The 57,671-nt window shown below is 68.7% G+C and carries 50 protein-coding genes (2 of these 50 running past the window's edge); 11 read left to right on the top strand and 39 right to left on the bottom strand.

Annotated elements, in window-relative coordinates:
- Window positions 1-735, bottom strand: partial view of an ABC transporter ATP-binding protein gene (locus AC1C2U_RS14975; RefSeq protein WP_495362554.1) — the 5' portion only. It extends 21 nt beyond the left edge of the window; only the first 735 of its 756 coding nucleotides appear in the window; the start codon lies at window positions 733-735; the stop codon falls past the left edge of the window.
- 66 nt (window positions 736-801) lie between these two features.
- Window positions 802-1,998: a substrate-binding domain-containing protein gene (locus tag AC1C2U_RS14970; RefSeq protein ID WP_495362553.1), complete on the bottom strand. Its 1,197-nt coding sequence runs from the start codon at window positions 1,996-1,998 to the stop codon at window positions 802-804.
- A gap of 144 nt (window positions 1,999-2,142) precedes the next feature.
- On the opposite strand from AC1C2U_RS14970, the gene AC1C2U_RS14965 reads away from it, so the two are divergent.
- Both AC1C2U_RS14965 and AC1C2U_RS14960 read left to right on the top strand, forming a co-directional pair.
- The gene (locus tag AC1C2U_RS14965; protein WP_495362552.1) at window positions 2,143-3,327 is read left to right on the top strand and encodes an acetyl-CoA C-acetyltransferase; all 1,185 of its coding nucleotides are present in this window, start codon (window positions 2,143-2,145) and stop codon (window positions 3,325-3,327) included.
- A gap of 152 nt (window positions 3,328-3,479) precedes the next feature.
- Complete coding sequence (locus AC1C2U_RS14960) at window positions 3,480-4,736, top strand: low temperature requirement protein A (protein WP_495362551.1); 1,257 nt, start codon at window positions 3,480-3,482, stop codon at window positions 4,734-4,736.
- A gap of 67 nt (window positions 4,737-4,803) precedes the next feature.
- Here the strand turns inward: AC1C2U_RS14960 and AC1C2U_RS14955 are convergent, their stop codons facing one another.
- From AC1C2U_RS14955 to AC1C2U_RS14930, 6 genes are all read right to left on the bottom strand, one after another.
- Complete coding sequence (locus tag AC1C2U_RS14955) at window positions 4,804-5,115, bottom strand: SHOCT domain-containing protein (protein WP_495362550.1); 312 nt, start codon at window positions 5,113-5,115, stop codon at window positions 4,804-4,806.
- A 199-nt stretch (window positions 5,116-5,314) separates the two neighbouring features.
- On the bottom strand, window positions 5,315-5,977 hold the full coding sequence (locus AC1C2U_RS14950; protein WP_495362549.1) for a response regulator transcription factor: 663 nt from the start codon (window positions 5,975-5,977) through the stop codon (window positions 5,315-5,317).
- On the bottom strand, window positions 5,974-7,143 hold the full coding sequence (locus tag AC1C2U_RS14945; RefSeq protein ID WP_495362548.1) for a sensor histidine kinase: 1,170 nt from the start codon (window positions 7,141-7,143) through the stop codon (window positions 5,974-5,976). The genes AC1C2U_RS14950 and AC1C2U_RS14945 overlap by 4 nt, the downstream gene beginning before the upstream one ends.
- Before the next feature lie 115 nt (window positions 7,144-7,258).
- Window positions 7,259-8,584 (bottom strand): M50 family metallopeptidase, encoded by a 1,326-nt coding sequence (locus AC1C2U_RS14940; protein ID WP_495362547.1) that lies wholly within the window; start codon window positions 8,582-8,584, stop codon window positions 7,259-7,261.
- A 303-nt stretch (window positions 8,585-8,887) separates the two neighbouring features.
- Window positions 8,888-9,979, bottom strand: a complete 1,092-nt coding sequence (dxr, locus tag AC1C2U_RS14935) for a 1-deoxy-D-xylulose-5-phosphate reductoisomerase (RefSeq protein WP_495362546.1) — start codon at window positions 9,977-9,979, stop codon at window positions 8,888-8,890.
- A 68-nt stretch (window positions 9,980-10,047) separates the two neighbouring features.
- Window positions 10,048-10,686 carry a 4'-phosphopantetheinyl transferase family protein gene (locus AC1C2U_RS14930; protein ID WP_495362545.1) on the bottom strand — a complete coding sequence of 213 codons (639 nt, stop codon included), beginning with the start codon at window positions 10,684-10,686 and terminating at the stop codon, window positions 10,048-10,050.
- 141 nt (window positions 10,687-10,827) lie between these two features.
- On the opposite strand from AC1C2U_RS14930, the gene AC1C2U_RS14925 reads away from it, so the two are divergent.
- Both AC1C2U_RS14925 and AC1C2U_RS14920 read left to right on the top strand, forming a co-directional pair.
- Window positions 10,828-11,586: a lysophospholipid acyltransferase family protein gene (locus AC1C2U_RS14925; protein ID WP_495362544.1), complete on the top strand. Its 759-nt coding sequence runs from the start codon at window positions 10,828-10,830 to the stop codon at window positions 11,584-11,586.
- Window positions 11,587-11,632: 46 nt separating this feature from the next.
- Window positions 11,633-12,571, top strand: a complete 939-nt coding sequence (locus tag AC1C2U_RS14920) for a hypothetical protein (protein WP_495362543.1) — start codon at window positions 11,633-11,635, stop codon at window positions 12,569-12,571.
- A gap of 66 nt (window positions 12,572-12,637) precedes the next feature.
- On the opposite strand, the gene AC1C2U_RS14915 is transcribed toward AC1C2U_RS14920, so the two are convergent.
- Complete coding sequence (locus AC1C2U_RS14915; RefSeq protein ID WP_495362542.1) at window positions 12,638-13,114, bottom strand: OsmC family protein; 477 nt, start codon at window positions 13,112-13,114, stop codon at window positions 12,638-12,640.
- 135 nt (window positions 13,115-13,249) lie between these two features.
- Here AC1C2U_RS14915 and gabT point away from each other — a divergent pair, with 135 nt between their 5' ends.
- Window positions 13,250-14,626: a 4-aminobutyrate--2-oxoglutarate transaminase gene (gene gabT / locus AC1C2U_RS14910; protein WP_495362541.1), complete on the top strand. Its 1,377-nt coding sequence runs from the start codon at window positions 13,250-13,252 to the stop codon at window positions 14,624-14,626.
- Window positions 14,627-14,631: 5 nt separating this feature from the next.
- Window positions 14,632-15,621 carry an asparaginase gene (locus AC1C2U_RS14905; RefSeq protein WP_495362540.1) on the top strand — a complete coding sequence of 330 codons (990 nt, stop codon included), beginning with the start codon at window positions 14,632-14,634 and terminating at the stop codon, window positions 15,619-15,621.
- A 120-nt stretch (window positions 15,622-15,741) separates the two neighbouring features.
- Here AC1C2U_RS14905 and AC1C2U_RS14900 read toward each other — a convergent pair whose 3' ends face one another.
- From AC1C2U_RS14900 to AC1C2U_RS14855, 10 genes are all read right to left on the bottom strand, one after another.
- Window positions 15,742-18,705 (bottom strand): FtsK/SpoIIIE domain-containing protein, encoded by a 2,964-nt coding sequence (locus AC1C2U_RS14900; RefSeq protein ID WP_495362539.1) that lies wholly within the window; start codon window positions 18,703-18,705, stop codon window positions 15,742-15,744.
- A 106-nt stretch (window positions 18,706-18,811) separates the two neighbouring features.
- Window positions 18,812-19,408 (bottom strand): FHA domain-containing protein, encoded by a 597-nt coding sequence (locus AC1C2U_RS14895; RefSeq protein ID WP_495362538.1) that lies wholly within the window; start codon window positions 19,406-19,408, stop codon window positions 18,812-18,814.
- Window positions 19,405-21,771 carry a transglutaminase-like domain-containing protein gene (locus AC1C2U_RS14890; protein WP_495362537.1) on the bottom strand — a complete coding sequence of 789 codons (2,367 nt, stop codon included), beginning with the start codon at window positions 21,769-21,771 and terminating at the stop codon, window positions 19,405-19,407. Before AC1C2U_RS14890 ends, AC1C2U_RS14895 begins: the two co-directional genes overlap by 4 nt.
- Window positions 21,768-23,090 (bottom strand): DUF58 domain-containing protein, encoded by a 1,323-nt coding sequence (locus tag AC1C2U_RS14885; protein WP_495362536.1) that lies wholly within the window; start codon window positions 23,088-23,090, stop codon window positions 21,768-21,770. Before AC1C2U_RS14885 ends, AC1C2U_RS14890 begins: the two co-directional genes overlap by 4 nt.
- Window positions 23,087-24,058 carry an AAA family ATPase gene (locus AC1C2U_RS14880; protein WP_495362535.1) on the bottom strand — a complete coding sequence of 324 codons (972 nt, stop codon included), beginning with the start codon at window positions 24,056-24,058 and terminating at the stop codon, window positions 23,087-23,089. The genes AC1C2U_RS14885 and AC1C2U_RS14880 overlap by 4 nt, the downstream gene beginning before the upstream one ends.
- Window positions 24,059-24,070: 12 nt before the next feature.
- A complete protein-coding gene (locus tag AC1C2U_RS14875) occupies window positions 24,071-29,950 on the bottom strand; it encodes an Ig-like domain-containing protein (protein ID WP_495362534.1) in 5,880 nt (1,959 codons plus the stop codon).
- Window positions 29,947-31,377: a serine/threonine-protein kinase gene (locus AC1C2U_RS14870; RefSeq protein WP_495362533.1), complete on the bottom strand. Its 1,431-nt coding sequence runs from the start codon at window positions 31,375-31,377 to the stop codon at window positions 29,947-29,949. The genes AC1C2U_RS14875 and AC1C2U_RS14870 overlap by 4 nt, the downstream gene beginning before the upstream one ends.
- A 130-nt stretch (window positions 31,378-31,507) precedes the next feature.
- On the bottom strand, window positions 31,508-32,335 hold the full coding sequence (locus tag AC1C2U_RS14865; protein WP_495362532.1) for a PP2C family protein-serine/threonine phosphatase: 828 nt from the start codon (window positions 32,333-32,335) through the stop codon (window positions 31,508-31,510).
- A 25-nt stretch (window positions 32,336-32,360) separates the two neighbouring features.
- Complete coding sequence (locus AC1C2U_RS14860; protein WP_495362531.1) at window positions 32,361-33,452, bottom strand: FHA domain-containing protein; 1,092 nt, start codon at window positions 33,450-33,452, stop codon at window positions 32,361-32,363.
- 115 nt (window positions 33,453-33,567) lie between these two features.
- Window positions 33,568-34,710, bottom strand: coding sequence for a DUF4192 family protein (locus tag AC1C2U_RS14855; RefSeq protein WP_495362530.1), 1,143 nt, complete (start codon window positions 34,708-34,710; stop codon window positions 33,568-33,570).
- Window positions 34,711-34,920: 210 nt separating this feature from the next.
- On the opposite strand from AC1C2U_RS14855, the gene AC1C2U_RS14850 reads away from it, so the two are divergent.
- Together AC1C2U_RS14850 and AC1C2U_RS14845 are read left to right on the top strand one after the other, a co-directional pair.
- Complete coding sequence (locus tag AC1C2U_RS14850) at window positions 34,921-35,412, top strand: methylated-DNA--[protein]-cysteine S-methyltransferase (protein ID WP_495362529.1); 492 nt, start codon at window positions 34,921-34,923, stop codon at window positions 35,410-35,412.
- Window positions 35,413-35,417: 5 nt separating this feature from the next.
- Complete coding sequence (locus AC1C2U_RS14845; RefSeq protein WP_495362756.1) at window positions 35,418-36,008, top strand: DNA-3-methyladenine glycosylase I; 591 nt, start codon at window positions 35,418-35,420, stop codon at window positions 36,006-36,008.
- 57 nt (window positions 36,009-36,065) lie between these two features.
- Here the strand turns inward: AC1C2U_RS14845 and AC1C2U_RS14840 are convergent, their stop codons facing one another.
- The 15 genes from AC1C2U_RS14840 to AC1C2U_RS14770 all read right to left on the bottom strand — a co-directional run bounded on the left by AC1C2U_RS14840 (window position 36,066) and on the right by AC1C2U_RS14770 (window position 48,916).
- Window positions 36,066-36,836 (bottom strand): YaaA family protein, encoded by a 771-nt coding sequence (locus tag AC1C2U_RS14840; protein ID WP_495362528.1) that lies wholly within the window; start codon window positions 36,834-36,836, stop codon window positions 36,066-36,068.
- Window positions 36,836-37,408: a P-loop nucleotide/nucleoside kinase family protein gene (locus AC1C2U_RS14835; protein ID WP_495362527.1), complete on the bottom strand. Its 573-nt coding sequence runs from the start codon at window positions 37,406-37,408 to the stop codon at window positions 36,836-36,838. Before AC1C2U_RS14835 ends, AC1C2U_RS14840 begins: the two co-directional genes overlap by 1 nt.
- A 9-nt stretch (window positions 37,409-37,417) precedes the next feature.
- Window positions 37,418-37,678 carry a F0F1 ATP synthase subunit epsilon gene (locus AC1C2U_RS14830; RefSeq protein ID WP_495362526.1) on the bottom strand — a complete coding sequence of 87 codons (261 nt, stop codon included), beginning with the start codon at window positions 37,676-37,678 and terminating at the stop codon, window positions 37,418-37,420.
- Between the two features lie 2 nt (window positions 37,679-37,680).
- Window positions 37,681-39,144: a F0F1 ATP synthase subunit beta gene (gene atpD, locus AC1C2U_RS14825; protein ID WP_495362525.1), complete on the bottom strand. Its 1,464-nt coding sequence runs from the start codon at window positions 39,142-39,144 to the stop codon at window positions 37,681-37,683.
- A 23-nt stretch (window positions 39,145-39,167) separates the two neighbouring features.
- On the bottom strand, window positions 39,168-40,070 hold the full coding sequence (locus tag AC1C2U_RS14820; protein WP_495362524.1) for a F0F1 ATP synthase subunit gamma: 903 nt from the start codon (window positions 40,068-40,070) through the stop codon (window positions 39,168-39,170).
- Window positions 40,071-40,163: 93 nt separating this feature from the next.
- Window positions 40,164-41,804 (bottom strand): F0F1 ATP synthase subunit alpha, encoded by a 1,641-nt coding sequence (atpA, locus tag AC1C2U_RS14815; RefSeq protein WP_495362523.1) that lies wholly within the window; start codon window positions 41,802-41,804, stop codon window positions 40,164-40,166.
- Between the two features lie 76 nt (window positions 41,805-41,880).
- A complete protein-coding gene (locus tag AC1C2U_RS14810; RefSeq protein WP_495362522.1) occupies window positions 41,881-42,675 on the bottom strand; it encodes a F0F1 ATP synthase subunit delta in 795 nt (264 codons plus the stop codon).
- A gap of 3 nt (window positions 42,676-42,678) precedes the next feature.
- The gene (locus AC1C2U_RS14805; protein ID WP_495362755.1) at window positions 42,679-43,230 is read right to left on the bottom strand and encodes a F0F1 ATP synthase subunit B; all 552 of its coding nucleotides are present in this window, start codon (window positions 43,228-43,230) and stop codon (window positions 42,679-42,681) included.
- A gap of 43 nt (window positions 43,231-43,273) precedes the next feature.
- A complete protein-coding gene (gene atpE, locus AC1C2U_RS14800) occupies window positions 43,274-43,507 on the bottom strand; it encodes an ATP synthase F0 subunit C (protein WP_022888426.1) in 234 nt (77 codons plus the stop codon).
- A gap of 45 nt (window positions 43,508-43,552) precedes the next feature.
- Window positions 43,553-44,332: a F0F1 ATP synthase subunit A gene (atpB, locus tag AC1C2U_RS14795; RefSeq protein WP_495362521.1), complete on the bottom strand. Its 780-nt coding sequence runs from the start codon at window positions 44,330-44,332 to the stop codon at window positions 43,553-43,555.
- A gap of 182 nt (window positions 44,333-44,514) precedes the next feature.
- Entirely contained in the window at window positions 44,515-44,991 is a 477-nt protein-coding gene (locus AC1C2U_RS14790; protein WP_495362520.1) for a Cg1360 family ATP-synthase-associated protein, read from the bottom strand.
- Complete coding sequence (locus AC1C2U_RS14785) at window positions 44,972-46,267, bottom strand: MraY family glycosyltransferase (RefSeq protein ID WP_495362519.1); 1,296 nt, start codon at window positions 46,265-46,267, stop codon at window positions 44,972-44,974. The genes AC1C2U_RS14790 and AC1C2U_RS14785 overlap by 20 nt, the downstream gene beginning before the upstream one ends.
- Window positions 46,264-47,061: an L-threonylcarbamoyladenylate synthase gene (locus AC1C2U_RS14780; RefSeq protein ID WP_495362518.1), complete on the bottom strand. Its 798-nt coding sequence runs from the start codon at window positions 47,059-47,061 to the stop codon at window positions 46,264-46,266. Before AC1C2U_RS14780 ends, AC1C2U_RS14785 begins: the two co-directional genes overlap by 4 nt.
- Before the next feature lie 101 nt (window positions 47,062-47,162).
- Window positions 47,163-48,002, bottom strand: coding sequence for an ABC transporter permease (locus AC1C2U_RS14775; protein ID WP_495362517.1), 840 nt, complete (start codon window positions 48,000-48,002; stop codon window positions 47,163-47,165).
- A 5-nt stretch (window positions 48,003-48,007) separates the two neighbouring features.
- Window positions 48,008-48,916: an ATP-binding cassette domain-containing protein gene (locus AC1C2U_RS14770; RefSeq protein WP_495362516.1), complete on the bottom strand. Its 909-nt coding sequence runs from the start codon at window positions 48,914-48,916 to the stop codon at window positions 48,008-48,010.
- Between the two features lie 130 nt (window positions 48,917-49,046).
- Between AC1C2U_RS14770 and AC1C2U_RS14765 the strand changes: the two genes are divergently transcribed.
- Entirely contained in the window at window positions 49,047-50,033 is a 987-nt protein-coding gene (locus AC1C2U_RS14765; protein ID WP_495362515.1) for a TetR/AcrR family transcriptional regulator, read from the top strand.
- A gap of 20 nt (window positions 50,034-50,053) precedes the next feature.
- Here AC1C2U_RS14765 and prmC read toward each other — a convergent pair whose 3' ends face one another.
- Window positions 50,054-50,938, bottom strand: a complete 885-nt coding sequence (gene prmC, locus AC1C2U_RS14760; RefSeq protein WP_495362514.1) for a peptide chain release factor N(5)-glutamine methyltransferase — start codon at window positions 50,936-50,938, stop codon at window positions 50,054-50,056.
- A gap of 84 nt (window positions 50,939-51,022) precedes the next feature.
- Here prmC and cysK point away from each other — a divergent pair, with 84 nt between their 5' ends.
- Both cysK and epsC read left to right on the top strand, forming a co-directional pair.
- A complete protein-coding gene (gene cysK / locus AC1C2U_RS14755; RefSeq protein WP_495362513.1) occupies window positions 51,023-51,958 on the top strand; it encodes a cysteine synthase A in 936 nt (311 codons plus the stop codon).
- Between the two features lie 120 nt (window positions 51,959-52,078).
- Window positions 52,079-52,657: a serine O-acetyltransferase EpsC gene (epsC, locus tag AC1C2U_RS14750; protein ID WP_495362512.1), complete on the top strand. Its 579-nt coding sequence runs from the start codon at window positions 52,079-52,081 to the stop codon at window positions 52,655-52,657.
- Between the two features lie 344 nt (window positions 52,658-53,001).
- Here the strand turns inward: epsC and prfA are convergent, their stop codons facing one another.
- The 4 genes from prfA to thrC all read right to left on the bottom strand — a co-directional run.
- Window positions 53,002-54,078, bottom strand: a complete 1,077-nt coding sequence (prfA, locus tag AC1C2U_RS14745) for a peptide chain release factor 1 (protein ID WP_495362511.1) — start codon at window positions 54,076-54,078, stop codon at window positions 53,002-53,004.
- A 7-nt stretch (window positions 54,079-54,085) separates the two neighbouring features.
- On the bottom strand, window positions 54,086-56,266 hold the full coding sequence (gene rho / locus AC1C2U_RS14740) for a transcription termination factor Rho (RefSeq protein WP_495362510.1): 2,181 nt from the start codon (window positions 56,264-56,266) through the stop codon (window positions 54,086-54,088).
- Between the two features lie 244 nt (window positions 56,267-56,510).
- Entirely contained in the window at window positions 56,511-57,488 is a 978-nt protein-coding gene (gene thrB / locus AC1C2U_RS14735) for a homoserine kinase (protein ID WP_495362509.1), read from the bottom strand.
- Window positions 57,488-57,671 carry the 3' portion of a threonine synthase gene (thrC, locus tag AC1C2U_RS14730; RefSeq protein WP_495362508.1) on the bottom strand. It continues 914 nt past the right edge of the window, so the window shows 184 of its 1,098 coding nt (coding positions 915-1,098); its start codon lies beyond the right edge, outside the window — the gene reads right to left on this strand; the stop codon is at window positions 57,488-57,490. Before thrC ends, thrB begins: the two co-directional genes overlap by 1 nt.

Here is a 57,671-nt window from a genome sequence, read left to right as displayed (position 1 = left end):
GGCGGACTGCACGGTGGGATTCGCCATCACGGCCTCCGGGGTGTCGACGGCGAGCAGTTCACCGTGATGCATGACGGCCACTCGATCGACGAGGCCCAGCACGACCTCCATGTGGTGCTCGACCATGAGCACGGTGCGCCCGCCGCGGTGCAGGCCCCGGATCACCTCGGTGATCGCCGGCACGTCGCCCGAGGCGACACCGGCCATCGGCTCATCCAGCAAGATCACCTTCGGGTCCATCGCGATGAGCATGGCGATCTCGAGCTTGCGCTTCTCACCATGCGCGAGCCCGGCGGCCTGCGCATCGGCGCGGTGCTCGAGGCCCACTTCGGCGAGAGCGTCGAGCGCGCGTGCGCTCGCGGCATCCGTCGCCCTCGGAATGCGGAAGACCGAGGTCGAGCCTCCTGCATGGGCCTGCGCCGCGAGCCGCACGTTCTCCTGCACGCTCAGTGCGGCGAAGAGACTCGATGTCTGGAAGGTGCGCCCGAGCCCGGCGGCCGCCCTGCGATGGATCGGTTCGCGCGTGACGTCGACGCCGTCGATGGCGACGCTGCCGTCGCTGGGCCGCACGACGCCCGAGATGACGTTGAAGAGCGTCGTCTTGCCCGCACCGTTCGGGCCGATGACACCGAGCATCTCGCCGGTCGGCACCTCGAGTGAGATGTCGTGGAGGATGCGGGCGCCGCCGATGCGGAGGCCGATGTGCTCGAGGCTGAGCATCGCTGGGTGGGTCATGGTCGCCTTACTGCGAGTTCGGGTGGCGGGCGGCGGCCGCGTTCGGGAGCGCGGCCGCCGCTCTGGTCACTTGCCGGCGACCGGCGGGGCGACCGTCTCGGCGTCGACCGTGTCGACGAGTTCCGGCAACCAGTCGGCGCCGTCTTGCACGAGCTTGGCCTGGTACATCGGCTGGATCATGGCGTGGTCGTCGGCTCGCACCGTGATCTCGCCCTTCACCGAGTCGAAGGTCCAGCCCTCGAGCGCGGCGATCATGCCGTCGACGGTGTCGCCGCCTTCGCGCACGGCCTGCACGATCATCTGCGCCGCGACGAAGCCGTCGGGCGAGAACAGGTCGGGGGTGGCGCCCGCGGCATCGAGGTGCTCGATCATCGCAGCCTCGATGTCAGTGCCCGCGGCCCCGCCGAAGTAGTGGTTCAGGAACGAGATGTCACTCGAGGCGTCACCGTACGCACCGTAGGTCGCGACGTCGCCGAGGCCGGTCACGACCGGCACCTGCTCGAACACGCCCTGCTGCGAGAGCGAGGTCCACATGGCGCCCGACGAGGCGCCGGCCCACGCGACGAAGACGAGGTCGGGTGCCGCATCGACGAGCTGTTGGGCGAAGGGGGTGAACTCGGTCGCGTCCTCGGCGACGAGCACACCCTCGACGGTTGCCCCCTGCCCGCCGAGCACGGCTTGGACGCCGGCGAGGTTGCCTTGCCCGAAGGCGTTGTCCTGTGCGAAGACGACGACCTTCTTGCCGGCGGGGTCGCCGATGAAGGTGCCCGCCGTGGCGACGTCCTGGTAGGTCTGGCGACCCGAGCGGAACGTGTACTCGTTGACGCCGGTGATGGCGTCGGCCGCGGCGGGGCCCGAGATGTAGAGGATCTGGTTCTGCGCAGCCTGCTCGGCGAGCGCCGTGGCGATGCCCGATGCGGCGGTGCCGGCGAGGATCTGGTAGCCCTGCCCGATGAAGTCCTTCGCCTTCGAGACGGCGGTGTCGGGGTTGCCCTGGTCATCGGCCCACTCGATCTCGAGTTCGCGGCCGTCGACCGTGCCGGTGCCGTCGGTCGCGTAGTCGAGGCCGGCTTCGAAACCGGCGGTGTACGCCTCGCCGTACGCGGCGAGCGGTCCGGTCTGGCTCGTGAGCATCGCGATCTTCACGGGCGCTGCTGCATCCGTCGACCCGGCGTTGCCGGTGGTGGTCGGGGCGCACCCGACCAGTGCAATGGTCGCGGCGGCGATGACGGCCGTCGCGAGGTACTTCTTCGTAGCCCGCATGGATGTGCCTCTCAACAGTGGATGGCTGAATGTGATGTGGATCGTGTGGTGCACTTCGCAAACCTGACAGCTGGTTCAGGTCTCAGGAAAGTACAATAGGCTGAGAGCAGTGCCGCTCGCAACCCGAACGAAGGAGTCCTGGAAATGAGCATCCCCGACGTCGTCATCATTGCGGGAGCACGCACCCCGTTCGCCCGCATCAACGGCAACCTCGAGGGCCAGACGGCGGTCGAGCTCGGCACCGTCGCCATCCGCGGCGCACTCGAGAAGGCCGGGGTCTCCCCCGACGACGTCGACGCCGTGATCATGGGCCAGGTGCTCCAAGCCGGCGCCGGCCAGAACCCCGCGAAGCAATCCGCTGTGGCCGCCGGCATCCCCTGGCGCGTGCCGGCCACGACGGTCAACAAGGTGTGCCTCTCGGGCCTCGTCGCCATCACGGATGCTGCGCGGTTGATCCGCCTCGGCGAGGCATCCGTCGTCGTGGCCGGCGGCCAGGAGTCGATGACCAATGCCCCGCACCTGCTGCCCGGCTCTCGCCGCGGCCAGCCGTACGGCTCCTGGGAGCTGCTCGACCACGCCGCCCACGACGGCCTCACCGACGCCTTCGACCATGACTCCATGGGCGCGTCGACCGAGCGCTTCAACGGCCGATACGAACTCACGCGCGCGGCGCAAGACGAGATCGCGGCTGCATCGCACAAGCGCGCCGGCGCTGCACAGGCCGGCGGCGTCTTCGCCGACGAGATCGTTTCGGTCGAGATCCCCCAGCGCAAGGGCGACCCCGTGATCGTCACCGAAGACCAAGGCGTGCGCCCCGACTCCACGGTCGAGGTACTCGGCAGGCTCCGCCCCGCGTTCTCCGCCGAGGGCACGATCACCGCCGGCAACTCCTCGCCGCTCTCCGACGGAGCCGCGGCGGTCATCGTCGCCAGCCGCGACTGGGCCGAGTCGCGCGGGCTCCCCTGGCTCGCACTCTTGGGCGCCGCGGGCCAAGTGGCCGGCCCCGACAACTCGCTGCACGCCCAGCCCGCCAACGCGATCGCCGCTGCGCTCGAGAAGTCGGGCGGCACGGCCGCCGAGCTCGACCTCATCGAGATCAACGAGGCCTTCGCAGCCGTGTCGCTCGAGTCGGCGCGCGAGCTCGGCGTCTCGGCCGACGTCGTCAACGTGCACGGCGGCGCCATCGCGGTCGGGCATCCCATCGGAGCATCCGGTGCCAGGCTCGCGCTGCACGCCGCGCTCGAACTCTCCCGTCGCGGCGGAGGCCGCGCAGCGGTCGCGCTCTGCGGCGGCGGCGGGCAGGGCGAGGCGCTGCTGTTGTCGCGCTGACCCACCCGCGCGAACGCTGATCGAGTAGTGCAACGCTGATCGAGCAGCGAGTGCCGGCGAGCGTATCGAGATCCCCCCACGGGAACCTCGGTACAGCTCCTCCACCGTCGGGCGCTACTCCACCGACGGAACCGCGTGGCAAGATGTGCCGCATGACCGAGGTGACGCATCCGGCGCTCGACCACCGCCTGCGGCGCATGGTCGGCCGCGACCCCGACGAGCCGAACCGCGCCTCGACACCGCTCGAGCTCCTCTTCGATCTCACGGTCGTGGTGGCCTTCAGCCTGGCCGGCACGCAGACCGCGCATCTCCTCGAGATCGGCCACTGGGGCCCCGCGATCGGCGGCTTCTGCTTCGCGGTGTTCGCCATCTGGTGGGCGTGGCTCAACTACTCGTGGCTCGCGTCGGCGTACGACAACGACGACGTCTTCTTCCGAGTGGCGACCATGGTCGAGATGCTGGGTTCGCTCGTCGTCGCGCTCGGTCTTCCGGCGCTGTTCCTTTCACTCGACGAAGGAGAGCACGTCGACAACGGCGTCGTGGTCGCCGGCTACGTCGTGATGCGCGTCGCCACGATCGCGCTCTGGCTTCGTGCCGCGCGCCACGACCCGTCGCGCCGCCGCACCGCGCTCACGTACGTCGTCTTCGTCTCGGCGGCGCAACTCGGGTGGGTGGTGCTCATCTTCGTGAATCTGCCGCTCTGGCCGACGATCGTGTTCACGGTGCTCTGCATCCTCGTCGAGGTCGCCGGCCCGTACATCGCCGAGCACCGGCCCGACGGCGGAACCCCGTGGCATGCCCATCACATCGCCGAGCGCTACGGACTGCTCGTCATCATCACGCTCGGCGAGATCGTGCTGGGAACGATCCTCGCGATCTCGGCGGTGATCGAGGAGCAGGGGTGGTCGGTCGAGACGATCGCCGTCGCGTTCGGCGGCACGGCCCTCGCGTTCGGACTGTGGTGGGTGTACTTCACGATGCCCTCGGGCGACGTGCTGACGAAGTTCCGTCAACGCGGGTTCGTCTGGGGTTACGCGCACTACTTCATCTTCGCGGCCCTCGCCGCAACGGGTGCCGGGCTGCACGTCGCCGCGTTCGAGATCGAGGGCGTCGCGCACATCGGCATCGTGGCGGTGCTACTCACGGTCGTGATCCCGGTCGCAGTGTTCATGGTCACCCTGTTCTCCGTCTACTCATTGCTCCTCCGGCAGTTCGACCCGTTCCGCATGTGGCTCTCCATCGGGAGCATCGCGGCCCTCGCGCTCGCCGTGGTCGCCGTTGCCCTGGGGGCGAGTTTCGGGGCCGGCATCCTGATCACCGCGGCGGCGCCCTTCGTCGTCATCGTCGGGTACGAGACCGTCGGGCACCGTCACCAGGCTGCCGCACTCGAACGGGCACTCGGCGGCTGAGACACGGATGCCGCATCGCACACGACGAGGGGCGGACGCCGAAGCATCAGCCCCTCGTCGTCGCCCGTCAGGCGTTCGGCCGGTTCGTGCGCAGCACCTCGAGGCGTGCGCGGTACTCGGTCTCGTCGATGTCTCCCTTCGCGAAGCGCTCGGCGAGCGTCGACTCGGCGCTCGAGCTGCCGCCGCGCATCCACGGTGGGCCGTACGAACCATCGGGTCCGTCGTGCGCCCAAGCGCGTCGGCGACGGCTGACTGCGAAGATGATCAGGCCGATGACGAGAATCCAGAAGATCGGGATGAGGAAGAAGATCCATCCGAACCCGGCCGCCCAGGGGCCGGCGTGAGTGACCACCGCGGTGGTGGCGAGGGTGGAGAGCATTTGTGTTCCCTTGATCGTGCAGCCTGCTGATCAGGCCGTCGATTCGAGTCTCGCGAGCTCGAGGCATCCGCGAATCCGCCCGGCGGAGTCATTTCGGCTGCTCCCCCGGGAGCATGCCGGGCGTCTGGGCTGCTCCCGACCGCCTGCCCGCTCCTTCCTCCTCCGCTTCCGCACGACCGTGAGCGAGCGGATGCCTCGGCTACTGCCAGCCCGGCGCGACGAGCCCCGACTCGTACGCGACGACGACGAGGTGCACCCGGTCGCGGGCGTGCAGCTTCGACATGATGCGCGAGACGTGCGTCTTCGCCGTGAGCGGGCTGAGCACGAGCCGGCCGGCGATCTCGTCGTTCGTGAGCCCGAGGCCGACGAGGCGCAGCACCTCGCGTTCGCGGTCGGTGAGCGCGGCGAGCCGCTCTTCATCGGGGGCATCCCGAAGGCCGACCGACATGCGCTCGAGCAGTCGCTTCGTGACCCCCGGCGACAAGAGGGCCTCGCCGCTCGCGACGACGCGTACAGCACGGATGAGGTCGACGGGCTCGGTGTCCTTCACGAGGAACCCGCTCGCACCCGCACGCACTGCCCGCGCGACGTATTCGTCGAGCTCGAAGGTCGTCACGATGACGACACGCACCCCAGCGAGTTTCGGGTCGGCGGCGATCTGCTCGGTTGCCCAGAGGCCGTCGCTCCCGGGCATGCGGATGTCCATGAGCACGACGTCGACGGGTTCGCGTCGCACGAGTTCGAGCAGTTCTTCACCGCTCGAGGCCTCTCCCACGACCACGACGTCGTCCTCCGACTCGAGCAGGGCGCGGAACCCCGCACGCACGAGGATCTGGTCGTCGGCGAGCGCGACGCGGATCATGCGACCCCTCCCCAGGGCAGCCGGGCGGTGACGCGGGTACCGCCGAGCGGCGACGGACCGAGTTCGACCGTGCCGCCGAGAAGTGCCGCGCGCTCACGCATGCCGAGCACGCCGCTGCCATCGCGGGCCGCCGGACCCGTGCTGATACCGTCGCCGTCGTCGTCGACGGTGAGCACGAACTCATCGCCCGTACGCTCGACCGTGACGGTCGCGTGCGACGCGCCCGCGTGCCGCACCACGTTCGTCAGTGCTTCCTGCGCGATGCGATATCCGGCGAACTGCACCGCGCGGCGCGGCGACTCGTCCAAGCGGTCGACGAGCTGCGCGTCGAGACCGGGCGAGCGGATGCCGCGCACGAGCCTCGGCAACTCGGCGAGCTCGGCCTGCGGCGCGAGCGGTGCCTCCCCGTCGCGGATCACCCCGAGCACGGTGCGCACCTCTTCGAGCGCGGACTTCGACGTCTCCTTGATGCTGCCGAGGGCTGCGCGAGCCTGTTCGGTGTCGCGGTCCATGAGGTGCAGCCCGACGCTGGCCTGCACGTTGATCTGGGAGAGAGCATGACCGATGACGTCGTGCAGTTCGCGGGCGATGCGCACCCGCTCGCGCTCCTCGGCGCTCTGGCGTCGGCGCATCGCCTCTGCGCGGTACGCCGACGCACGTGAACGGCGCGTTCGAACGAACCAGCCGATGCCGAAGCACACGGCGAGCGCGAGTGTCGTGAAGGCGACACGGAACGGATGCCACGAGAGCCCGATCATCGAACCGAGCACGATCGCCGCGGCCCAGGCCACGACCACGGAGGCGACCGCCCACACCACGGCTCCGCGTGCGACGGCAAGCACGATCGCGAAGGCGAGTGCGAGGTACGGCGGCCCGAGGTCGGGGGCGAGCACGAGGTCGGCGAGCGCGACGGCCGCGACCACGGCGACCGTCGGGCCAGGGTAACGGCGGGCGCCGAGGAGGGCGAGCGCGCCCGCGGCGGCCAGCGCCACCTGACCGATCGCGGCCGGCCAGGGCACGCCGGTCCACACCGCGATGCCGATCGCGGCGGGCACCTGCACGAGCAGGCTGATGATGACCGGCGCGAACAGCACGACGCCCGGCGGCGGCCGGAATCGTTCGGGGCGACCGTCCCACTGGCGGTCCGCCCACGGGGGCACAGGCATTCCCCGATCGTATCGCCGGCCGCGACGGCTGGAATCGGCCCTGCGGAGGCTCACCCGCTACTCCGCAGGGAGTACGAGTCGATCTGATGCGAGGCGATCGCGATCGGCGCCCTGCTCAGAAGAATTGCACCGGCTTGACGATGTCGGCGTAGATGAGCAGCGCGCTCATCGCGCCGAACACGACGACGACGGCGAGGGTGACCGGCATCAGCTTTGCCAGGTCGACGGGGCCCGGGTCAGGGCGGCGGAAGAGCTTGGCGAAGCCGCGACGGATGCCTTCCCAGAACGCACCCGCGATGTGGCCGCCGTCGAGGGGCAGCAGCGGGATCATGTTGAACACGAAGAGCGCGATGTTCAGTGAGCCGAGGATGCCCACGAGACCGGCGACCTTGTCGACCATCTGAACTTGATCGGTCGCGGCAATCTCGCCGGCGACGCGACCGACGCCGACCATCGAAAGCGGACCGTTCGGATCCCTCTCTTCCGGTCCGAATGCGGCGTTGGCGACGTCGATCATGCGCTGCGGCAGGTTCAGGATGATGCCGGCGACTCCGGCGACGTTCTCGCCGACCGCGGGGAGGACTGCGGTGATCGGCTGTTGGACTCGCTCGATCGAGCCCCCGATGCCGACGAAGCCCACCTCGACGGTGGCGGTCTGACCCGAAGCATCCGTGGCGGTGTTGCCGCTTTCGTCGATGACCGGCTGCTCGCTCAAGAGTGGCGTCACGGTGAGGTCGATCTCAGCACCGTCACGCTCGACGACGAATGTGAGGTCATCGCCTGGGTGGGCACGGATGATTGCCGTCGACTCGTTCCAGTCGGCGACGGGCTCGCCATCGATCGACAGCAGCCGGTCGCCCGGCTGGATGCCCGCCGCAGCCCCGGGAGACACCGGATCGCTCGGTTCACACGTCTGTCGTTCACTCGTCGAGGGCAAGGCGCACTCGTTGACCGTTGCGATGTTCGTGGTCGCCTGCAGCGCCCCGAAGCCCATGAGCAGCACCGCGAACAGCACGACTGCGAGCAGGAGGTTCATGAACGGGCCGCCGAACATGACGATGATGCGTTTCCACACCGGCAGCAGGTAGAAGGCGCGATGCTCGTCGCCGGCCGTGATGGATTCGGAGCTCGAGTCGCGCGCGTCTTGAACGAGACCGCGGAAGAACCCGGTGCTGTCGGCGTGCACCTGTTCGCCCTTGCCGGGCGGGAACATGCCGATCATCGAGATGTAGCCGCCGAGCGGAATGGCTTTGACGCCATACTCCGTCTCGCCCCTCTTGCGCGACCAGATGGTCGGACCGAAGCCGATCATGTACTGGGTGACCTTGACGCCGAAGAGCTTCGCGGGCACGAGGTGGCCGATCTCGTGCAGGCCGATCGACACGGCGATGCCGATCACGATGATGACGACGCCGAGGATGAAGGCGAGCACGGATTCCACGGCTGCAAGCGTAGTGCGCGAGCCTTTGAGTGCGCTGGCGGTCGGCTGTGAGCTCAGCGCCGGTGCTCGCTGGTCGAGCAGCGACGGTTCCGCTGGTCGAGTAGCGACGAAGGAGCGTATCGAGACCCGCACAGCCGACGGGCGTTGCTGGTCGAGTAGCGACGAAGGAGCGTATCGATACCCGCACGGCCGACGGGCCTTGCTGGTCGAGTAGCGACGAAGGAGCGTATCGAGACCCCGCACGAAGATCTCGATACGGCCCTGACGGGCCTACTCGATCAACGGGATAGCGGGCCTACTCGATCAACGGGAGACGCGGTCGATACGCGCCTCGGCGGCACGCCGCGCGGCGCGCTCCGCCTCACCCAGCGACTCGATCGTCAGCGCCGCGTCGGATGCCTCGTGCTCCTCGACCACGCCGCGCACCGTGTCGACGATGTCGAGGAAGCCGATGCGCCCGGCGTGGAACGCCGCCACCGCCTCCTCGTTCGCCGCATTGAAGACCGCGGGGTATTCGCCACCCGCGCGCCCGACCTGCTTGGCGAGCGCGACCGCGGGGAACGCTTCGTTGTCGAGCGGCTCGAACGTCCACTGCTGCGCGGTCGTCCAGTCGAGTGGCTTGCCGATGCCTCCGACCCGGTTCGGCCAATCGAGGCCGAGCGAGAGCGGCAGCCGCATGTCAGGTGGAGAGGCTTGGGCGATCGTCGAGCCGTCGATGAACTCGACCATCGAGTGCACGATCGATTGCGGGTGCACGACGACGTCGATTCGGTCGTACTCGACGCCGAAGAGCAGGTGCGCCTCGATGACCTCGAGGCCCTTGTTGACGAGGGTCGCCGAGTTCGTCGTGACGACGAGGCCCATGTCCCACGTCGGATGCGCGAGCGCCTCGGCCGGGGTCACGGCCGTGAGCTCGTCGCGCCGTCGCCCGCGGAACGGCCCGCCCGAAGCGGTCAGCACCAGCCGGCGCACCTCGTCGGCAGCGCCCGCGCGCAGCGCCTGCGCGATCGCCGAATGCTCGGAGTCGACCGGGACGATCTGGCCCGGCTTCGCGAGTCTGGTCACGAGGTCGCCGCCGACGATGAGCGACTCCTTGTTCGCGAGCGCGAGCGTGGTGCCGCGCTCGAGCGCCGCAAGCGTCGGCCCGAGTCCCACAGAACCGGTGATGCCGTTCAACACGACGTCGGCGTCGACATCTCGCACGAGCTGTGCAGCCTCATCGATGCCGACCGCCGTGTGCTCGACTCCGAACTCGGCGGCCTGGGCATCGAGTACCGCGCGGTTGGAGCCGACGGCGAGGCCGACGACGTCGAACCGCCGCGGGTTCGCCCTGATGACGTCGAGGGCCTGGGTGCCGATCGAACCGGATGAGCCGAGGATGATGACGGAACGCATGCCCCCACTGTATGAGTGTGCGCGTCGGTCGGTGTGCGGGTGCCGGGTGCGGGTTTCTGGTCGGGCGCTCAGCCGAGCACCGCGACCGAAGCGGCCCGGTTGCCCGGCACCTCGATGTCGTGGAATCGGATGTCGCGCCAGCCCGACCCGAACTCGGGCACGCTCCGTTCGATGCGACCGACCCCGCCGTCGTCACTCGGCATGGTGAGCGCAAGGCGCGACGGCTCGATGAAGTCGGTGTGCCCGACCGCGCGCAGGAGCGCGGTCTTCCGTGCCCACAGCGTCGCCCGGGCGATCGCTCGGCTCGCGGGATCGAACCCGTCGAGGGCTGCGCGCTCGTTCGCATGGAACGCGGCTTCGTCGATCACCTCCCCGGCATCGAGGGTGGCGGCTTCGATGCCCACACCGAGCGGATGCCGCGTGGCCGTCGCCGCGACGATCGCGTCACCGGCGACGGCGACGTCGGCGTACCACGCCCCGCCGGAGGGCGTCAGCGGGTATGCGACTGACGGCCGCCCGTGCCGCGCGCCGCACTCGGCGCAGGCGTGCACGAGCTCCACGTCGTCGGCGGGCACTCCGGTGGCGCGCGCCACGAGTCCGCGCAGCACCGAATCGGCACCCGGTCCGCGCCGACCCCGCGAGACCACGACGACGCGCGCCCCCGAGGCTTCGAGCTCGATCAGCTCCCCCTCAGCTGCGACATCCATGCCCCCATCTTCTCGCACGGAGGCCGCGAACTTCTCGCACGAAAGCCCGCATCGGCGGCGCGCCGTGCTTCGCGAACCGCGCGACGCGCGCGGGATCCGGATATGCCGTGCGACGCATGTCGGCGCGCGTAGGGTCGCAAGGTGACTGAGACCGAGGCCGCTGCCGTTCCCGCACCAGTCCGGCAGGGACCCCTCTACCGCATCGTGCGCGGCGTCCTCCGCCCGCTCGTGCGCCTCATCTATCGTCCGAAGATCATCGGCGCCGAGCACGTGCCCATGCGCGGCCCGGTCATCCTCGCCTCGAACCACCTCTCGTTCGTCGACAGCATCGTGATCCCCCTCGCGTCACCGCGACCCGTGCAGTTCCTGGCGAAGTCGAGCTACTTCACCGGCACCGGCTTCTCCGGCTGGGTCTCGCGCACGTTCTTCGGCGCGATCGGCGCCGTGGCCGTCGAACGCGGTGCAGGCTCGCAGGCGCAAGAGGCGCTCGACGCCGGCCGCCGCATCCTCGAGGCGGGCAACGCCTTCGCGATCTATCCCGAGGGCACCCGTTCACTCGACGGCCGCTTGTATCGCGGCCGCACCGGCGTGGCCTGGCTCGCACTCATCACCGGTGCAACGGTCGTTCCCGTCGGACTCATCGGCACCGAGCAGATCCAGCCCGTCGGAGCGAAGCTCCCGCGCGTACGACGGGTGACGGTGCGCTTCGGTGAGCCGCTCGACCTCAGCCGTCACGGCCAGGCGACATCGGGCCGTGCCCGCCGGGCTGCGACCGACGAGATCATGGCGGCGATCCACGCGCTGAGCGGTCAGGAGCTCGCCGGTGTGTACAACGAGACCCCGCCGCAGGGCGCCCTCGCCAAGCTCGCCGATCGGGTAGTGCCGCGCGAGCGGATGTGATCGGATTCCCAGCCGATCCCGGCTTCGCCCCGGTATCGTCAGTCCGATGAGTTCCGCCAAGGTCGTCGCCCGCGTCACCGCGGCCGTGCTCGTCATGCTCGCGTTCGCCGCGTGCGCGGGCCCGAGCGAAACGCCACGCGCCGCAGGAGCCGACTCGGGCACAGTCACCGTCACCGACCTGCCGATCCCGCCGGCGACGCAATTCGACCCGAGCCTGATCGTGAGCGACGACTCGTTCTACGACGCCGGTGCGATGAGCGAACAGGAGGTCCAGGCCTTCCTCGACGGGCTCGACTGCCGCCCCGACGGCCGAGTGGCGTGCCTCGCCGACTACAAGCAGAGCACCACCACGCAAGCCGCCGCAGGCCCCGGGCACTGCGCGGAGTATCGCGGCGGCATCCGCGAGCGTGCGAGCCGCATCATCGCGAAGGTGTCCGCGGCGTGCAGCGTCAGCCCGAAGACGCTCCTCGTGCTGCTGCAGAAGGAGCAGTCCCTGCTGACCCGGCCGAGCGAGTCGGGCTACCTGCGGGCAACGGGCTACGGATGCCCCGACACCGCCGACTGCGATACGAAGTACTTCGGCTTCTTCAACCAGGTGTACAACGCCGCGTGGCAGTTCCGGCAGTACACCGAAGAGCCCGACCGCGCATTCCACGTCGGCGAGGTGGACGTGCAGTTCCATCCGGATGCCGCGTGCGGAACGGCATCCGTCGCCATCGCCAATCAGGCCACGGCCAACCTCTACAACTACACGCCCTACCAGCCCAACCCGGCCGCGATCGCCGACCCCGAAATCGGCGACGGGTGCTCGGCGTTCGGCAACCTGAACTTCTGGCGACTCTGGCACCGCTGGTTCGGCGACCCGGGCGCTGAGCGCTACCCCGGCTTCCTGCCGCCGTGCAGCCGGCTCGTCGGCGGGCATGCCTGCCCGATTCCCGAGGCGACCCTGCCGGCCGCGCCGCCGAGGCCGGCCATGGCGGGCTGATCAGGCCTCGCTCGCTGAGCCGGTCGAAGCGAGTCCGTACGACATCGCCATCTCCCTTCGACGAGCTCAGGGAACGACGGTCACGACCGGTTCGTGTCGCACCGGGAAGGCGACGGATGCCGCGATGAAGCACTTCTCCGAGGCCTCGGCGTGCAGCGTCCGCGCGAGCTCGACCATCGAGGCATCCGCGACCTCGATGTGCGGGCGCAGCACCGCCTCGACGAATGCACCGCCGCCGCGACCGTCTTCCCGCATGAGGCCGGTCGCCGCATCGGAGTAGCTGCGCACGATCACGCCGTGGTTGGTGGCCACGTGCAGGTAGGCGAGCATGTGGCATTCGCTGAGCGCGGCGAGGAGCAGCTCTTCGGGATTCCAACGCTCGCGGTCGCCGTGGAAGGCCCGGTCGCTCGACCCTGCGATCTCGTGCAACTTGCCGGCGGCGCGCACGACATGCCGGCGGCCGTAGGCGCGGTAGCCCGCGGTGCCCTCGCCACGGTCGCCCTGCCATTCGACCTCGATCGCGTAGTGGTGTTCGCCGAGCATTCGTCCTCCGATCAGCGCGTGTCTCGTCAATTCGATTCTCCACCTCACGGCGCTGTGCCGTGGCGCTCCGTCGCGGCGCTCGGCTCGACCGCCGCATCGGCGCGGCCTGCGCGGCGGCGATAAGCTGGACGCACCATGACTGATACCCCCATCGCCGCGCAGACAGCCGCCGCCCCGGTCTACACCGTGCCGCAGGAGCGCAAGGTCGTGACCGCCATCCCCGGTCCGAAATCGCTCGAGCTGCAGGCGCGACGATCGAAGGTCGTCTCGGCCGGCGTCTCGTCTGCCTTGCCCGTCTACATCGAGCGGGCCAACGGCGCGATCCTCGTCGACGTCGACGGCAATCAGTTCGTCGACTTCGGCGCCGGCATCGGCGTGACGACCGTCGGCCACACCGAGCAGCGCGTCGTTGCGGCGGCAGCGAGCCAGCTGCAGGATGTCATCCACACGCTCTTCACGATCACCCCTTACGAGGAGTACGTACGGGTCGCCGAGCTCCTCGCCGAGCACACGCCCGGCAACTGGGAGAAGAAGAGCGTGCTCGTCAACTCGGGCGCCGAGGCCGTCGAGAATGGCGTGAAGATCGCCCGCAAGCACACCGGCCGTCGCGCCGTGGCGGTGCTCGACCACGCGTATCACGGTCGCACGAACCTCACGATGGCCATGAACTACAGGGCGCACCCTTACGCCACGGGCTACGGCCCGCTCGCCGGCGACGTTTACCATGCGCCGAGCTCGTACCCGTATCACGACGGTCTGTCGGGGGCGGATGCCGCGGCCCGCACGATCGCCTACCTCGAAAAGGTCGTCGGCGCGAGCGACTTGGCCTGCCTCGTCGTCGAGCCGATCCAAGGCGAGGGCGGATTCATGGTTCCGGCCGACGGGTTCCTGCCGACCCTGCAGGCCTGGTGCACCGAGAACGGCGTCGTCATGATCGCCGACGAGATCCAGTCGGGCATGGCCCGCACCGGCCGCTACTACGCGAGCGAGCACTTCGGCTGGGAGCCCGACCTCGTGCTCTCGGCGAAGGGCATCGCGGGCGGCCTCCCCCTCGCCGCGGTCACCGGCCGCGCCGAGATCATGGATGCTTCGCACCCCGGCGGACTCGGAGGCACCTTCGGCGGCAACCCCGTTGCGTGCGCAGCGGCGATCGCCGTCTTCGAATCGATCGAAGAGCACGGGCTGCTCGCCGAGGCGCAGCGCATCGAGGCGACCTTCCGTGCCGGTCTCGAACGACTGGCCCGGCGCTACGACATCATCGGTGAGATCCGTGGCAAGGGAGCGATGATCGCCATCGAACTCGTGCAGCCCGGCACCGGCGCGACCACGAAGGCGCCGAATGCCGAGGCAGTCACCGCACTGGTCGCGTACGCGGCCCAACGCGGGGTGCTCTTCCTGAACGCGGGAACCTACGGCAACGTACTGCGCTTCCTCCCGAGCCTCGCGGTCAGCGACGCCCTCATCGAAGACGGGCTCCGTGTGCTCGACGACGCCCTCGCCTCCCTCGGATAGCACAGGTGGCCGGCACATTCTCAGTCACTGATTCCGTCGAACTCGCCGTGGTCGAACGCAGTGGTTTCATCGAGTCCCGGCACGCCGGTTCCGCCGTCGTGCTCTCCCCCGAGGGCGAGGTGATGCGCGCTCTCGGCGACGTGGTCACCCCGATCTTCCCTCGCTCGTGCCTGAAGCCGTTCCAAGCGGTCGCCGTGATGACCTCGGGCGTCACGCTCCGCGGCGAAGACGCGGCGATCGCCACCGGCAGCCACTCGGGCACGGCCGGCCACGTCGCACTCGTGCGGGGCCTCCTCGAGCGGGCGACCCTGCCGGAGTCCGCGCTCGGCTGCCCGCCGGCCTCGCCCTCCGACCAGGTCGCGCGCGAGCAGCTCATCCGCTCCGGCGGCGCCCGCGAACGGGTGTACATGAACTGCTCGGGCAAGCACGCGGCGATGCTCCTCGCCTGCGTCGCCAACGACTGGCCGCTCGAGGGATACCTCGATCCCGAGCATCCGCTGCAGAAACGGGTGCTCGACGTCATCGAGCGATTCACAGGTGAGCGGCCCGCGGCGACCGCGGTCGACGGATGCGGCGCGCCCGTGCACGCCATCAGCCTGAACGGCCTCGCCCGCGGCATCCAGAAGATCACGACCGCCGCACCCGGCTCTCCGTTCGCGCTGTATCGTGAGGCCGCCGCACTCACCGAGGCAGTTCGCGAGCATGCGTGGGCCGTCGGCGGCCCTGGGCAACCCGACACCGTCGCCGTCGAGCGTCTCGGGGTCTTCGCCAAGGTCGGCGCCGAGGGCGTCATGGTGATGACGGCACCCGACGGCACGACGGTCGCGCTCAAGGTGCTCGACGGTTCGTCGCGCGCATCGACGATCATCGCCCTTCGGCTGCTCGCACAGGCGGGCGCCGTCGACGATCAGGCCATCGACGCGGTGCAGACCGAACTCGATCTCTGGGTCATGGGCGGCGAACGCCGTGTGGGCGCTGTCCGCGCAACGATCTGACCTGATCGGAATCGCAATCGGAATCGGCCTGCATCCAAGAACAGGATGACGCGCTGTGCAGGTCTCGGAATCAGGCAGGGCAGCGCTATTTCAGTCGCCGAGGCCTGTTCCGAGGCAGGCTCAGTGCACTGTGTGCTCCGGCCATGTCGCCCGCCGCGCAGTCGTTCCGGGTTCGACGACCCAGCACTGCGCCTGGGCCTCGTCGAGCAACGGGGGCAGTTCGCGGGCACGCACGAGGGCCCGATACTCGGCGGCGCCACCGCGAACGACCAAGACGGCATCTTCACGGAGTGCGGCTGTGAGCCCCCAGCTCGCCGACCAGGCGTCGCTGTCGCCCACGATGACGGGTGGAGGTGCGTCGGCGGAGTGGATGGCCAGTGCCGCCCGAACGGCGGACTCGCCGCCGGCCGAGAGGAGCAACGGAGTTCGTCCGAGGGCTGCAATCGACGTCGCCGCGGCTCGCGGTGCCGCGGCCGCGACCGCATACAGTCGCTCGGGACTCAACTCGAACTGCGGCACCGGTCGGTGCGCTCGAGGCGCCGGGCGCTCCACCTCGATGAGCTGTATGCGGTGTCCGCGCCACTGACCCGCACCGGGGGTGTCTCCGGCTCGCCAGAGCTCGCCCCTGCCGCCAGCCTGAACGAGGTCTGAACGAGTCGCGTGCCGCAGCACCAACCGCGCGCCGAAGCCGTCGCGAAGGCCGCCTCCGAGCCCGTGCAACTGCACCGCGGACGCTGCGACCGCGGTGCCACGGCCGCGCGCTTCCCTGACGAGGGCCTCGACCATTTCGAGTGCCGCAAGGCGGTAATCGTCGGGCCACGCTCGGAACCGTGCGTCGAGATCGTCGATCACGACGAGGCGAGGTGGCGACGACTCGTCACGGATGGCGGCCAGGGCACCGACGAGCTCTTCCCACACCGCGCCGCGCGTGCCCTCGAGTCGCAGTACCGCGCCTGGCCCGTACGCGCGCACCGCGGCGTGCTCGACCGTCGCGAGCGCGGTGCTGCGGCCGCTCCCGGGCGCACCGAGCACGATCAGGCTGCCGTCGGCTTGAGGCGACCAGTGGGCGATGCTCCGTCGCTGCTGCTCGGGCTCGTCGAGCACGCCGATCGCGAACGCATCGCCCGCGGTGTGCTCCGCCGCGGGTTCGCCATTCGGAGGACGTGACGTGCGACCGGGCGAAACTACGGCCGCGAGCTCTTCAGCGGTGATGCGAGGGGGCAGCGGATCCAGCCATGTGCGTCGCGCACGCGGAAGCCCGGCCGTCGCCGCTGCAAGCGCGGTGATCGTCGCAGCATCGGCGATCGCGGACTGGAAGAGCACCGGGCAACCGTCGCCGCGATCGACGACTCCGCGACCCGGCGAATCCGGCCGGATCTCTGCTGCCAACGGACTGCCCACCACCGCCTCGCTGTCGGATCGCTGCATGACTCGAAGCGACACCCGGATCGCACAGTTGGCCGTGACCTGCTCACGCACGACCCCGTTCGGTCGCTGCGATGCGAGCACGAGATGCACGCCGAGCGATCGGCCCCGGGCCGCGATATCGCCGATGATCGCACCGAGGTCTGGGAACCGTTCGATCATCGCCTGGAACTCGTCGACGACGATGACCAGTCGTGCCAGCTCCACCTCATCGCCGAGGTCGGCGATGTCGCGCTTCCCGGCAGCGCCGAGCACCGACTCCCGGTGCTTGAGTTCGGCCCGCAGGCTCGAGACCGCGCGTTCCGCCTCGGCCTCGTCGAGGTCGGTGACGATGCCCGTCACGTGTGGGAGGCCACGAATCGGTTCGAATGCGGCACCACCCTTGAAATCGACCAGGAGGAACGAGACACGCGCAGGCGGGTAACCGCTCGCGAGCGCCGCCATCCATGCGAGCAGGAACTCGCTCTTTCCGCTTCCGGTCGTGCCGGCGACGAGCGCGTGCGGGCCATCGCGCACGAGATCGAGTTCCAGCGTTCCGCCATCGACGGCGCCGACCGCCACTACAAGCGTCGAGCGATCCTGTGGTGCGACGGCCGGTCGGTGCAACTCGTCGAGGCGAACGCGCTCGGGAAGCGAGCCCGCCGGCGTGCCGAGACCGGCTCGTTCCGCGGCGAGAGCCGCCGACCGGGCCCAGCCCGCCGCCTCGGCTGCACCGATCAGGAACGGCACGAACCGTGAGTCGACGACACCACCTCGTCTCCGCAGAATCGCCGCATCCGACGCCTCGAGCACCACGACCGTCTGCAGGCCCGGCGGCAGGTCTGCTGACTCGCGCGCGATGGCGATCAACGTGAACGGCGGTCGATCGGGCTGCGAACGGGCAGCAGATGCTGCTGATCCCCCGGGCGCTCCGGTATCGTCCCCCTCGTCGACGACGACCAGCATGCGGCGACTCGGGCTGCCCCAATGGGGCAAGTGGCGCAACCAATTCCACGAGCCTCGCACGGGACCGGCGGGACCCTCGATGCCGAAGCTTCGTGGACTCGCATTGTGAACGAAGTGCACGACGGCGGCGCGCGCCGCAGCGCGGGCCAGCCAAAGGTCGCCCACGAATCCGATGCCGGGGCCCACCTCGGCGACCACGGGCGCGTCCTCCAGCCGTGCCGCCCCGAGCAGCAGGTCACGATCGACTGCATCGACCGGGCTCCCGTCGACCCGCAGCGAACTCGCGACCGCGCCGCGGCCGAGCACGATCGGAGACGGCTCCTCATCGCGCCAGGCCGCATGTTCGCCGGACTCAAGCATCACTCGTGCGGAGGGTGAGCGACGCCATGCACTCGCCCGCTCGAGGCCGTGACGCTCCTCGATCTCAACCGCGAGTTCGTCGAGTCGCTGCTGCCGCTCGCCCGCCGCCCGACGGCGGTGCCGACGCGCCGACCGTCGCGCATCCACCATCGACGCGATCGCCACGAGTGGACCGAGCACGGCGAAGACCAGAGCGAACGGCGAGCTCGTGATCGCCCAGAGGGCGACCGCACCGACGACCGGCGCGAGCGTGGCCAGCAGCGGGAAACCTGCACGGGTGGGCTCCGCAGGCGCAGCGGGCAGCGTGAGCGGTATGTCTACCGAATGCGGTGCGGGGTCGAATCGTTCCACCATGCGATCTGATCACCGAACCCGCGGAACGCGGTCGGCGCGCCGTCGATCGGGGCACGAAGCCGAAGGACGAACACCTGTGGAGGATGGGTCGCACTGCGGAAACGGCTCAGGACACCGCGAAGGACTGCTCGGCCAACTCGACCCGGCTGCCCCGCGGAACGAGGTAGCGTCGACCGGGCTCGCACCGAACCGCACCGTCGTCGACTCGTCGCACGACGGTGCCGTTGCCCGAGAACCGGTCGGCGATCCAGAGGGTGCCGTCGTGCTCGCCGAACTCCAGATGCGTCTTCGACACCGAGAGAGAACGATCCGCGATCTGCACCAGATGGTCGAATACCTCACCGGGCTGGGGCATCGGCCGGCGACCGATCAGACCGGAACCGAACACGGTGCACGTCTCGCCGGTACTGAAGGTCAGCACGAACCTCGCCAGTGCCGCGACGGGCGCTGCCGCCGCAGCCGCCGCCGCCGGGGCACCGAACTGGGCATCAATCGCCCCGATCTCCGTCGCAGCCCGGAAGCCCTCCACCGGAATGCTGATCACGCCGCTGCCCCGCCGCACCGGCCGCTCGATCACCGTCGTGTCGCCCGGCCGCGGGTCGGGTCGACGCCTCGACTCGGGCGTCGCACTCGTGGAACTGCCGCATTCGCCGCAGAACATCGCCCCGACGGGGAGCTCCGCCCCGCAGATCAGACATGTCACGACCGAGCTCCTCTCCGCGTCACAGCGTACCCGCCGAGCGAGGTGAGCGAGACCGCAGCACGCAGCCGCTCGCGCAGGGTACGAGGCGCACCCAGCCGTTGCTGCAGCTCGTCGACCGATTCCCAGACTCGCAGGTCGTCACCATCGGCTGGACCGTCGGGCGCGAACACCGCCCGGTCGACGGCCGAAGCGAGCACGAGCGGAGCGAGCCCCCCAACCGTCGCCGCCTGCTCGGCGCGCGTCGCAGTCGGACGGATCGCGTACCCGTAGTCGGAGGCCGTGTCGGCGAACTCCTGCCACCCGCCCTCGATGCGTTCGACGGAGTTCGGGGCACGCCGCCGCAACCTTCGCCGACGCAGCTTGGCCACGATGATGGCGAGGAAGGGGCTGGCGATCACGGCGAGCCCGCCCAGCATCACACCGGCGATGCCGAGCACGCGGAAAAGGACCTCCACCCAGGCCTCGGCGTCGTCATCAGGTTCGTCGGGAGGCGCCTCGGGGTCGGACGTGAGTTCATCGACGGGTGTGCGATCCGCCGGCGGCGGCAGCGCCGACTGCGGTCGTGACACGATCGTCGGCTGATCGGGCTCACGCTCGGGAATCTCCCTCGGTTCCGGGTTCGGGTCGACCGCGACCCATGCGCCGTCGGCACGCTGCACCTCGATCCACGCCTGCTTGTCGGCGCTCGCGAATCTCGTGACACCATCGGGCACGGCCTCCGCCTCTGCCTCCGCCTCCGCCACCGCATCCGCCTCTCCTTCCGCAGTCGCATCCCCCGATGCATCCGCCGCATCACCCTGTCTCGGCAGGAAGCCGACGACCACCCGCGCGGGGAACCCGATGCTGCGCGCCATGAGCGCCGCCGCCACCGCGTACTGCTCGCCGTCGCCCACCATCGGTCGCTCCGTCGCGAGTTCGGCGAGGCGATCGAGAGAATGCCCCGACCTGCTCGGCGGCTCCTCGTCGGTCAGACCGTGGCTGACGTAGCCGTCGCGGTGGAAGCCCTCGATGAGCGCGCGCAGCCGCTCGCCCTGCGTGTCGGAGGCCGGTGCCCACTCGTCGAGTAGAAGGGCCAGCTTCTCGGGCAGCTCGGGCGCGCCGGGCAGCACACTCGTGCCGGGTTGCAGCGTGGCGAGGTCGGCCGGATCGACGGGAACCACCGAGATCGCGGTGTATCGATCACCAGCCCGCAGGCCCGTTTGCACCGCCCCGGTGCTCGTCACCTCGTTGTAGAAGAACGACTCGGTGAGGGTCTCGGCGCGAGGACCGCCGAAGGTGATGCGCTCGAGTCGGCCCACGCCGGGCACCCATACCTCCGAATAGCCCGCCACCTCCACCTCGAGGCGCGTGGTGTCACCGGGCGCGCCCGACTGATCGAGGCGATACGGCACCCGGGTGAACCTGCCGGAGGCGGACGCCCCTTCGGCTCCTCCCACTGAGTAGACGATTCCGTCATAGGAGTCGAGGGTCGCCATCCGCACACCGGCACCCTCGGCAAGACCGCGAACGTCGATCATCGTCTGCTCGGCGACATCCTCAGCGAATGCGGCGCGGAATCCTGCGAGCGGGCTGTCGTGCTCGCGAGGCTCGAAGGGCGGCTGCAGTTCAGCGCGCACGACGTTGCGTGGCGGAACCGGTAGGGCGACGGATGCCGCGGTGGCACCAACGAGGGCGATGGCCACCAGTGCCGACGCACCGAGCACCCGACGTGCGTCGGTCAGAGCCGCTTCGACGCGGCGACCGCTCGTCAGCGCACGCCGGTTGGCGATGGCGACCCGTACGAGCCACGCCACCGCGGTGATGAGGAAGCCGAGCCCGGCCTCGACGGCGAAGGCCGTGTGCACGACTCCGAGGGCGATGCCCGCGACGAGAAGCAAGGCCGGCGGGAGAGCCGCAGCTGCAGGCCACCGGCTTCGCAGCGCAATGGAGACCGCAGCCGTCGCCATCGTGAGGGTCAGGAGGAACGGTGGCACCAGAAGGGCCTGATAGGAGCCGACCGGCACCGAGATCGTCACGAGCTGTTTCCACGAGAGGGCGGCGCCGGCCAGAAGCTCGACGAGACCGGCCGGGGTCGGCAGCACCCCCGCGATCGCGCGACCGGGCACCGCGGCGGGCACACCGAGCACGACGAATGCGCCGAAGACGGCGAGCACGACGATCCAGGCGGGCAGTCGGAACCGCGCACCGACCACTCCGATGGTCGCACCGGCGAGGATTCCGACGCCCGCTGCGATGACCAGAGCGCTGCTCTCGTAGATCGGCCACCACGGCACCATGGCCGCAACGAGCATGGCCACCACGAGCACGACCGACACCAGCGTGGGGGCGATGCGGGTCGCGCCTGCCGGCGTTCGTGCGTTCATGCGACCGACGCCGATCTGGCGAGCATGGCGCGCAGGTCTTCGAGGTACCCGATGCCGAACACGGTGAGACCGGCGATGGCCCGCGCGCTCGCATCGCCTTCGGGCGAGCACTGCACGGCGATCGTCTCCACCTCGGGCGGCAATCGCGTCGCAGCCGCCCGAAGCGGGGCGATGCCGCGTGCCGTCCCGGTCACGAGGAAGGCGAGCGAGACACCGGCGAGCGACTCCGCCGCGGCGCGCGCGACATCGGGGAGCATCACGGCATCCGGGTCGGTCTCGACGAGGCAGAGCGAATCGAGCAGCCGATCACGGGAGACGGTCGGCAGCTCCCGCATGGCATTCCGCCGCGCATCCACGCCACGAGCCCGACCCGAGACGACGAACGAGACAGTGCGGGCATCGCGGATCGCCCGGGCGCCGACGGATGCCGCGGCGCTGACGGCGAGCTCGAACTCGGCATCGTCGGCGTACGCGCCGGGGTCGAGGTCGAGCAGGATCATGAGTCGGCTGCGCCGGGTCTCCTCGAACTGGCGCACCATGAAGGTGCCGGTCTTGGCCGAACTGCGCCAGTGGATGAATCGCCGATCGTCGCCCGGCACGTACTCCCGAAGCGCGTGGAAGGCGATGTCGCTGGCCGTGAGGTCGCGAGTCGGCGACCCCTCGAGATCGCGGATGAATCCGGTGCTGAGCGCCGCGATCGGCACGGTGCGCGGGTGCACGTGCAACTCGGCCGTCTCGGACCACACGAACTCACGCCGCATGAGACCGATCGGGTCGGCGCGCACGGTGCGTGCCGGCCCGACGGCGACCACGCCACGCCGCTCGGTCGGAATGCGGAACTGCTCGTCGAACGCGCCGCCGCGAGGCAGTCCGGGCAGCACACGCTCGACGACGCGGCGCCCGACCGGCAGCTCGAGCTGCACCCCGCCGAAACGCCGTCGGCCGGGATTCGCCGCGATCAGTCGCGCTTCGGCGGGTTCGCCGACGACGACGCGCGGCGCCGGCAGGACAAGCCGGATGGTTCCCGCCCCGCGACCGACGAGCCAGACGGATGCCGCGATGATGAGCACCACGAGTCCCCACCCGAGCGCGATGAGTTCGAGCCAGCCCCAGCCGTATCCCAGTCCGAGCACCAGAACGGCCGCGGTGATCACGGCCCACCCGAGCGGGGTCACAACGCCCTGCACGGCATGGGCTGCCCGCGTGATCGCGGCGCCTGCTGTGCGGGCGGCTACGACGACGCGCCCGATGACGACCGCGAGCAGGCCATCTTTCTTGGCTTCCTCGGGGATCGTGGTGCGGGTCTGGGTGAGCGTCACACCGCCTGCCTGGTCGAGGGCGGCGGCGTCTCGATCAGCACTTGCGCGATCATGTTCGAGGCGGTGACGCCGTCGAACTCCGCCTCGGGGTCCAGGATCAGCCGATGTGCGAGCACCGGTTCGGCGAGTGCCTTCACGTCGTCGGGCACGACGTAGTGCCGACCGCGGCCGGCTGCGTGGGTCTTGGCGGCACGGATGAGTGCGAGTGCCCCGCGAACGCTGACTCCGAGCCGCACCTCGCGAGCGGTTCGAGTGGCTTCGACGAGCCGGGAGACATAGTCGTGGATGGTCGGATCGACGTAGACGGTGCGTGCGACCGCAGCCATTTCGACGACCTCCTCCGAAGCGAGCTGGGAGTCGACGCGCTGCTCGTGCGCCCGGCGGTCGGCGCCTTCGAGGATGCGGATCGTCGAGGCGTGGTCGGGATAGCCGATGGAGGTGCGCATCAGGAAGCGGTCGAGTTGTGCTTCGGGCAGCCGATAGGTTCCTGCCTGTTCGACGGGGTTCTGCGTCGCGATCACCATGAACGGATGTCCCACAGGGTGCGTTTGCCCGTCGACGGTCACCTGCCCCTCCTCCATGACCTCGAGGAGGGCCGATTGCGTCTTGGGGCTCGCACGGTTGATCTCGTCGGCGAGGACGATACTGGCGAAAATCGGCCCGGGGTGGAACTCGAAGACCCCCGATCGCTGATCGTACACAGTCACGCCGGTGATGTCGCCTGGGAGCAGGTCGGGTGTGAACTGCACGCGATTGCTCGTGCCGTCGATGGACTGCGCCATCGCCCGTGCGAGCGAGGTCTTGCCAGTGCCGGGCACGTCGTCGAGCAGCAGGTGCCCTTCGCTGAGGAATGCGGTGAACGCGAGGCGGATGACCCGGTTCTTGCCGAGCAGCACTTCCTCGACCGCACCGACGAGTCGGTCGAGCGTCGCGGCGAACCGCGTCGCCTCCTCGGGGGTCATGGTCATGTGGGCTCCTTCTCAGCGATTCCAGTAGCGAACACTCACGCCCGCGATCTCAACATCCAACCAGACCCGATCGCCCGGCTTCGCGTCGGGGATCTGGCAACTCGTCCCCGTCTGCGCGCCGTGGCCGCTGCCATCGCCGTCGACGCCGCATCGGAAGGCGACGGGCAGGCCGGAATTCTGGGGTGCCGAAGTCCAGGACCACGTCTTCACGTTGTCCCAGATTCGGCTCGGCAGCGCGAACGTGAGCGACGGACTGGCATCGGGGGGCAGAACGGCCGACCACGGTCCGCAACTGCCCCACAGCGAACAGGCCTGCACCTGGAAGCGCACCTTCTCACCGAACGGTCGCGCGAAGAGATCGCGCGCCCATCCCGAACCGCTGAACTCCCTCAGCGTGCCTGGGATCTGCGCACCGTTGCCGTCGACGGCGACGATCTTGTACTGCCACGCATCGGGTGCGACATCGTTGATGTACCGGTCCCAGACATCGGCGGTGCGCATCTGCATCCGGCTATCGACGCCCTGGATACCGCCCGGTGCCGGGCGTACCACGACGCCCGCGACCTCGGTGTTCACGCACGCGGCTCTGTTGTACCCCCAGACGAGGAACGAGTAGCGCGTGGACTCGGCAGCGGTGCCCGCGAACTGGAGGCTCGTGGTCTCGGGGCCGACGTGCACGACGTCGGCGACCGTGCCGCCGCTCGACGGGGCGACGACCGAACCTGGCGCCGGGCTCGTCACCGAACAGGCCTGGGCGCCGCCCGGTACGCCGGACGCACCGTCGACGAGTCGCTCCACGAAATAGCCGCCGATGGCGTCGCCGTTGCCGGCGAACGGCGCCCACGAGACGGTGACCGTGCCCGCGGCGGCATCGCCGTTGACCGAGATTCCCCCGGCGACCGGTGCGCCGAAGGGCGTGCCGCTGCCACCGGCTTCGGTCCAGACTGCGAGCGCGGGATACGCCTGGTTTCGGGCGCTGACGGCGATCGGCACCTGGCTGCCGTTCTCGAGCGGTTGCGACTCGATGGAGCAGAGTGTCGCCGTGCAGGCAGTGCCCGCCGACACCTCGTTCGAGACACCCGCGACGGTCACGACATAGGACTCGACGGCGCTACCTGCCCCGGTTGTGACGGGCGACCATTCGACCAGGAGTCGGCCGTCGCGCGGCAACGCGCGCAGTCCGCTGGGCGGCGGCGGGATGACATCGGACCAGATCGGTCCGGGTGCCTCGACCGGATCGGAGAGTCCGATCGCGTTCCTCGCCTGCACACGCACGAAGACGGCGTTGCCCTGTCCATTGCCGAGCGTCGCCACCGTGCACGTTGTCGCCTCGCACGTCGAGGTGCGCAACACCTCTCGGGTGCTCGCGTCGAGGAGCGCGATCTCGTATCCCGTGATCGGCGAATTGTTGAACGCACCGGCACCGAACGCGACATCGAGGCTGCCGTCGCCGAACCCGGTGACCTGCGCACCGGTGACGGGGTCGGGGCGGTCTTGCACGGAGATGGTGACCGTTCCCCAGGCGTAGCGACTGGGATCGTCGGTGGCGTCGGCGACCTGGTACTGCACGGTGGAGTTCACCGGTGCCGCGTCGGAGTCGACGGTCACGCTCAGAGTCGAGCGGTCCTCGCTCGGCTCGATCGAAACGCCGGCGGGCAGGTCGTCGGCATCGAGCCCGCGCACCCCGACGACCCTGAGCGGCACATCTGGGAACGGGTTCGTGGCCCCGTCGTTGGCGAGAACGTCGATCGAGGTCGTCTTTCCGCGGGCGGCGATCGCGTTGTCTGGTGAGGGCTGGGCGATGGGCTTCGTCGATGGCACGACCCGTAAGTCGATGCGCCCCGGCTTGCCATCGCCGGAGTCGTCTCCCACCCCGATCGCGACTGCCGCACGGGTGCCCTTGACTGTGGCCGACTCTGCCAGGATCGTGAGCTCGTCGCCGTCGAGTGAGAAGCGGAAGCCCTCCACGGGCGGTGGGAGCACGCGATAGACGAGCTCGTCGACCGCTTCGGGGTAGGGATAGTTCGTGAGTTTCACGAGCTCGATCGTCTTCGATTGGCCCGGCTCGAAGTCGATGACTCCGCCGGTGAACGCCGGCGGTTGGTTCTCGGTCGGCAGTACCGTGATCGGAATCACGATCGTGCCGGTACGCGCCGAAGGATCGGTCGCGGACTCGCCGTCGGTCACGGTGAAGGAAAGCGATGCCGGTCCGAAGTACCCCTCTTCGCTGCGGTAGCGAAGCGTGCGCTGGTCGATGACGAGATCGGACCCGTCGCTGTGCGAGGCGCGAGCGGTCGCGGCATCCGTGAGTTTGACCGGTCGACCCGAGGCTGCGATCACGTAGTCGTCGAGGTCGAGGGTGATCTCCCTGCCACTCACAACGCGCACGACCGGAGCGTCAGTGCGAAGTTGCGGGAGCGCGTCGTCGCGGCCAGGCACCCAGATGAACGCGTAGGCGATGATGGCTGGGTCTTCGGGGTGCGCGACGGAGAACGGGATGATGCGGCGGCGGTCCTCGACCTGCACGCGGATCGTGCCGTCACGACGCACCTCGGCGCCGCGGTCGTAGCCGTCGACGAGTCCGACCGTGAGTTCGGATGCGTCGCCGTCGGCGAGGAAGGCGTTGCGGAGCACGGGAACATCGATGCGATCTTCGCCCAGGATGTCGCTGAGCGTGAGGACGGTATCGGAGGCCTCGGGTCGGGCCAATGGCGCATCTTCGCGCGCCTCGACCTTGAGGAAGCTCTTGGCTTCGCCGAGATGCTCGTTCTCGATCGTGTAGATGAATCCGTATTCGTTCTCCCCCGGCGGGATCTCGACCTCGACGCGATCGTCGACGACTGTCGCCGTCGCCCCTTCGGTCATCGGCTCGATACCGCGGAGCGTGAGTGTGCTGCCGTCGGGGTCCGAATCGTTCTCCATCACCCGCACCGAGATCGTGCGGTCTGGTCGCACGACCACGGTGTCCTCGACGGCGATGGGGGTGCGAGCTCCATCGAGACGCGGAGCGATGCCGACACGCACGATGCCGGTGGCTCGAGCGCCGAGTGCGTCGACGACGGCGTAGTGGAACTCATCGGTACCCGCCGAGTACTCCCCCGCCTGGTATTCGAGCCAGTCGCCGCCCCGCGCGCTCACGTTGCCGCGCTCGGGGTTGGACTCCTGCCCGAGCAGTTGCACGCTGTCGCCGTCGGGGTCGGCACCACCGAGCGGGATCGGGATGCGGACGGTCTCACCCGCGAGCACCCGAGAGGTCACCGTCACCGGCACCGGCGCCGCGTTCGTCTCGGGATCTGCCGCGCGCACCGAGATCTGCACGTTCGCCGTGGCGAACTGACCGTCGGGTCCGGTGACGCGGTAGACAGCCACGAACTCGCCGGGGGCGTCGGGGGCGAAAAAACGCAGGCGGTCGCCGTCGACGAAGAGGAGGCCCGCCTCCGGTGCGGTCACGAGCGCCGGGTCGAGAGTGAGCGGGAGAGCGTCGGGGTGCTCGTCATTGGCGAGAACTCCGATGTCGACGACGTCGCCCGTGCGGGCAGCGATCGTGTCGGGGACCGCCACCGGCGGCTGGGTGCGTTCGGGGTCGGGCATCTGGACGAGGGTCACCTCGCCCTCGGCTTCTGCCAGGCCGTTGCTGACGCGATAGCCGAAGACGGTGCTCCCCGCTTCGAGCGGCCGCGTGAGCGTCACGCGCAGGATCCGGTGCTCGATGACCTCGATCTGCACCCCTGCCTCTGCAGCGGGCTCGCCCAGTCCGGTCACGATGAGCACGCCGCCGGTCGGGTCGATGTCGGTGGCGAGCACGTCGACATCGACCGGTTGCTGGACGCGGAGGAATGCGGTGTGCGGCACCGTGATCGGAGTGGTGTCGCGCTCGGGCGGTGCAGAGACGTCGACGCGGACACGCCCAGTGGTCGTTTCGAGTCCGTCGGTCACGGTGTACTCGAGGTAGTGGGTTCGCACCACCTCACTGGTGAACCGGAAGGTGCCGCCGTCGTAGTCGGGAGGCATCTGCGCATCGGGCTTGGCGGGCACCGCGCTCAAACGAATGACACCCGAACCGCCGCGCACATGCCGGAGCGGGTCGATGCGGATCTCCTGACCGGCGGTGGCAAGGGCGACGAACGGGTCGGCGATGAGCGGAACAGCGCCAGGCGCGCGGACGCCGATGCCGAGTGCGCCGATCGACTCGTCGCGTCCGTCGGAGACGAAGAGCGAGACAGCACGCTCGGCGCCCACCCCACCCTTCTCATCGAACACGACGACGCCGTCTGCCGTCGACGAGAACGAATCCGGCGCGTCGGCGAGGGCCTGCCGAAGGAAGAACGGATCGCCGTCGGGGTCGACCCAGTCGCCGAGCACAGCAGTGGTCACTCGTCCGCCGGCCTCGACCAGCGCTCGTGTCGGACGCTGTTGAATCGGGGGCGAGTTCTCGTCGGCGTCGCGCACCGTCACGTGCACAGTCCCGCTCGCCGTGCCGCCAAGGCCGTCACCGGCTGTGTAGCCGAACGCGATGACACCGGATGCCTCGCCGTCGAGCGTGAGCTGCAGCTGCTGGTTGTCGGCGATGAGGTCTAGCTTCGCACCGGTCGGCAGCTCTCCGTCGACCGTGTCGATGACCAAGACGTCACCGTTGGCGTCGTAGTCGTTCAGGAGCACTGGCAGCAGCGTCGCCCGCCCAGGGCGCGCGCCGAATTCGTCGTCGGCGACGACGGGTGGCACTGGGCTCTTCTCGATCGTCGGCGGCGTGTCGGGGTCGTTCTGCTCGACGGTCTCGTCGTCGCGTTCGATCTCCAGCAGCTCGTCCCAGTTGTCGATGAGCCCGTAGTCGTCACCGGCGGCCCAGGTCTTGCCGCTGCGGCGATCGTTGAGCGCGAGTGCGCCACCGTTGGCGAGGAAGAAGTAGTCGCCGGTCGCCGCCGCCGACGGCAGCTCGATGGTTCGATCGCCGGATGCGCCGCACGAGCGCCAGGCGCTGCCGAGGCCCCACGCCGCATGGAGGCATCCGTCGTGCACGACGGGCGCGGCGGGCAACCCGGATCGACCATCTACCCGCACCTTCGGACCTTCGCCGTCGAGGCCGACGGTGACGAGGCCGCTTCGGGTGGCGATCGCCACTTCGTCCCCGCTGCTCGAGGGCGTCTGCAGCACCGGTTCGTCTCGCGGTTCGATGAAGTCGGTCAGATCGGTGGTGCCTCCGTCGAGGTGCAACTGGCGGGCTTCGAGATCGAGTACCGCCCAGCGGTCGCCGACCGAGGTGATCTGCACGTCGGGGTCGCCGACGATCGGTTCGATCTGCCATCTGGTCGCTACGGTCTCGGCCTCGGCCGCGTCGACCCTCGCGACCACACCGGTCGACGGCGTGTATGCGAAGAGCCTCCCTTCGGCATCGACCGAGGTGACCGAACCTTCACCGAAGGCGAGCATCGGCTCGGCGTCTGCGTCGAACTGCTCGAATTCCGAGATCGGCGCCGACCAGACAGCGCCCCCGGCGGAGACGATCACGCGTGCACCGGCCAGGGCGAGTGAAACGTCGTCGGGTGGCACAGCGACCGTCTTGGTCAGGCTCGAGGTGGTCGCATCGATGATGCCCACGGTCGCCCGCTCGGGATCCAGCACGAGCACTGTGGATCCCTGTTGCACGATCTCGGCGCCGGCGGACCCGGTCTCGACCACCGAGTTCAGTTCGAGCACAGCTGTGTTGGCTCGCCCGACGGACTGGAGGCGGTCGCTCGCCACCCAGACGGCGGCATCGCCGAGATCGACGCGCTGGGCCGCGTACCCACCGGAAGCGATGGCGACTCCCGCGACGAGGGCGACGACCGCAGTGGTCGTCACTGCGGTGATGACCGCGGACCGCGGTCGTGCGAGGCGCGGCAGGCGCAGCATCATGCCCCCTCGTCGACGCCGACGCCGACGCTGACTTCGACGCAACGTTCGGCGCTCGGCCGGCCCGACTTGCCGTCGCGGGTGACCGTGACGCTCGCGCAGACCCGGTTGCCTTCGGCCGCGGGCACGGTGAGACGGGACTCGCGCTGCACCGGTGATGCCTTGCCGTCGACGGTGACGATGTAGGCGTCACCGCTCTGGATGCCGGGGTCGTTCCACGAGAACGTCACGGTGTCGGTTTCGGCAACGCCCTGGACGTCGGCGACCACCGGAATCGAGCGGGCCCCCTGGATCACGGCGTACGCACCGGCGCCGACGAGTGCGATGAGGAGCGCGGAGACGATCGAGATACCCCATGCCAGCCGCCGGGTCGTCGGTTGGGCGGCGCGGGCACGGCTGCTGCTGGCTTCGTGCGGGCGTGAATCCGCACTGCGTTGCGCTGAACCGTGCGCGGTGTCGGTGGAGCGTCGTCGTCGTCGCCCTCCCTTGTCGTCGACGCTGTGGCTTCCGCTGATGCGGGTGCGTTCGTCGAGGTCGACGGCGGTCGCAAGCGCCCAATCGTCCATTGCGACTTCGAGCGGGGTCTGGGCGAGCCCGAGTTCCTCCTCGACGGCTTGGAGATCGCGAATGAACTCGAGGGCGCTCGCCTGACGGCCTGACGGCTTGCGAGACATCGATCGTGCCAGCACCGACTCGAGGCTCTTCGGCACATCGATACGACCAGTCGGCGCGAGTTTCGCCTTGTCGATACGCGCCATGAGCGCACCGGAGCCGTTGTCATCGTCTGGGACCTCGAACGGGCTGCGGCCTGCGAGCAGCGAGTACACGGTGGCCCCGAGCGACCACACTTCGCTTGCCACGGCGCCCGACACCTCGTCATGGAGCACTTCGGGCGCCGACCACGGGATCGACAGACCGACGGTGTCACTGGCTTCTGCCTGGCCGAGCGTCGCAGCGATGCCGAAGTCGGAGAGCACCGGATGGCCGTACGCCGTCGTGAGGATGTTGGAGGGCTTGATATCGCGGTGCAGCACGCCCTGCCGGTGGGCGGTCTCGACGGCACTCGCGATGCGCACGCCGACCGCGAGCACCTCGGCGATCGGCAGTTGCACAGAGCGGTAGCGCTGCCCGAGCGACGCGGAGCAGTACTCCATCACGAGGTACGGGCGGCCGTCGGCCGCGACGCTCGCCTGGTAGACCGTGAGAATCGACGGGTGCGAGGAGAGCTGGGCCATGAGGTTCGCCTCGGCCTGGAACATCTGGCGCAGCTCGTCGTTCACGACCTCGGCGAGGAGCACCTTCACAGCGACGAGGCGCCTCGGCATGTTCTGTTCGTAGAGGAAGACATCGGCGAAGCCGCCCGAGCCGAGCACGCGGATGAACGCGAATCCGGGCAGATTCGGCGGTGTGGACGGCAGTCGACGCGACACGATCCTCCTGCCTGCTCGGGTCGGTGGATCGCCGCCCGGTTGCCGGCGGCGCCCGGTGCCCCCATTGTATTGCGGTAAGGATGCCGCGGCAGCGGCTCTGCACAGGGCTGCTGCCGGCCCGTGGCATCCGTCAGGCGTACTCTGCTTCGCCGTCGACGGGGCGTTGCACCCCCGGCGGCCGCACCACCTTCAGCACGTCGACGATGATGGCGGTCACATTGTCGCGGCCCCCGTTGCCGAGCGCAGCTTCGAGCAGCTGCCTGGCTGCCTTCTCGGGCTTGGGATTGGCGACGAGGAAGTGGCGGATGCCGTACGAGGTGAGCTCTTTCGTGAGGCCGTCCGAGCAGATCAGCAGGCGCATGCCGGGTTCGACTGCGATCGCTCGATAGTCGGGGATCGGCGCCTCGTGGAATCCGACGGCGCGGGTGATCACATTGGAGTGCGGATGCGTGTCGGCCTCGTCGCGGGTGATCTGTCCGGCGTCGACGAGCTCCTGCACGATCGAGTGATCGACCGTGAGCTGCTCGAGCACGCCTCCGACCAGTCGGTAGACGCGGGAGTCGCCGATGTTGAACACGATCCATGCGGGTTCGTCGGAGATCGTCCCGAGAGCGACGCCGGTGACCGTGGTGCCGCTGCCCTCGTCGGTGACGCCTGTGCCGCGCCCCATGTCTTGCACGGCGAGCCGCAGCGCCTGGTCGATCTCGGGCGTGCCGACGAGCGTCTTGCCGCCATGCTCGGCGAGGCGGGTGACCACCGCGGCGCTCGCGAAATCACCGGCTGCGTGGCCGCCCATGCCGTCGGCCACTGCGAAGATCGGCGCCTGAGCGATGAAGCTGTCTTCATTGACCTCGCGTCGCAGGCCGGTGTCGGTGACGGCGGCCCATGCGAGAGTGATCTCGGTGCCGTCGGGCAGGGAGACTCGATGGCGGGCGTTGCCATTGCCGATCTGCGTCACCTGTGAAGCCTGCTGTCTGTTCGGGTCATGTGCCGGGAGAACCCTGGGCGGAGAGGATCTCGATGATCGTACCGTCTCCGAGGTCGAGGATGGTGCCCGGAACCACCACGATCGATTCTCCGGCACGCAGCCGACGCCCACCCGACGGCGTGCGAAGAATCGTTCCGTTCGTGGATCGCAGGTCGGTGGCGATGAGACGCGTACCGACGAGTCGCAGTTCGAGATGCGTGCCCGACACGACTTCGCCGGGCGACTCGACCGTGACGAGCTCGGGCGGTGCGCCCGAGGCCGGGATGCGCGGTGGCAGTGGTCGACGCCCGATCAGCACCGGAGCAGTCACCATCGAGGGCGCCCCATGGCCGATTCGGAACCGGGGGCTGCTCGCCCCTCGGGGCGGCACCATCGGCTGTGAGGAATCGTCGGGCGCGCGGCCGGGTGGCGCGACGGTTCTGCCGGGGTGCGGCATCATTCCGGGCGCATCGGTCTGCGCCGCGCGGCTCGCTCCTGGAGTGAGAACCGTATCGGCCGCGGCCTCGTGCCGGCCCGACTCGGCGAGGTGCGGCGCGAGGATCGTATCCGCGTCGAACCAATCGTCGCGCCCGGCGGCATCCGCCGCTCCGTGCGGTGACGCCGGTGACGCCGGAGACGACCACTCGATCGCCGATGCTCTGAGACTCGCCCGCGCATGCACGACCGGATCGGTAGCGACACCGACATGATCGAGTGCCGAACCGGCATCCGTGATGCGAAGTGCGACGACGTCGTCGAATTCGGCGAGGTGCCAGGGCCGGATACCGCGCGCGTCGAAGCGCCGACTGCCGCCCGGGGAGACGAGGTCTACGACCGCATCGCCGCGCACCACCGCGGTCACGCTCGTGATCGCACGCTCATCCCACCAGACGACGCCGAACGACTCGATCGGCTCGACGCGACCCGATGGGATCAGGCCGACGAGCACCTCGAGCCGGAGTTCGAGCTCGCTCGCCACTTCGGCGAGCGCGATCAGCACTCGTTCGGGCGCGGGCGCAGCGAGAGCGGCGATGAACCGGTCACCGACGATCACATCCCACGCGGGCGCGCCGGCCGTCGCTGAACTCGAGACGCCTCCTGCGACCATGCCGAACAGTCTGGCACCGTGGAGCACAAGGCACGAGCGGTTCTGGATGGCTCGCGCATCTTCGGCGTCATGGAGAGGATGCCGCAGCCTCTGCCCCGCCTGCCGGTCGGCAGGTTCATCGGGCGCTGAACGCCCACTCCGGCAACGCGCCACTGCCGATGTGGGCCGCGAGAAGGCCCGCCATCGAGTGGCCCGGTTCCATCTCGAGCGCACGATCGATGAACGCGCCGGCCGCCGAGCCGCGACCGAGCGACCAGGCGAGCCAGGCTGCGATGCAGAGCGGCCCGATCCTGTGGGTCGCCGGAGCGTTCGCGATCAATGGACGCAGCACCGCGAGCGCTCGCTCGACTCGCCGCGAATCCGGACGGAGGCTCGACTGCCCGAGCAGGAGTCGGGAGAGCATCTCGCTGATCTCGCCGGTGACGCCGACGGCCATCTCTCGAATCACGAGGCTCTCGACGCTCTCATCGAGCGCCTCGGCGCGATCGGCCGTTGCCATCGCGTCGTCGTACGCCGCCTCGCCGACCACCACGCCGAACGCGCACTGCAGCATCATCGCGTCGCGGAGCGCGGGCAGAGATGCGAGGTGCAGGAACCAGGCGAGGCGGATCGTGGGCTGCACCGCGTCTCGAGCGACGAACGACTCGACGAGCGTGACGGGATCGCTGTTGCCACCGAGGCGGAGGAGTGAGTCACCTCGCGCCTCGCCTGCGAACCCGGCGAGTGCGGCGGCGAGCGCCGCCGCTGCGGCCGGATCGGCTTCGGGCAGCTCACCGGACTCACCTGCCGAAGCCAGCACCCTCGTCTCCGGCGGGGTCAGTCGCGTTACGGGACTCTCGTCGATCAGCGCGAGCGGATGCCCCGTCGCGGGTGTCGCGGCGTCGAACAGCGACCCCCATGCATCCGCCGCCCTGCACAGCGCATCGCGAACACCGAACCCCGCCTGCTCGGCGCGCTTGGCGATCATGCCGAGGAGCGCACGCTCGGGCAGGCCACGTGCGGCGTCGAAGCGCGCGTCGGTGTAGACGATGGGCACGATCGCATCGACGCCGCTCATGCGGCACAACGTGCCGACGACCGCCGCGACGAGCGGCGCACGGTCGCGGGCGCGCCGTGGCAGGTCGTAGCGCAGCAGACCGGTCGTGCGATTGCCGGCGAACGCAACGCACACGAGGGAGCGTTCAGGCCGGAACCCGGCGAGCGACGGAACGAGGGCGAGGAAGTCATGCGCCGCTTCGGCGCGGATGATGGTCGTCATGCGACGAGCGTGACGCCGAGTCCATGTCCGATGGATCGCCGACGGCAACCCGTGGAGGTTCGCCGCGAACCGGCGCTTGTGGAGGCGGAGTCGATGCGCGAGCGCGGCACGGACCCCTCACTCCTCCTCAACAGGCACGTGGGAGCGCCGAGCACGTGCAATGTCCGATTTCCGCGAGCCACTGTCGGATGCCGCGACTATTCTCGAACCATGACCAACGTGTTCCTCATCCGCCTCAGCAGCCCGATCGGGCGCATCGAACTCGTCGCCGACGACGAGGCCATCACGAGTCTCTCCATCGAGAGCGGCGGCGTGCTCCCCCACGACGCCCTCGCCGAGCGCCCGAACGCCGTGCTCGAGCAGGCGCGCGATCAACTCGCCGAGTATTTCGCCGGCCGACGCCTCGACTTCGATATTCCGGTGCGTCTGCGCGGCACCCCGTTCCAGCAGGCCGTCTGGGCCGCACTCGAACGACTCCAGTGGGGCGAGGCCACCTCGTACGGCGCACTCGCCGCTGCGGTCGGTCGCCCCGGGGCGGCGCGTGCCATCGGCGGTGCGGTCGGAGCCAACCCGGTTCCCATCATCGTCGGTTGCCATCGAGTGCTCGCATCCGACGGCCGAATCACCGGGTACTCGGGTGGTGGGGGGGTGCCGACGAAGCTCTGGCTGCTCGGCCATGAGCAGATCGGGTTCGCCGCGTGAGCGTCATTCCCCGCGCCGAGATCATCGTCGGCGACGATGGCCTCGCCAGATGCGGTTGGGGTGCGACCGACCCCGAATACCGTCGATATCACGACGAGGAGTGGGGCACACCGCAGCACGATCCCGTGCGGCTCTTCGAGAAGGTCTGCCTCGAGGGGTTCCAGGCAGGCCTGTCCTGGATCACGATCCTGCGTCGTCGTCCCGCGTTCCGCGAGGTATTCCACGGCTTCGACGCAGTGCAGGTCGCGGCAATGGGCGACGACGACGTCGCGCGGTTGCTCGACGACGAACGGATCATCCGGCATCGCGGCAAGATAGAGGCGACGATCCAGAATGCGCGGGCCACGCTCGAGCTCGACGTGCCGATTGACGAGTTGCTGTGGAGTTTCGCGCCGGCACCTCGTGCCGCTGCGCCGACCTCGTTCGCCGAAGTGCCGGCCACGACTCCCGAATCGGTGGCCATGAGCAAAGAGCTGCGTCGGCAGGGGTTCCGTTTCGTCGGCCCCACCACCATGTACGCGCTCATACAAGCCGCGGGCATGGTCGACGATCATCTCTCCGGTTGCCACCGATCGGCCCAGACCGCGGCGGCCTGACTCGAATCGCCGCCGACGAGTCGGCTGAGTCCACTGCCCTCGCACGCGCGAAGTGCGTCAGGCGACGAGTTCGAGCTCTTGCAGGCCCAGCGCACGTTGCGGGCCGAGCGAGAGCTGGAACCCTGCGTCGTGTGCCCAATCGATCAGCTCGTCGAGAGATGAGACCTGCGGCTGCGACATCAGCACGGCCCGAGTGAAGCGCCCCTTCGCACGTTTGTTGAAATGGTTCAGGGCGCGGCTCCGGCCCGAACCGTCGACGGCGATGACGCGCACGAACGCGGAGTTTCCGCGCACCGGCGCCGGGCCGAGTTCGGCATACGCCTCCGAGCGAAGATCGAGGAGAACGCCGTGATCGGCACCGGCATCAGCCGTGAGCAGTGCCGAGATCGGCGCCCGCCAGAGCTGCTTCAGGCGCATGCGGGGCAGCTTTGAATCATGCGAGAAGCGATACGCCGGAATCTCGTCGAGGCCGCCAAGGAGACCGAACAGGGCGGAGTGCACGATGAGGTGATCGGCCGCGAACAAACGGGCCCCCGCATCGAGTGTCGGCGCGTCGAGCGCGTCGAAGAGCACGCCGGTGTACCGATCGAGCGCCGGCATCGTCGGCGACTCGAACAGTGTCCGGTTGCGTTCGACCTCGTGAGCTTGGCGCGGTCCGAGCTTCAGTACGCGCATCGTGGCCGCAGGGTCGCGGGCGAGCGCACCAACGGCGGTCGCCAGCTCGGTGCGCACCGGATTGAGCGCTTCGAACGAGAGCCGCTCCAGGTCGAGCGGAATCTCGAGGCCGCCGTCACGTTTCGTTTCGGACGGCGGAAGGAGCAGCCGCACTACGAACCGATGAAGGCGAGCGCTGCGTCGACGTTCGATCCGAGCGACTCGATACTGTCGATCGTCACGCGTGCCAGCGCCGACGACGGCCCGGTCCACGCCTCATAGCCCTCGAGGCTCTGTTCAACGGCCCGCCAAGTGGTCTCTTCGAGGTGCGGGAGCTTGCGCTCACGCTTCTCGAGCCGGCTGCGGTGCAGCGACTCATCGGAGCACACGACCTCGATCACCCGCAGCCGCACCTCCGCACGCTCAGCGAGGTCGCGCCACTGAAGGCGCGCAGCTTCGGCGGCGTTCACAGCGTCGACGATCACCGTGCGACCGGAGTCGAGCTCCTTCTCGGCGATCTCCTCGGCCACGAGGTACGCGGCAAGTCCCGTTGGTTGATCTGCGTCGATGCCGGCGCGCAGGATTGCCGACTCGATCGGGTCGACGGACACGACCGTGGCGCCGAGGCGGGCGCCGATGATCTCGCCGATCGTCGACTTCCCGGCACCCGGCAGCCCGGCCATCACGATGAGTTGGGTGACACTCAGGTCACCGAACTGGCGGTCGATCGGCTGCTCCCCCTGCATCCGCGGCTCCTAGGTGAGTTCTGCCCGAGAAGCGACGAGCTGAACGACGTTCGCCTGCACTGAGAGGAACCCGTCCTCCGCGCTCGCGGTGATCTTCTCACCGCCGGGCAGGGTGACACGCACCTCGCCACCAGCGAGGATCGCGAGCATCGGCTCGTGACCGGGCAGAATGCCGATCTCACCTTCGACCGTGCGTGCCACCACCATGGTCGCCTCGCCCGACCAGACTTGCTGGTCGGCCGAGACGACACTCACGTTGAGGGCGGCCATGCTCAGCCGTTCTCCTTCTGAATCTGAGCCCACTTCTCTTCGACGTCGGTGATGCCACCGACGTTGAAGAAGGCCTGCTCGGCGACGTGGTCGAACTCGCCCTTGGCGATCGCGTCGAACGACTCGATCGTGTCCTTGAGCGGCACCGTCGAGCCTTCGACGTTCGTGAACTTCTTCGCCATGTAGGTGTTCTGCGAGAGGAACTGCTGGATACGGCGCGCACGCGACACCGTGATCTTGTCTTCTTCGGAGAGCTCGTCGACACCGAGGATGGCGATGATCTCCTGCAGTTCCTTGTTCTTCTGGAGGATCTGCTTGACCGTCGTGGCGACGCGGTAGTGGTCTTCGCCCAGGTAACGGGGGTCGAGGATGCGCGACGTCGAGGTCAGCGGGTCAACGGCCGGGTAGAGACCCTTCGACGCAATCTCACGCGAGAGCTCGGTCGTCGCGTCGAGGTGCGCGAAGGTCGTCGCCGGGGCCGGGTCGGTGTAGTCGTCGGCCGGCACGTAGATCGCCTGCAACGAGGTGATCGAGTGACCGCGGGTCGACGTGATGCGCTCCTGGAGCACACCCATCTCGTCGGCGAGGTTCGGCTGGTAGCCCACCGCGGACGGCATACGCCCGAGCAACGTCGAAACCTCGGAACCGGCCTGCGTGAAGCGGAAGATGTTGTCGATGAAGAGCAGAACGTCTTGCTTCTGCACATCGCGGAAGTACTCGGCCATCGTCAGAGCCGAGAGGGCGACGCGAAGACGCGTTCCCGGCGGCTCGTCCATCTGGCCGAAGACGAGGGCCGTCTTGTCGAAGACGCCCGCCTCCTCCATCTCGTGGATGAGGTCGTTGCCCTCACGCGTGCGCTCGCCGACACCGGCGAACACCGAGACGCCACCGTGGTTCTGCGCGACGCGCTGGATCATCTCCTGGATGAGGACCGTCTTGCCGACGCCCGCACCGCCGAAGAGGCCGATCTTGCCGCCGAGCACGTAAGGCGTGAGCAGGTCGATGACCTTGATGCCGGTCTCGAACAGCTGAGTCTTGGACTCGAGCTGGTCGAATGCCGGCGGCTTGCGGTGGATCGGCCAGCGCTCGGTGATCTCGATCTGCTCGCCGGGCGCACCGTTGAGGATCTCGCCGGTGACGTTGAAGACCTTGCCCTTGGTGACATCGCCGACCGGCACCGAGATCGGTGCGCCCGTGTCGGTGACATCCTGGCCGCGCACGATACCGTCGGTGGGCTTCAGGGCGATCGCACGCACGACATCGTCACCGAGGTGCTGTGCGACCTCGAGCGTCAGCACCGTCGTGGTGTCGCCGATCGTGATCTCGGTCTTCAGCGCGTTGTAGATCGCCGGGATCGAGTCGTGCGGGAACTCGATGTCGACGACGGGGCCCGTGACCCGGGCGACGCGGCCGACGGCGCCGGCCACAGGCGCGGCCGCGGCCGAGGCGGTAGCGGTGTCAGTCATGTGTTCTCTCTCTTCGTAAGGGGCTACTTGGCGGACGACAGTGCGTCAGCGCCGCCCACGATCTCGGAAATCTGCTGTGTGATCTCGGACTGGCGCGCGTTGTTCGCAAGGCGCGTGTAGTCCGTGATGAGCTTGTCGGCGTTGTCGGAAGCCGACTTCATCGCCTTCTGCGTCGCGGCGTGCTTCGCGGCCGACGACTGCAGCATCGCGTTGTAGATGCGGCTCTCGATGTAGACCGGGAGCAAGCCGTCGAGCACCGTCTCGGCGTCGGGCTCGAACTCGTACAACGGGAATACCTCGTGCTTGGCATCAGGCACCTCTTCACTCTCAACGACCTCGAGGGGAAGCAGACGAGTGACGACGGGCACCTGGCTGATGCGGCTCACGAACCGGTTGTAGACGATGTGGATCTCGTCGACGCCGCCGTCGGAGGAGTCCCGCAGGAACGCCTCGAGCACGGCATCGCCGATCTCCCTCGCCGTGTCGAAGTTGGGGCTGTCGGTGCCACCAACCCAGCTGCGCTCGAACGAGCGGCGGCGGAACTTGAAGTATCCGACTGACTTGCGTCCGACGAGGAAGTACTCCACCTCTTTGCCCTGGCTCTTCAGCAGCTCGGTGAGTTCTTCGGACTCACGCAGCACCTGCGAGTTGAACGCGCCTGCGAGGCCGCGGTCGGACGTGAAGATCACGATCGCCGCGCGGTCGATGCGCTCTGGCTCGGTCGTCAGCACGTGCGCGACGTTCGAGTAACTCGCGACAGCTGACACCGCCCGGGTGATCGCCGTCGAGTACGGCTCCGACGCCGCGACACGCGCCTGGGCCTTCTGGATCCGCGAGGCGGAGATCAGCTCCATCGCCCGCGTGATCTTCTTGGTCGTCTGGGCAGACTTGATCTTCTGCCGGTAGACCCGAAGCTGCGCTCCCATGTTTCTCCTGTGTCCTGTCTTCCTGGTACTGAGGCTCTCGACGCGACCCCGTGAGGTCAGTTCCCTTCGAGAGCCTCAGGGAACTTGGAATGACTAACGGCGACCCTTGACGATCTTCTCCTGCACGACCTCTTCGGCAGCGATCGCTTCGAACTGCTCGGAACCCACCGAGGCGAGCGGCTTGCCCTCACCAGTCTGGAACTCGAGCTTGAATGCGTCGACGGATGCCTCGAGCTCAGCGACGATCTCGTCGGAGAGCTTGTTCGTCTCGCGCAGCGAGTTCAGCACCTCGCTGTTCCGGGCGAGGTAATCGTGCAGCTCGCTCTCGAAACGCAGGATGTCTTCGACCGGAACCTCGTCGAGCTTGCCCTTGGTACCGGCCCAGATCGAGACGACCTGCTTCTCGACCGACATCGGCGAATACTGGGGCTGCTTGAGGAGCTCGGTGAGGCGGGCACCGCGGGCCAGCTGACGCCGGCTGGCCGCGTCGAGGTCGGACGCGAACATCGCGAACGCCTCGAGCGAGCGGTACTGCGCGAGCTCGAGCTTCAGCGTGCCCGAGACTGTCTTGATCGACTTGACCTGCGCGTCGCCACCGACTCGGGAGACCGAGATGCCGACGTCGACCGCCGGGCGCTGGTTCGAGTTGAACAGGTCGGACTGGAGGAAGATCTGGCCGTCGGTGATCGAGATCACGTTCGTGGGGATGTACGCCGAGACGTCGTTCGCCTTGGTCTCGATGATCGGGAGACCCGTCATCGAACCGGCGCCGAGCTCGTCGGAGAGCTTCGCGCAACGCTCGAGCAGCCGAGAGTGCAGGTAGAAGACGTCACCGGGGTATGCCTCGCGTCCCGGCGGGCGGCGCAACAGCAGTGACACGGCACGGTAGGCCTCGGCCTGCTTCGACAGGTCATCGAAGATGATGAGCACGTGCTTGGAGTCGTACATCCAGTGCTGGCCGATGGCCGAGCCGGTGTACGGCGCGAGGTACTTGAAGCCGGCGGGGTCCGAAGCGGGAGCGGCGACGATCGTCGTGTACTCCATGGCGCCGGCGTCTTCGAGCGCACCCCTCACGCCCGCGATCGTCGAGCCCTTCTGGCCGATCGCGACATAGATGCAGCGCACCTGCTTGTTGACGTCGCCCGACTCCCAGTTGGCCTTCTGGTTGATGATCGTGTCGATCGCGATGGCCGTCTTGCCGGTCTGGCGGTCGCCGATGATGAGCTGACGCTGCCCGCGGCCGACGGGGATCATGGCGTCGATGGCCTTGATGCCCGTTTGCAGCGGCTCGTGCACCGACTTGCGCTGCATGACGCCGGGCGCCTGCAGCTCGAGGGCACGACGGCCCTCGATGCCGGTGATCTCGCCGAGACCGTCGATCGGGTTGCCGAGCGGGTCGACGACACGGCCGAGGTACCCCTCGCCGACGGGGACGGAGAGGACCTCGCCTGTGCGGGTCACCTCCATGCCCTCTTCGATGCCGGTGAACTCGCCGAGCACGACGACGCCGATCTCGTCTTCATCGAGGTTCAGCGCGAGGCCGAGCGTGCCATCAGCGAAGCGGATGAGCTCGTTCGCCATCACCGAGGGCAGGCCCTCGACGTGCGCGATGCCGTCGGCTGCGTCGGTCACGTACCCGACCTCGGTCTTCTGCGTCTGGCCGGGTTCGTACGACGAGACGAACTCCGAGAGAGCCGAACGGATCTCTTCGGGGCTGATGGTGAGTTCTGCCATTGTCTTTTCCCTTTTCTGTACCGGTTGTACAGCTACTGGTGTGTCGCGGCGCGGACGCCGGTCGTATCAACCGGCGTCAGCCGGCAAGCTTCTGCCGCAGCGAACTGAGGCGGGAGGCGACGCTGCCGTCGATGACGTCGTCGCCGATCTGCACGCGGACCCCGCCGAGCACGGCGGGATCGACGATGATGTCGAAGCGGACACGACGGCCCGCCTGTACAGCGAGGCCCTGCTCGAGCCGGCCCAGTTGGGCGGCGCTGAGCTGGACCGCGGTCGTGACCGTCGCGATGTCGAATCCGCGCTGGTCGGCGACGACGGATGCCCCGTGGCGGAGCAGTTCGCCGATGCGGCGGCCGCGGGGCTGCTGCACGAGGTGCGCCACGATCGCCACCGTCTGCGGCGACGCCTTGCCGACGAGGAGGCGATCGACGATCTTCGTCTTTGCCGCGGGATCGCCGAGCTTCGACCCGAGCGCGAGCTCGAGTTCCGCATCGGTGGCGACTGCGCGCTCGAACGCGAACAGCTCGGCGTCGATCTCGACGCCGTCGGGAGCCGAATCCGCTGCGACGCGGATTCCGAGCTCTTCGATGCCGGCGAGGAAGTCGTCTCCGGAGGACCACCGGCGTGACGCCGCGCTCACCAGGAGCGAGGCTGCTTCGGCCGGGATACGAGAGCCGAAGATCGTCTCGACGAGCGCACGCTTCTGTGCAGTGTCGGCCTCGGGGTCGATGAGTGCCGTGCGCAGATGCGCGGACTCCCCGATCACCCGGCCGGCGGCGAGAAGCGCCTCGGCGACCGGCAGCTCTGCGCGACCGAGTTCGGCCAGCGCAGCCCGCGATGCGTCGAGAGCTCCTCTTGTAGCGCTACCCATGGACTACTTCTTCCCTCCGGCGGCGGCCTCGGAGGCCTCCAGGTCGGCGAGGAACCGGTCGACGACCGCAGTCGCCTTCGCGTCGTCGGAGAGCGACTCGCCGATGACACCCGATGCGAGGTCGATGGCGAGCGTGCCCACCTCGGAGCGCAGCGAGACGAGAGCCGACTGGCGCTCGGCCTCGATCTGCGCCTGTGCGCTCGCGGTGACGCGCGCGGCCTCGACGGTCGCGGCGTCTTTCGCTTCGGCGACGATCTTCTTGCCATCGTCGCGAGCGGTCTCACGGATGCGACCTGCCTCGGTGCGCGCGTCGGCGAGCTGGGCGGTGTACTCCTCGAGAGCCGCCTCGGCCTTGCGCTGCGCCTCGTCGGCCTTCGCGATGTTGCCCTCGATCGCCTCGCCGCGCTCGTCGAGCAGCTTCTGCACGCGCGGCAGCACGTACTTCCAGAAGAAGATGAGGATGATGACGAAGCAGACCGACGACCAGATGATGTCGTAAGGCTCCGGGAGCACCGGGCTACGGCCCGACTCACCACTCTCGGTTGCAGCGCTCAATACTGCATGAAGCACGTTGGCCTCCTCAGTTGGGGCGAGTGGATCAGACGAAGATGAAGTAGGTCGCGATGCCGATGAATGCGAGCGCCTCGGTGAAGGCGATACCGATCCACATCAGCACCTGGAGGCGGCCGGCCAGCTCTGGCTGGCGAGCGACGCCCTCGATCGTCTTGCCGACGACGATGCCGACGCCGATTGCCGGGCCGATCGCCGCGAGGCCGTAGCCGACCGTTGCGATGTTGCCGTTGATCTCAGCGAGAACGGTGGTTGCGTCCACGTTGGGTTTCCTTTCCTAGGGAATGTTCTGGGCGGATGCCCGGGTTCAGTGCTCTTCGGCGACCGCGAGCTGGATGTAGACCGCGGTGAGAAGTGCGAAGACGTAGGCCTGCAGGACGGCGACAAGGATCTCGAACAGCGTGAACACGAAGCCGAAGGCCAGCGTTCCGACCCCGAGGAGAGTCCACCAGCCGCTCATCTGCACGACGAAGAACTGCGTCGCCGCGAAGAAGAGCACGAGCAGGAGGTGGCCGACGATCATGTTCATCATGAGTCGGAGTGTGAGGGTGACCGGGCGGATCACGAACGTCGAGATGAGCTCGATCGGCGTGACGATGATGTAGACCGGCCACGGCACGCCCGAGGGGAAGAGCGAGTTCTTGAAGAAGTTCTTGGGGCTCTTCTTGACGCCCGCGTAGATGAAGGTCACGTACGCGACGATCGCGAGCACGAGCGGCACGCCGATGACCGAGGTGCCGGCGATGTTCAGGAACGGGATGACACCGGTCAAGTTCATGAACAGGATCATGAAGAACATCGTGGTGAGGATCGGCAGGAACCGCTTGCCGTCTTTCTTGCCGAGCAGGTCGTCGGCGATGTTCACTCGAACGAGGTCGAGGCCCATCTCGACGAGGCTCTGGAAGCGGCCGGGCACGACGCGCATCTTTCGCGTACCGAGCCAGAACACGATGATCAGCGCTGCGACCGCCACGAAGCGGACGAGCATGATGCGATCGATCTCGAACCACGTGTCTTCGAAGAACAGCGCTCCGGGGAAGAATTCGTCGATCGACGGCCCGTGGAAGCCACCATCATCGGTTGACATCGGAACCAGCAGGTTCAGAGCGTTAGCTAACAGCGCTTTCTCCTGTTTCGGGGCGTGGAGCTCGGCTCTCGCGGCGACGAACATGGACCGCGGTCGACCCGTGCGTGAGCAGGGCAGAACCGTGGGGGGATCCCCATTACTCTAGCAATACTTCGGGCTGCCACCGAATCGCCGAGGGCGACTCAGTCATCGCTCGGCGCCTTCGGCAACTCGACGTCGCTCACGTACGGCAGCCGCGACTTCGCGACGACCAGCACGTCGACGACGAGCGAGGCGATGACGCCCGCGACGAGGCTGAGGAAGAGCACCGTGGTGTTCAGCCAGGCCGCCTCGCGGAGCACCACGACGAGCACGATGAAGACGATGAACTTCAGGATCCAGCCGCCGAGCACGATGCCGAAGAACGCGCCCACGAAGAGATCGCTCGAGGCGAATCGGTTGGCGGCGAGGATGCTCGCCGCCGTGATGCCCATGAAGACCACGGCCATGAGCGTGCCGATCAGCGCGCCGAGGAGGCCCGGCACGCCGGCGAACACCAGGCCGAGCACGGCGCTGACCACGAGGATCACCCCGGCCAGCAGCGCGCCCCACGCGAGCGCCTTGCGCAACACGGGGTTCGAGGTCGGGGTACGGTCGGGTTCAGCTCGTGCGTCGCTCATCGTGCTCCAGTTCGGGGTCGTCCGATTCTACCGGGCGGCCCTGAACGAGCACCGGGCTCGCGGATGCCTCGGCGCCCTCGAGCTCGTCGGCGCCGAGGGCCGCTTCATCCGACTCCGGAGCCTCGGCCTCGGCGGCCACCGTCAGCCGCTTGCGACGGCCGAGCGGGGCGAGCGTGATCGCCGCGCACACGAGGAATCCGATGCCGATCAGCGCGAGGGCCCATGCCGAGTCGATGCCGAAGTACACGGGGAAGACATAGGTCAGTAGGCATCCGATCGAGGCGACCGCCGTCCATCCGTAGAAGATCAGCACCGCGTTCAGGTGGGAGTGCCCCATGTCGAGCAATCGGTGGTGCAGGTGCTTGCGGTCGGCGGCGAACGGCGACTTGCCGGCGCGAAGACGGCGCACCACGGCGAGCGCGAAGTCGAGTAGGGGAATGACGAGCACTGCGAACGGCAGCAGGATCGGGATGAACGCGGCGAACAGCTGGTCGAAGCCGACCCCTGTCGGGTTGAGCTGCCCCGTGACGGCGATCGCGGAGGTGGCCATGAGCAGGCCGATGAGCAGCGCCCCGGCATCGCCCATGAACAGCTTCGCGGGGTGCCAGTTCAGCGGCAGGAACCCGGCGCACGCGCCGACGAGGACGATCGCGATGAGCGACGCGAGGTTGAAGTAGTTCAGCGGCGACGTCTGCTGCACCAAGAGGTAGGTGTAGAGGAAGAACACGCCGTTCGCGATGAGGGTGACACCTGCAACGAGACCATCGAGCCCGTCGATGAAGTTCACGGCGTTCATCACGAGCACGATGACGAACACGGTGAGCACGGCGCTCATCCACGAAGACCCGACGGTGATGCCGCCGATCGGCAGGGAGTAGATGGTCACGCCCTGCCACGCGATCAGGCCCGCCGCGATGAATTGCCCCGCGAGCTTGGTGGTCCAGTCGAGGTCCCAGATGTCGTCGGCGACGCCGATCAACACGATCAGCAGTGCGGCACCGAGGATCGCGAGGATCTGGCCCGGGTTCTGGAAGACGATCGAGATCGCCGAGAACCGTGCGGAGCCGAGAGTCGAGATGAACGCCGCCGCACCGATCGCGACGACGATGCCGATGAACATCGCGACGCCGCCGAGGCGCGGAGTGGGCCTCGTGTGCACATCGCGCTCGCGGATCTTGGGGTAGAGCTGGTACTTCAGGCTCAGCTTCCAGACGAGGATGGAGCCGCCGAAAGTGACGAGCGCCGTCAGCAGGGCGAGCGCGAGGAACAGGGTCATGAGGCGGCAGCGTCCGTTTCGTCGGTTGATGCCGCGGGAGCGCCGGTCGGGCCGCCGAGAGAAGCCGGTTCGGCGACGCCGTGGTCGTCGCCCGCTGCAGTCTCGGGCTCGAGGAGTTCCTCCCCGACGACCGCTGCGATGCGTTCACGGGTGATGACGCCCGCACGTGCGATGCGGAGCCGCCCGCCGTCACGAGCGAGCCCCGTGGCGTCGACGATCGTCGACGAGGTATCGCCCGCGCGTTCGCCGACGGGTTCGTACGACTGCCCGGCGGCGCCGCCGTCGAGGTACACGGCAACTGCGTCGCCCAGCATCTCCGCGGCATCCGCTGCCGTCGTCGCCGATGGCCGGCCCGACAGGTTCGCGGATGAGACTGCGAGCGGCCCCGTCTCGGCGAGCAGTTCGAGGGCGACCGAGTTCGCGGGCATGCGGAGGGCCACTGTGCCACGGGTCTCGCCGAGATCCCATTGCAGCGACGGCTGCGCATGCAGGATGACGGTGAGTCCACCGGGCCAGAACTCGCCGACGAGCGCTCGTACGGCCTCGGGCACCTCGCTCGCGAGCGCGTCGAGCGTTGGGATGCCCGAGATCAGCACGGGCGGCGGTGAGGTGCGCGCGCGACCCTTGGCTTCGAGCAAGCGCGCGACGGCCTTCGCGTCGAACGCGTCGGCGGCCACGCCGTAGACCGTGTCGGTCGGGAATACGACGAGTTCGCCGCGTCCGATCGCGCCGCGAGCAAGACGCATACCGGTGAGGAGCTCTGAGTCGACCGAGCAGTCGTAGATGGCAGTCATGACCTGCCGATTCTAGACCAGCGGGTCGGGCGCGACGTCGGCGAACAGCGGATGCCGCGGTGCACTTCGGCACCGCGGCATCCCTGTTCAGTGCGCCTGAGTCAGCGACGGCCCGCCTTGCGGCGGAACAGCCAGCCGCCCCAGACGACCGACACGAGGAGGATGCCGACGCACCAGCCGAGCGCCCACCAGACGGTGGCGCCGACCGGCGTGTCCATCAGGAATCCGCGGATGGTCTCGATGATCGGGGTGATCGGCTGGTACTCGGCGATCCATTGCAGCCACTCGGGCATCGTCTCGACCGGCACGAAGGCGCTCGAAAGGTACGGCAGGAACAGCAGGATGAAGCCGAACCCGCTCGCCGCCTCGGGGCTCGATGCTGCGAGTCCGATCGCCGCGAAGAGGTAGGTGATCGCAAGGATGTAGAGCGCCACCAGGCCGAATGCGGCGAGCCACTCGAGCGGCGTCGCCACTGGGCGGAATCCCACGAGGAGGGCGACGACGATGACGACACCGGTCGCCACGAGGTTGCGCACGAGGCTCGCGACCACGTGACCGGTGAGCACCGCGCCGCTGCGCAGCGGCATCGTGCGGAACCGATCGATGATGCCGGTGGTCATGTCTCGCGAGACCGAGATCGCGGTCGACGAGGCACCGAAGCCGGCGCACAGCAGGATGATGCCCGGCACGACGTAGTCGACGTAGCCGCCCGAGGGGTCGATGGCGTTGCCGAAGATGAAGGTGAACATCAGCATCAGCATCGTCGGCAGCATGATCGCCATGAGCATGGCCTCGATGTCGCGCACGGAATGACGGAAGCTGCGAGCGATGAACGTCGATTCCGCGGTGAACGCGCCGAGCGGAGCGCGAGCCGGCGCACCGGCGATGCGGGCGGAGCGGTCGGGGCGGTCGGTGCGGGCGGGAAGAGTGTTGGTCGTCATGGCGGTCACTTCGATTCGATGAGTTCGGGGGCGGATGCCGCAGCGCCGGCGGTGATCGCGAGGAACACGTCGTCGAGGCTGGGGCGGCGGATGGAGACCTGTGCACCGTCGACCGCGGCCGCCGGAGAATGGTCGAGCTCGTCGATGGCCGAGCGGAGGCCGTGCACACTGCCATCGGTCGGCAGTTCGACGAGCAGGGTGCCATCGGCACCGCGGAGCTCGACGACGTCGCCGCCGATACGCGCCTTCAGTTCGTCGGCGGTGCCCTCGGCGGCGACGCGGCCACGGTCGAGCACGGCGATGCGGTCGGCGAGCCGGTCGGCCTCCTCGAGGTACTGGGTGGTGAGGAAGACGGTCGTTCCCGCGTCGGCGAGCGCGCGGATGACGTTCCAGAGCTCCTGCCGGCTCCTGGTGTCGAGGCCCGTCGTCGGTTCGTCGAGGAACAGGATCGGCACGTCGACGACGAGGCTGAGCGCGAGGTCGAGCCGGCGGCGCATGCCGCCTGAGTAGGTGCTCACTCGTCGGCGCGCGGCATCCGTCAGTTCGAAGCGCTCGAGCAGCTCTGCCGCTCGATCGCGTGCCTGTTGACGCCCGAGACCCGAGAGCCGGCCCATCATCACGAGGTTCTCGGTTCCGGTCAACACCTCGTCGACCGCCGCGGACTGACCCGTGAGGGCGATGCGCTCCTTCACTTCGGTCGGCGCCGTCGCGACGTCGATGCCGCCGACCCGTGCGATGCCGGCATCGGGCTTCACGAGCGTCGTGAGGATGTTGATGGTCGTCGTCTTGCCGGCGCCGTTCGGGCCGAGCAGAGCGAACACGGTGCCAGTGGGCACGCTGAGGTCGAGTCCCGCGAGCACGTCGGTCTTGCCGAAGCGCTTACGCAGGCCGCGTGCGTCGATCGCGAGGGTCATAGGGTTCTCCGTTCTCCGTGTCTGCGCCCGTGTATATGAGTATGGCGCAAACTGTTTACGTGCTGCATTGTTGTTTACCATATACACAGTTCTAGACTGTCGTCAACGCCATTTCGAGAACGGAACCCCAGTGAGCCCTGAGCGAAGCGATCCCGAGCTCCCCCGAGCGGTCGCCCTGGCCTGGGGTGTGGCAGCGAATCCGCAGCGCGGCCCCAAGCGCGAGCTTTCGATCGAGCGCATCGTCGATGCCGCCATCGAGATCGCCGACGCCGAGGGGCTCGGCGCTGTTTCGATGAGCCGAGTCGCGACGTCGCTCGGCTTCACGACGATGTCGCTCTATCGGTATGTCACGAGCAAAGACGACCTGATCCTGCTCATGCAGGAGGGCGCCGTCGTGCCGCCCGTGCCCGACGAGACGCTCGAGCGCGGGTGGCGCGACGGCATCATTGCCTGGGTGCTTGCGATGCGTGCCGCCTACCGCGAGCACCCGTGGATCGTCGACATCCCGATCTCCGGCGCCCCGATCACTCCGAACAGCCTCACGATCGTCGACTGGTTCCTCCGCGAGGTGCGCTCGCTTCCCCTGAGCGACGGCGAGAAGATGTCGACGCTGCTGCTCCTCACGAGCTATGCCAGGGCGATGGGTGCGCAGGAACGCGATCTCATGGTGGCAGCGACTGCAGCAGGCGACCCGGCAGATGTCACAGGCGCGAACTTCTTCGAGGCGCTCCTCGAACTCGTGACGCCCGAGCGATTCCCCTACCTCAGCCCGCTGCTCGCGTCCGGCGGATACCTGGGCGACCCCGGAGATGCCGAGGAGTTCGGCGACTACGACTTCGAATTCGGGCTCCAGCGCATCCTCGACGGCGTCGAGTACCACGTCGGCCGCGTCGAGTCCGGAGCCCCCGACGCCGTCAAGGAGCCGCTGCCCGCCGCACTCGCGCTGCCACGCGACCAGCGTGTGCGCGAGGCGGCGAAGACGCGCCGTGAAGCCGAGAAGACCCTCCGCGAAGCGCAGAAGCGCGAACGAGAGGCGATCAAGCACGCACTCGAACGCGAGAAGCACGCGCTCGAACGGGAGAAGAACGCCCGCGAGAAGGCCGAGCGGGCCAAGTAGTCCGTCGGCCGGCTCGCCGGTCAGCGCACGGCGGTGGTCGCCCGGTCGCGGGTCGTGAGATCGCGGTGGTGCGCAATCGCCCGCCATCCGTCAGCTGCCAGGATCGCGGCGATCTCGGCCGACTGCGCCTCGCCATGCTCGATCACGAGCGCTCCCCCGGGCCGCAACAGCACGAGCGCGCGCTGCGAGAGCACCCGCACGACATCGAGGCCGTCGGCGCCACCGTACAGGGCGCGCTCGGGGTCGTAGAGTCGCACCTCGGGGTCATGCGGCACCTCGCCCAGGGGAACATACGGCGGATTCGAGACGACGACGGCCACCCGGCCGTCGAGTTCGTGCAGCGCATCCGCGAGGTCGCCGAAGACGAGCTCGAGGTTCGGCGCGCCGACTGTTTCGACGTTGCGCCTCGTCCACACGAACGCCTCGGGCGAATTCTCGACCGCCCATACCTGTGCATGCGGAACCTCGGTCGCGAGCGCGAGCGCGATGGCGCCGCTGCCGCTGCCGAGGTCGATGCCGATCGGTTCGGGCTCCGCCGCCGAGATGAGCGCGTCGATCGCGAGTTGGGCGACCTGCTCCGTCTCGGGCCTCGGCACGAACACGCCCGGGCCGACCTCGAGCTCGAGACTGCGGAACGCGGCACGACCCGTGATGTGCTGGAGCGGTTCACGGCGGGCGCGACGCACGACGAGTTCGGCCAACGCCGCGGCATCCGACTCGCTCACCTCGGTGCCGACGACGATTCGCGCCTGCACGCCGCCGCGGGAGAGCCCGAGCACGTGTCCGATCAGCAGCTCGGCATCGACCTCGGGGTCGGGCACACCGACCGATGCGAGCGCCGCCACCGTGTCATCTCGGAGCTCGCGCAGCGATCGCGCTCTGGCGCCAGGGGTCGTCGTATCCACGCAATGGAATGTAACGCACTCGCCTCCACCCCGGCCGAACCGTAGGCTTGGTCTGTTGTTCATCCCGACCCGAGAGGCATCCTCATGGCGCAGATCTACGAGAACATCACCGAGGTCGTCGGTCGTACCCCGCTCGTGCGCCTGAACCGGCTCACCGAGGGCGCGGGTGCCACGGTGCTGGCCAAGCTCGAGTTCTACAACCCCGCGGCAAGCGTGAAGGACCGCATCGGCGTGGCCATCGTCGACGCCGCCGAGAAGTCCGGCGCCCTCGCTCCCGGCGGCACCATCGTCGAGGCGACGAGCGGCAACACCGGCATCGCGCTCGCCCTCGTCGGCGCGGCCCGCGGCTACCGCGTCGTGCTCGCCATGCCCGAGACGATGAGCATCGAACGCCGCGTTCTGCTGCGCGCCTATGGCGCTGAGATCCTGCTCACGCCCGGCTCGGAGGGCATGAAGGGCGCCGTCGCCAAGGCCGACGAGATCGTCGAGGCGACACCGGGCGCGATCCTCGCCCGCCAGTTCGAGAACGAGGCGAACCCCGCGATCCACTACTCGACGACCGGCCCCGAGATCTGGGCCGACACCGACGGCGGCGTCGACATTCTCGTGTCGGGCATCGGCACGGGCGGCACCATCACGGGAGCGGGCCGCTTCCTCAAGGAACAGAAGCCCGACGTGCAGGTCATCGCCGTCGAGCCGGCCGACTCCCCCATCCTCACGAAGGGCACGCCCGGCCCGCACAAGATCCAGGGCCTCGGCGCGAACTTCGTGCCCGACGTGCTCGACCGCGAGGTGTACGACGAGGTCATCGACGTCGCCACGAGCGACGCCATCACGACGGCACGACAGCTCGCGACCGACGAGGCGATCCTCGGCGGCATCTCGTCGGGCGCAGCGGTCTGGGCGGCACTCGAGGTCGCACGGCGCCCCGAGAACGACGGCAAGACCATCGTCGTGGTCGTGCCCGACTTCGGTGAGCGCTACGTCTCGACGGTGCTCTACGAAGATCTCCGCGACTGAGCGGGCGATCGGGCGCCGGCTTGCGCCGGAGTCTCCCGGCCCGATCGATCCGGCGGCCGGGTCGTGCGGCACCTGAACGTCTAACAGGCTGACGGACGCGGCGCCTGATTGACTATGGGCGTGAGCATCTTTCGAGCACTCCGCGAAGACATCGCGACCGCGCGCGACCATGACCCTGCCTCACGCGGCAAGGCCGAGGTGTTCCTCGCGTATTCAGGGCTGCACGCGATCTGGGGCTACCGCCTCAGTCACGCACTCTGGCGTGCCGGCATCAGGCTTCCGGCACGGTTGCTCTCGCAACTGCTCAGGTTTCTGACCGGAGTCGAGATCCACCCCGGCGCAACCATCGGGCGACGCTTCTTCATCGATCACGGCATGGGCGTCGTCATCGGCGAGACCACGGTCGTCGGCGATGACGTGATGCTCTATCACGGGGTCACCTTGGGCGGAAAGTCGGCCCGCGGCGCCCAACGGGGCGCGAAGCGGCATCCGACCCTCGACGACGGCGTGACCGTCGGCGCCGGCGCGAAAGTGCTCGGCGACATCACGATCGGCGCCGGGAGCGCGATCGGCGCGAACGCGGTCGTCACGAAGGATGCACCGGCGCATTCGCTCATCGTCGGCATCCCGGCGACGTTCAGACCGCTGACTCACGAGACCGCCGACGCCGCACGAGGAATCCACCACGAGCACATCTGAGCCGTCCGAACCGCAACTCCTGCACGCCCCCACTAGTCCTGCGCGCCCCCGCCACTCGTCCCTCGCACCCTGTCAGCAACAACTCAGGACGGCCGAGCCGCAGCCCCTCTGCGCACCCTCTGCGCGCCGTGCCTTGCAGCAATTCAGGACGGCGCGCGGCGCGCCGCGCCAACACGCCGATCGACCGGCCCGCGACACGCCTCCCGACCTGAATTGCTGCGCGTACCGGCCGGGCCGCATTCGGACGGCCCATGCGGGCGGTCGCATGCGGGCGGTCGCCGCAACGACGGATGCCCCGCACGCTCGAGGCGTCCGGGGCATCCGCTCGGTGCAGTCGGCCGTCGTTACTGGTCGCCGATGTGCGAGAGCCGCGCCTCTTCGTCGGCCTGGATGGCGGACTCGATGATCGGGTCGAGCGCACCGTTCATGACGTGGTCGAGGTTGTACGCCTTGTACCCGGTGCGGTGATCGGCGATGCGATTCTCGGGGAAGTTGTACGTGCGGATGCGCTCCGACCGGTCCATGGAGCGGATCTGCGACTTGCGGGCATCGGATGCCGCGGCCGCGATCTCCTCCTGCTGGCGGGCGAGAATTCGCGCACGAAGCACGCGCATCGCCGCCTCGCGGTTCTGTAGCTGCGACTTCTCGTTCTGCATCGAGACGACGATGCCGGTGGGAAGGTGCGTGATGCGCACGGCCGAGTCGGTCGTGTTGACCGATTGGCCGCCCGGACCCGATGAACGGTAGACGTCGATCTTCAGGTCGTTCTGGTTGATGTCGACCTCTTCGGGCTCGTCGACCTCGGGGAAGACGAGCACGCCCGTCGTCGAGGTGTGGATGCGCCCTTGCGTCTCGGTGACCGGCACGCGCTGAACGCGATGCACGCCGCCCTCGTACTTCAAGTGCGCCCAGACGCCCTGTGACGGGTCGGTCGCATTCGACTTGATCGCCACCTGCACGTCTTTGTAGCCGCCGAGATCGGACTCGTTCTGGTCGAGCAGCTCGACCTTCCAGCCCTTGGACTGCGCGTACTGGATGTACATGCGCAGCAGGTCGGCCGCGAAGAGGGCGCTCTCGGCGCCGCCCTCGCCACCCTTGATCTCCATGATCACATCACGGCCGTCGTCGGGGTCGCGCGGGATCAGGAGCCGCCGGAGGCGCTCCTGCGCCGCGGCAAGCCCCTCTTCGAGCGCGGGCACCTCTTCGGCGAACGCCTCGTCTTCTTTCGCGAGTTCACGCGCAGCGGCGAGGTCGTCTTGGGCCTCGAGCCACGCCGAGTGCGCGGAGACGATGCGGCTCAGCTCGGCGTAACGCCGGTTGACCTTCTTCGCGCGCGCTGCGTCGGCATGGAGCGCCGGGTCGGCGAGCTCCTCTTGGAGCTGCGCATGCTCGGCGAGCAGGCTTTGGACGGACTCGAACACGGAAGCCTCAGCGGTGGTCGGTCTCGTGCCCGTGCGAGTTGCCGTGTCCGGGAGCGACCGGCATCGACTTCTGCATGAGCATGAGGAACTCGACGTTCGACTGCGTCTCTTTCAATCGACCGAGCACAGCTTCGAGAGCCTGCTGCTGCTCGAGACCCGCGAGGGCGCGACGCAGCTTCCAGGTGATCTTCACCTCGTCGGGCGAGAGGAGCATCTCTTCGCGGCGCGTGGACGACGCGTTGACGTCGACCGCGGGGAAGATCCGCTTGTCGGCGAGCTGACGCGACAGGCGCAGTTCGGAGTTTCCGGTGCCCTTGAACTCCTCGAAGATCACCTCGTCCATCTTCGAGCCCGTCTCCACGAGCGCGGTCGCGAGAATGGTGAGCGAGCCGCCGTTCTCGATGTTGCGCGCTGCGCCGAAGAATCGCTTCGGCGGGTACAGCGCCGAAGCGTCGACGCCACCGGAGAGAATGCGACCTGATGCCGGTGCGGCGAGGTTGTACGCGCGGCCGAGTCGAGTGATCGAGTCGAGCAGCACGACGACGTCGTGACCGAGTTCGACGAGACGCTTCGCACGCTCGATGGCGAGTTCGGCGACCGTCGTGTGATCTTCGGCCGGGCGGTCGAAGGTCGAGGCGATGACCTCGCCCTTCACCGTGCGCTGCATGTCGGTGACCTCTTCGGGGCGCTCGTCGACGAGCACGACCATGAGGTGGACCTCGGGGTTGTTGATCGAGATCGCGTTCGCGATCTGCTGCAGCACGATCGTCTTGCCGGCCTTCGGCGGAGCGACGATGAGGCCGCGCTGACCCTTGCCGATCGGGGCGACGAGGTCGATGATGCGCTGCGTGAGCTTGGTGGGCTCGGTCTCGAGCCGCAGACGGTCTTGCGGGTACAACGGCGTGAGGTCGTGGAACTCGACGCGCGCAGCAGCCTCGTCGGCCGTCTGTCCGTTGATCGAGTCGACCTTCACAAGGGCGTTGTACTTCTGGCGGCTGTTCGAGTCGCTGTCGCGCGGCTGCTTGATGGCGCCGACGACCGCGTCGCCCTTGCGCAGGTTGTACTTCTTCACTTGGCCGAGCGACACGTAGACGTCGCTCGGGCCGGGCAGGTAGCCCGTGGTGCGCACGAACGCGTAGTTGTCGAGCACGTCGAGGATGCCTGCGATCGGGATCAGCACGTCGTCGTCGAGGATCTCGGGTTCGAGCTCGTCGCCGGCGCCCTGGCCGCGGCGCTTGCGGTCGCGGTAACGGTTGCGGCGCCCGCCTTCGCCGTCGAGCTGGGCCTGGGCGTCGCGCGCCTGGTTGTCGCGAGTCTGGTTGTCGCGACCTCGGCCGCCCTCGTTCTGCTGCTTGGCCTTGTCGTCATCGCCGCCCTGGCGCGGCTCGCCGGACTTCGCGCCCTGCTCCTCGCCCTTGCGGCCCTGCTGCTCGCCGTTCTGGCGGTCGCCGTTCTGGCGCTCGCCGTTCGAACGCTCGCCGTTCTGACGACCAGACTGACGCTCGCCCTGCTTCTGCTCGCCCTTCTGGGCGTCGTCGCCACGCTCGGTACGCTCGCCGCGTTCGGCACGCTCGCCGCCGCGTCGGCCCCGGTTGCGGCCTCGGCCCTGGCGGGGCTCCTCGGCAGCAGCAGCGTCGCCCTCTGCTTCGGCCGGCTGGACGCTGCGGGCGCCCTCGCCGGTCGCCGCGGCGAGCTCTTCGCGCACTGCAGCGCGGGCTGCTTCGCGGGCATCGTCGGTCTCGGGCACGAGGCCCACACCGGCGTCGCCGCTGTTGACATGCTGCACCGCAGCGGTCGTCGCGCTCGTGGCCCGACGGGGCTGGCGCCGTTGACGGGCGGGAGCTGCGATGACTGAGGCGGGCGGCGCCGCCTCAGCCGCGACATCCGGTGCGGCCGGCTCCTCGGCGACCGCAGGAGAGTCATGCTCGGGGCTCGCCTCGGCGGCCTTGGGCAGGTCGAGCTCGATGCGAGGGGTCGCATCTGGCACGACGGTGGAATCGTCGGACGAGTTCTCGCCGGCTGACGCCTCCTGGTGGGCCTGGATCAGCTCGACGAGCTCTCCTTTTCGGCGCTTCGAGCCACCGGCGAGGCCGAGGGACGCAGCGAGCTCTTGGAGCTCGGCGACCTTCAGGGAGGACAGGCGGGCGGTGTTCGCCACGCGGTCGGCGTGGTCGGTTCCGTTGGTCACTGGGTATGTTCCTTTCCCCTGGCGCAAGAGTTGCGGATCCAGGAGAGCTGATCGCTTGCACGAGCGATGTCGGTGCGCACGAAGGCGCAGACGTGCGCGAGAGCGAAAGCAATAGATTGCCGGGAATTGCACGAGCGAGCGGGGACGCGAACAATGCGTCTCCTGCCGGGTGCTGTGTCAGTCTAACATCACCGAACCGGTCATCCCGACACAATTGCGCCAGCGGAATGCGGATGCCGCGACGTCAGCGTGACGCGTCGACGACCGTCGCTCCCTTGAAGTCCACGGCGAGCGGCAGCGCCTGCCACACGGTGTCGGCGGATGCCTCGACCAGCGCGATCGCCGCAGCGCGTGCACTCGGATCGCTCGCGAGCACGAGGATCGAAGGACCGGCGCCCGAGACGACGGCCGGATGCCCCGCCTCGCGCAGCGCCCTGATGAGCCGATCAGTCTCGGGCATCGCCTTCGCGCGGTAGTGCTGGTGCAGCTTGTCTTCAGTGGCTTGGAAGAGCAGCTCGGGGCTCTGGATGAGCGCCGCGATGAGCAGCGCCGATCGAGACACGTTGAAGACGGCGTCTTCGTGCGGCACCGACTCGGGCTGCAGCGAGCGAGCGAGCGCCGTCGACATCTCGTGCTCGGGCACGAGCACGAGAGGCGAGACACCGCGGTGCACGATGAGCTTCTTGTGGCGGGGGCCGTCGGGCGTGACCCAGGCGATCGTGAGCCCGCCGAAGAGGGCAGGAGCCACATTGTCGGGGTGCCCCTCGAGTTCGGTGGCGAGGTCGAGCAACTCGTCGGTGCTGAACTCGACGATGCCCTCGAGCAGTCCCTTGGCAGCGACGACCCCGGCGACGATGGCGGCGCCGGAGGATCCCAGGCCGCGGCCGTGCGGGATGCGGTTGTGCGCGACGAGCTTCAACGCCGGCAGTGGAACTCCTGCGCGCGCGAAGGTGTGGGCGATGGCGCGCACGACGAGGTGCGATTCATCGAGCGGCACCTCTCCCTCGCCGACGCCGTGCACCTCGATGTCGAGGCCCGGGACGCCGTGCACCGTCGACCCGGTCGGCACCGACACCTCGAGCTCGTCGTAGAGGGCCAGCGCCAGCCCGAGCGTGTCGAACCCGGGGCCGAGGTTGGCGGATGTCGCCGGCACCTTCACGAGCACGCTGCGACCCGTGAGCAACGGCGAGAGGCCGTCGCCCGTCGCGACGGCGGCGCTCATCATGACGAGAGTCCGAGCACCGAGGCGACCTGCGCGGTGTCGACCGGCACGATGACGGGCTGCACGTCGGAGCCGTCGGCCGTGCGAAGAGCCCACTGGGGGTCTTTCAGGCCGTGACCGGTGACCGTGAGCACGACGCGCGCGCCCGCGGGCACGACGCCGGCGGCCGAGCGCTCGAGGAGC

It is taken from the genome of Agromyces sp. Y575 (genome assembly GCF_059445445.1).
Note: the sequence above shows the minus strand (reverse complement) of the source record. Positions and strands in the feature narration are given on the sequence as shown.

What these genes read in the sequence shown, in the direction of transcription:
- AC1C2U_RS14810 (WP_495362522.1), bottom strand. Translation starts at nt 42,675, where the DNA reads ATGGGTAGCGCTACAAGAGGAGCTCTCGACGCATCGCGGGCTGCGCTG.
- AC1C2U_RS14820 (WP_495362524.1), bottom strand. Translation starts at nt 40,070, where the DNA reads ATGGGAGCGCAGCTTCGGGTCTACCGGCAGAAGATCAAGTCTGCCCAG.
- dxr (WP_495362546.1), bottom strand. Translation starts at nt 9,979, where the DNA reads ATGCGTTCCGTCATCATCCTCGGCTCATCCGGTTCGATCGGCACCCAG.
- AC1C2U_RS14785 (WP_495362519.1), bottom strand. Translation starts at nt 46,267, where the DNA reads ATGACCCTGTTCCTCGCGCTCGCCCTGCTGACGGCGCTCGTCACTTTC.
- AC1C2U_RS14955 (WP_495362550.1), bottom strand. Translation starts at nt 5,115, where the DNA reads ATGCTCTCCACCCTCGCCACCACCGCGGTGGTCACTCACGCCGGCCCC.
- AC1C2U_RS14855 (WP_495362530.1), bottom strand. Translation starts at nt 34,710, where the DNA reads ATGACGACCATCATCCGCGCCGAAGCGGCGCATGACTTCCTCGCCCTC.
- AC1C2U_RS14950 (WP_495362549.1), bottom strand. Translation starts at nt 5,977, where the DNA reads ATGATCCGCGTCGCGCTCGCCGACGACCAGATCCTCGTGCGTGCGGGG.
- AC1C2U_RS14875 (WP_495362534.1), bottom strand. Translation starts at nt 29,950, where the DNA reads ATGATGCTGCGCCTGCCGCGCCTCGCACGACCGCGGTCCGCGGTCATC.
- AC1C2U_RS14900 (WP_495362539.1), bottom strand. Translation starts at nt 18,705, where the DNA reads ATGGTGGAACGATTCGACCCCGCACCGCATTCGGTAGACATACCGCTC.
- AC1C2U_RS14780 (WP_495362518.1), bottom strand. Translation starts at nt 47,061, where the DNA reads ATGACTGCCATCTACGACTGCTCGGTCGACTCAGAGCTCCTCACCGGT.
- thrB (WP_495362509.1), bottom strand. Translation starts at nt 57,488, where the DNA reads ATGAGCGCCGCCGTCGCGACGGGCGACGGCCTCTCGCCGTTGCTCACG.
- gabT (WP_495362541.1), top strand. Translation starts at nt 13,250, where the DNA reads ATGACTGATACCCCCATCGCCGCGCAGACAGCCGCCGCCCCGGTCTAC.
- AC1C2U_RS14965 (WP_495362552.1), top strand. Translation starts at nt 2,143, where the DNA reads ATGAGCATCCCCGACGTCGTCATCATTGCGGGAGCACGCACCCCGTTC.
- AC1C2U_RS14775 (WP_495362517.1), bottom strand. Translation starts at nt 48,002, where the DNA reads ATGACGACCAACACTCTTCCCGCCCGCACCGACCGCCCCGACCGCTCC.
- cysK (WP_495362513.1), top strand. Translation starts at nt 51,023, where the DNA reads ATGGCGCAGATCTACGAGAACATCACCGAGGTCGTCGGTCGTACCCCG.
- AC1C2U_RS14880 (WP_495362535.1), bottom strand. Translation starts at nt 24,058, where the DNA reads ATGACCATGACCCCCGAGGAGGCGACGCGGTTCGCCGCGACGCTCGAC.
- AC1C2U_RS14770 (WP_495362516.1), bottom strand. Translation starts at nt 48,916, where the DNA reads ATGACCCTCGCGATCGACGCACGCGGCCTGCGTAAGCGCTTCGGCAAG.
- AC1C2U_RS14790 (WP_495362520.1), bottom strand. Translation starts at nt 44,991, where the DNA reads ATGAGCGACGCACGAGCTGAACCCGACCGTACCCCGACCTCGAACCCC.
- AC1C2U_RS14920 (WP_495362543.1), top strand. Translation starts at nt 11,633, where the DNA reads ATGAGTTCCGCCAAGGTCGTCGCCCGCGTCACCGCGGCCGTGCTCGTC.
- AC1C2U_RS14915 (WP_495362542.1), bottom strand. Translation starts at nt 13,114, where the DNA reads ATGCTCGGCGAACACCACTACGCGATCGAGGTCGAATGGCAGGGCGAC.
- AC1C2U_RS14945 (WP_495362548.1), bottom strand. Translation starts at nt 7,143, where the DNA reads ATGCCTGTGCCCCCGTGGGCGGACCGCCAGTGGGACGGTCGCCCCGAA.
- AC1C2U_RS14960 (WP_495362551.1), top strand. Translation starts at nt 3,480, where the DNA reads ATGACCGAGGTGACGCATCCGGCGCTCGACCACCGCCTGCGGCGCATG.
- AC1C2U_RS14830 (WP_495362526.1), bottom strand. Translation starts at nt 37,678, where the DNA reads ATGGCCGCCCTCAACGTGAGTGTCGTCTCGGCCGACCAGCAAGTCTGG.
- atpB (WP_495362521.1), bottom strand. Translation starts at nt 44,332, where the DNA reads ATGTCAACCGATGATGGTGGCTTCCACGGGCCGTCGATCGACGAATTC.
- AC1C2U_RS14835 (WP_495362527.1), bottom strand. Translation starts at nt 37,408, where the DNA reads ATGCAGGGGGAGCAGCCGATCGACCGCCAGTTCGGTGACCTGAGTGTC.
- AC1C2U_RS14850 (WP_495362529.1), top strand. Translation starts at nt 34,921, where the DNA reads ATGACCAACGTGTTCCTCATCCGCCTCAGCAGCCCGATCGGGCGCATC.
- AC1C2U_RS14860 (WP_495362531.1), bottom strand. Translation starts at nt 33,452, where the DNA reads ATGGTCGCAGGAGGCGTCTCGAGTTCAGCGACGGCCGGCGCGCCCGCG.
- atpD (WP_495362525.1), bottom strand. Translation starts at nt 39,144, where the DNA reads ATGACTGACACCGCTACCGCCTCGGCCGCGGCCGCGCCTGTGGCCGGC.
- AC1C2U_RS14970 (WP_495362553.1), bottom strand. Translation starts at nt 1,998, where the DNA reads ATGCGGGCTACGAAGAAGTACCTCGCGACGGCCGTCATCGCCGCCGCG.
- AC1C2U_RS14890 (WP_495362537.1), bottom strand. Translation starts at nt 21,771, where the DNA reads ATGAACGCACGAACGCCGGCAGGCGCGACCCGCATCGCCCCCACGCTG.
- atpA (WP_495362523.1), bottom strand. Translation starts at nt 41,804, where the DNA reads ATGGCAGAACTCACCATCAGCCCCGAAGAGATCCGTTCGGCTCTCTCG.
- AC1C2U_RS14930 (WP_495362545.1), bottom strand. Translation starts at nt 10,686, where the DNA reads ATGGATGTCGCAGCTGAGGGGGAGCTGATCGAGCTCGAAGCCTCGGGG.